The sequence below is a fragment of the Halosimplex salinum genome (assembly GCF_003730195.1).
In the GTDB taxonomy this organism is placed as follows: Archaea; Halobacteriota; Halobacteria; order Halobacteriales; family Haloarculaceae; genus Halosimplex; species Halosimplex salinum.
The window spans coordinates 447,875-504,033 of record NZ_QWGG01000003.1 but is presented as its reverse complement, the minus strand read 5'-3'; the positions used below and the strand labels follow the sequence as shown (position 1 = coordinate 504,033).

57 protein-coding genes and 1 tRNA gene (1 of these 58 cut by a window edge) are annotated in these 56,159 nt (G+C 67.9%); 30 read left to right on the top strand and 28 right to left on the bottom strand.

From position 1 onward, the window contains the following. Positions 1–86: 86 nt before the first annotated feature. The 3 genes from D1409_RS10785 (at position 87) to D1409_RS10775 (ending at position 2,778) form a co-directional block, all read left to right on the top strand. Positions 87–770 carry an RNA 2'-phosphotransferase gene (locus D1409_RS10785; RefSeq protein ID WP_123536904.1) on the top strand — a complete coding sequence of 228 codons (684 nt, stop codon included), beginning with the start codon at positions 87–89 and terminating at the stop codon, positions 768–770. 53 nt (positions 771–823) lie between these two features. After that, complete coding sequence (locus D1409_RS10780) at positions 824–1,768, top strand: carbohydrate kinase family protein (RefSeq protein ID WP_123536902.1); 945 nt, start codon at positions 824–826, stop codon at positions 1,766–1,768. A 98-nt stretch (positions 1,769–1,866) separates the two neighbouring features. Continuing rightward, on the top strand, positions 1,867–2,778 hold the full coding sequence (locus D1409_RS10775) for a dihydrodipicolinate synthase family protein (RefSeq protein WP_123536900.1): 912 nt from the start codon (positions 1,867–1,869) through the stop codon (positions 2,776–2,778). 48 nt (positions 2,779–2,826) lie between these two features. Here the strand turns inward: D1409_RS10775 and D1409_RS10770 are convergent, their stop codons facing one another. Then, positions 2,827–3,384 (bottom strand): NADPH-dependent FMN reductase, encoded by a 558-nt coding sequence (locus tag D1409_RS10770; protein ID WP_123536898.1) that lies wholly within the window; start codon positions 3,382–3,384, stop codon positions 2,827–2,829. Positions 3,385–3,671: 287 nt separating this feature from the next. Here D1409_RS10770 and D1409_RS10765 point away from each other — a divergent pair, with 287 nt between their 5' ends. Together D1409_RS10765 and ddh are read left to right on the top strand one after the other, a co-directional pair. Beyond that, complete coding sequence (locus tag D1409_RS10765) at positions 3,672–4,853, top strand: MFS transporter (RefSeq protein ID WP_235853540.1); 1,182 nt, start codon at positions 3,672–3,674, stop codon at positions 4,851–4,853. 85 nt (positions 4,854–4,938) lie between these two features. Then, positions 4,939–5,868 (top strand): D-2-hydroxyacid dehydrogenase, encoded by a 930-nt coding sequence (ddh, locus tag D1409_RS10760; RefSeq protein WP_123536896.1) that lies wholly within the window; start codon positions 4,939–4,941, stop codon positions 5,866–5,868. Between the two features lie 36 nt (positions 5,869–5,904). Here the strand turns inward: ddh and D1409_RS10755 are convergent, their stop codons facing one another. The 6 genes from D1409_RS10755 to D1409_RS10730 form a co-directional block, all read right to left on the bottom strand. After that, positions 5,905–6,870, bottom strand: coding sequence for an NADPH:quinone reductase (locus D1409_RS10755; protein ID WP_123536894.1), 966 nt, complete (start codon positions 6,868–6,870; stop codon positions 5,905–5,907). Between the two features lie 113 nt (positions 6,871–6,983). Further along, positions 6,984–7,934 (bottom strand): ferritin-like domain-containing protein, encoded by a 951-nt coding sequence (locus D1409_RS10750; protein WP_123536892.1) that lies wholly within the window; start codon positions 7,932–7,934, stop codon positions 6,984–6,986. 502 nt (positions 7,935–8,436) lie between these two features. Continuing rightward, entirely contained in the window at positions 8,437–9,699 is a 1,263-nt protein-coding gene (locus D1409_RS10745; protein ID WP_123536890.1) for a thermonuclease family protein, read from the bottom strand. Positions 9,700–9,784: 85 nt separating this feature from the next. Further along, entirely contained in the window at positions 9,785–10,939 is a 1,155-nt protein-coding gene (dgoD, locus tag D1409_RS10740) for a galactonate dehydratase (protein ID WP_123536888.1), read from the bottom strand. 97 nt (positions 10,940–11,036) lie between these two features. After that, positions 11,037–11,501: a TRAM domain-containing protein gene (locus tag D1409_RS10735; protein ID WP_123536886.1), complete on the bottom strand. Its 465-nt coding sequence runs from the start codon at positions 11,499–11,501 to the stop codon at positions 11,037–11,039. A 102-nt stretch (positions 11,502–11,603) separates the two neighbouring features. Then, positions 11,604–12,932: an outer membrane protein assembly factor BamB family protein gene (locus tag D1409_RS10730; protein ID WP_123536884.1), complete on the bottom strand. Its 1,329-nt coding sequence runs from the start codon at positions 12,930–12,932 to the stop codon at positions 11,604–11,606. Positions 12,933–13,131: 199 nt separating this feature from the next. Between D1409_RS10730 and D1409_RS10725 the strand changes: the two genes are divergently transcribed. Further along, complete coding sequence (locus D1409_RS10725) at positions 13,132–14,601, top strand: lamin tail domain-containing protein (protein WP_206425027.1); 1,470 nt, start codon at positions 13,132–13,134, stop codon at positions 14,599–14,601. Then, positions 14,598–14,894: a DUF3006 domain-containing protein gene (locus tag D1409_RS10720; protein WP_123536882.1), complete on the top strand. Its 297-nt coding sequence runs from the start codon at positions 14,598–14,600 to the stop codon at positions 14,892–14,894. Before D1409_RS10725 ends, D1409_RS10720 begins: the two co-directional genes overlap by 4 nt. 73 nt (positions 14,895–14,967) lie before the next feature. On the opposite strand, the gene D1409_RS10715 is transcribed toward D1409_RS10720, so the two are convergent. From D1409_RS10715 to D1409_RS10705, 4 genes are all read right to left on the bottom strand, one after another. Continuing rightward, entirely contained in the window at positions 14,968–16,521 is a 1,554-nt protein-coding gene (locus D1409_RS10715) for a hypothetical protein (RefSeq protein ID WP_123536880.1), read from the bottom strand. A gap of 129 nt (positions 16,522–16,650) precedes the next feature. Beyond that, entirely contained in the window at positions 16,651–18,738 is a 2,088-nt protein-coding gene (locus D1409_RS10710; protein WP_206425026.1) for a RecQ family ATP-dependent DNA helicase, read from the bottom strand. A gap of 112 nt (positions 18,739–18,850) precedes the next feature. Beyond that, on the bottom strand, positions 18,851–19,000 hold the full coding sequence (locus D1409_RS24485; protein ID WP_164471640.1) for a DUF7837 family putative zinc-binding protein: 150 nt from the start codon (positions 18,998–19,000) through the stop codon (positions 18,851–18,853). Positions 19,001–19,244: 244 nt separating this feature from the next. Beyond that, on the bottom strand, positions 19,245–19,436 hold the full coding sequence (locus D1409_RS10705) for a hypothetical protein (RefSeq protein ID WP_123536876.1): 192 nt from the start codon (positions 19,434–19,436) through the stop codon (positions 19,245–19,247). Positions 19,437–19,568: 132 nt separating this feature from the next. On the opposite strand from D1409_RS10705, the gene D1409_RS10700 reads away from it, so the two are divergent. The 3 genes from D1409_RS10700 (at position 19,569) to D1409_RS10690 (ending at position 23,527) form a co-directional block, all read left to right on the top strand. Further along, positions 19,569–20,597 carry an LLM class flavin-dependent oxidoreductase gene (locus D1409_RS10700; RefSeq protein WP_123536874.1) on the top strand — a complete coding sequence of 343 codons (1,029 nt, stop codon included), beginning with the start codon at positions 19,569–19,571 and terminating at the stop codon, positions 20,595–20,597. A 178-nt stretch (positions 20,598–20,775) separates the two neighbouring features. Continuing rightward, a complete protein-coding gene (locus D1409_RS10695; RefSeq protein WP_123536872.1) occupies positions 20,776–21,066 on the top strand; it encodes a PadR family transcriptional regulator in 291 nt (96 codons plus the stop codon). 433 nt (positions 21,067–21,499) lie between these two features. Continuing rightward, a complete protein-coding gene (locus tag D1409_RS10690; RefSeq protein WP_394339038.1) occupies positions 21,500–23,527 on the top strand; it encodes a copper-translocating P-type ATPase in 2,028 nt (675 codons plus the stop codon). A 343-nt stretch (positions 23,528–23,870) separates the two neighbouring features. Here the strand turns inward: D1409_RS10690 and D1409_RS10685 are convergent, their stop codons facing one another. Together D1409_RS10685 and D1409_RS10680 are read right to left on the bottom strand one after the other, a co-directional pair. Further along, a complete protein-coding gene (locus D1409_RS10685) occupies positions 23,871–24,464 on the bottom strand; it encodes a beta-class carbonic anhydrase (RefSeq protein ID WP_123536868.1) in 594 nt (197 codons plus the stop codon). Between the two features lie 373 nt (positions 24,465–24,837). Next, a complete protein-coding gene (locus D1409_RS10680; protein ID WP_123536866.1) occupies positions 24,838–25,761 on the bottom strand; it encodes a 2-dehydropantoate 2-reductase in 924 nt (307 codons plus the stop codon). Between the two features lie 334 nt (positions 25,762–26,095). Between D1409_RS10680 and D1409_RS25670 the strand changes: the two genes are divergently transcribed. From D1409_RS25670 to D1409_RS10650, 6 genes are all read left to right on the top strand, one after another. After that, complete coding sequence (locus D1409_RS25670; protein WP_394339037.1) at positions 26,096–26,236, top strand: DUF6735 family protein; 141 nt, start codon at positions 26,096–26,098, stop codon at positions 26,234–26,236. Between the two features lie 115 nt (positions 26,237–26,351). Further along, on the top strand, positions 26,352–26,843 hold the full coding sequence (locus D1409_RS10670) for a hypothetical protein (RefSeq protein ID WP_123536864.1): 492 nt from the start codon (positions 26,352–26,354) through the stop codon (positions 26,841–26,843). Positions 26,844–26,959: 116 nt separating this feature from the next. Further along, complete coding sequence (locus D1409_RS10665; RefSeq protein WP_123536862.1) at positions 26,960–27,811, top strand: DUF7344 domain-containing protein; 852 nt, start codon at positions 26,960–26,962, stop codon at positions 27,809–27,811. Beyond that, entirely contained in the window at positions 27,808–28,116 is a 309-nt protein-coding gene (locus tag D1409_RS10660; protein WP_164471639.1) for a HalOD1 output domain-containing protein, read from the top strand. Before D1409_RS10665 ends, D1409_RS10660 begins: the two co-directional genes overlap by 4 nt. 475 nt (positions 28,117–28,591) lie before the next feature. Beyond that, positions 28,592–28,978, top strand: coding sequence for a transcription initiation factor IIB family protein (locus D1409_RS10655; protein ID WP_206425025.1), 387 nt, complete (start codon positions 28,592–28,594; stop codon positions 28,976–28,978). A gap of 97 nt (positions 28,979–29,075) precedes the next feature. Then, positions 29,076–29,507 (top strand): HNH endonuclease, encoded by a 432-nt coding sequence (locus tag D1409_RS10650; protein ID WP_123536860.1) that lies wholly within the window; start codon positions 29,076–29,078, stop codon positions 29,505–29,507. Positions 29,508–29,571: 64 nt separating this feature from the next. Here the strand turns inward: D1409_RS10650 and D1409_RS10645 are convergent. Then, a tRNA-His gene (locus D1409_RS10645) sits at positions 29,572–29,643 on the bottom strand. Positions 29,644–29,782: 139 nt separating this feature from the next. Further along, positions 29,783–29,953, bottom strand: a complete 171-nt coding sequence (locus tag D1409_RS24480; protein ID WP_164471638.1) for a hypothetical protein — start codon at positions 29,951–29,953, stop codon at positions 29,783–29,785. 323 nt (positions 29,954–30,276) lie between these two features. On the opposite strand from D1409_RS24480, the gene D1409_RS25580 reads away from it, so the two are divergent. Beyond that, positions 30,277–30,402 carry a hypothetical protein gene (locus D1409_RS25580; protein WP_268895821.1) on the top strand — a complete coding sequence of 42 codons (126 nt, stop codon included), beginning with the start codon at positions 30,277–30,279 and terminating at the stop codon, positions 30,400–30,402. A gap of 72 nt (positions 30,403–30,474) precedes the next feature. Further along, on the top strand, positions 30,475–30,927 hold the full coding sequence (locus D1409_RS10640) for a DUF5814 domain-containing protein (protein ID WP_123536858.1): 453 nt from the start codon (positions 30,475–30,477) through the stop codon (positions 30,925–30,927). 96 nt (positions 30,928–31,023) lie between these two features. On the opposite strand, the gene D1409_RS10635 is transcribed toward D1409_RS10640, so the two are convergent. From D1409_RS10635 to D1409_RS10615, 5 genes are all read right to left on the bottom strand, one after another. Further along, positions 31,024–32,820: a sensor histidine kinase gene (locus tag D1409_RS10635; protein WP_123536856.1), complete on the bottom strand. Its 1,797-nt coding sequence runs from the start codon at positions 32,818–32,820 to the stop codon at positions 31,024–31,026. A gap of 293 nt (positions 32,821–33,113) precedes the next feature. Then, on the bottom strand, positions 33,114–33,797 hold the full coding sequence (locus tag D1409_RS10630) for a haloacid dehalogenase type II (protein WP_123536855.1): 684 nt from the start codon (positions 33,795–33,797) through the stop codon (positions 33,114–33,116). A gap of 176 nt (positions 33,798–33,973) precedes the next feature. Continuing rightward, positions 33,974–34,411, bottom strand: a complete 438-nt coding sequence (locus D1409_RS10625) for a CopG family transcriptional regulator (RefSeq protein WP_123536853.1) — start codon at positions 34,409–34,411, stop codon at positions 33,974–33,976. Positions 34,412–34,684: 273 nt separating this feature from the next. Then, positions 34,685–35,314: an RPA family protein gene (locus D1409_RS10620; protein WP_123536850.1), complete on the bottom strand. Its 630-nt coding sequence runs from the start codon at positions 35,312–35,314 to the stop codon at positions 34,685–34,687. Further along, positions 35,315–36,253 carry a replication factor A gene (locus D1409_RS10615; RefSeq protein ID WP_123536848.1) on the bottom strand — a complete coding sequence of 313 codons (939 nt, stop codon included), beginning with the start codon at positions 36,251–36,253 and terminating at the stop codon, positions 35,315–35,317. A 464-nt stretch (positions 36,254–36,717) separates the two neighbouring features. On the opposite strand from D1409_RS10615, the gene D1409_RS10610 reads away from it, so the two are divergent. The 4 genes from D1409_RS10610 (at position 36,718) to D1409_RS10595 (ending at position 39,690) form a co-directional block, all read left to right on the top strand. Then, positions 36,718–36,999 carry a DUF7091 family protein gene (locus D1409_RS10610; protein ID WP_123536846.1) on the top strand — a complete coding sequence of 94 codons (282 nt, stop codon included), beginning with the start codon at positions 36,718–36,720 and terminating at the stop codon, positions 36,997–36,999. Positions 37,000–37,051: 52 nt separating this feature from the next. Continuing rightward, positions 37,052–37,786, top strand: a complete 735-nt coding sequence (locus tag D1409_RS10605) for a helix-turn-helix domain-containing protein (protein ID WP_123536844.1) — start codon at positions 37,052–37,054, stop codon at positions 37,784–37,786. A gap of 40 nt (positions 37,787–37,826) precedes the next feature. Continuing rightward, entirely contained in the window at positions 37,827–38,615 is a 789-nt protein-coding gene (locus D1409_RS10600) for an alpha/beta fold hydrolase (RefSeq protein ID WP_123536842.1), read from the top strand. Between the two features lie 61 nt (positions 38,616–38,676). After that, positions 38,677–39,690 (top strand): mannose-1-phosphate guanylyltransferase, encoded by a 1,014-nt coding sequence (locus tag D1409_RS10595; protein ID WP_123536840.1) that lies wholly within the window; start codon positions 38,677–38,679, stop codon positions 39,688–39,690. A gap of 6 nt (positions 39,691–39,696) precedes the next feature. Here D1409_RS10595 and D1409_RS10590 read toward each other — a convergent pair whose 3' ends face one another. After that, positions 39,697–40,836, bottom strand: coding sequence for a hypothetical protein (locus D1409_RS10590; protein ID WP_123536838.1), 1,140 nt, complete (start codon positions 40,834–40,836; stop codon positions 39,697–39,699). A 139-nt stretch (positions 40,837–40,975) separates the two neighbouring features. Here D1409_RS10590 and D1409_RS10585 point away from each other — a divergent pair, with 139 nt between their 5' ends. Together D1409_RS10585 and D1409_RS10580 are read left to right on the top strand one after the other, a co-directional pair. After that, a complete protein-coding gene (locus D1409_RS10585; RefSeq protein WP_123536836.1) occupies positions 40,976–41,206 on the top strand; it encodes a hypothetical protein in 231 nt (76 codons plus the stop codon). 1 nt (position 41,207) lies between these two features. Continuing rightward, entirely contained in the window at positions 41,208–41,669 is a 462-nt protein-coding gene (locus D1409_RS10580) for a hypothetical protein (protein ID WP_123536834.1), read from the top strand. A gap of 9 nt (positions 41,670–41,678) precedes the next feature. Here D1409_RS10580 and D1409_RS10575 read toward each other — a convergent pair whose 3' ends face one another. After that, the gene (locus D1409_RS10575) at positions 41,679–42,464 is read right to left on the bottom strand and encodes an SDR family oxidoreductase (protein ID WP_123536832.1); all 786 of its coding nucleotides are present in this window, start codon (positions 42,462–42,464) and stop codon (positions 41,679–41,681) included. 109 nt (positions 42,465–42,573) lie between these two features. Between D1409_RS10575 and D1409_RS10570 the strand changes: the two genes are divergently transcribed. Then, the gene (locus D1409_RS10570; protein ID WP_123536830.1) at positions 42,574–43,401 is read left to right on the top strand and encodes a hypothetical protein; all 828 of its coding nucleotides are present in this window, start codon (positions 42,574–42,576) and stop codon (positions 43,399–43,401) included. Between the two features lie 18 nt (positions 43,402–43,419). Here D1409_RS10570 and D1409_RS10565 read toward each other — a convergent pair whose 3' ends face one another. The 3 genes from D1409_RS10565 to D1409_RS10555 all read right to left on the bottom strand — a co-directional run bounded on the left by D1409_RS10565 (position 43,420) and on the right by D1409_RS10555 (position 46,108). Then, positions 43,420–45,093 (bottom strand): lipopolysaccharide biosynthesis protein, encoded by a 1,674-nt coding sequence (locus D1409_RS10565; RefSeq protein ID WP_123536828.1) that lies wholly within the window; start codon positions 45,091–45,093, stop codon positions 43,420–43,422. 141 nt (positions 45,094–45,234) lie between these two features. Next, positions 45,235–45,693: a TRAM domain-containing protein gene (locus tag D1409_RS10560; protein WP_123536826.1), complete on the bottom strand. Its 459-nt coding sequence runs from the start codon at positions 45,691–45,693 to the stop codon at positions 45,235–45,237. 121 nt (positions 45,694–45,814) lie between these two features. Then, positions 45,815–46,108 carry a hypothetical protein gene (locus D1409_RS10555; protein WP_123536824.1) on the bottom strand — a complete coding sequence of 98 codons (294 nt, stop codon included), beginning with the start codon at positions 46,106–46,108 and terminating at the stop codon, positions 45,815–45,817. A 123-nt stretch (positions 46,109–46,231) separates the two neighbouring features. Between D1409_RS10555 and D1409_RS10550 the strand changes: the two genes are divergently transcribed. Then, positions 46,232–47,536 carry an outer membrane protein assembly factor BamB family protein gene (locus tag D1409_RS10550; protein ID WP_164471636.1) on the top strand — a complete coding sequence of 435 codons (1,305 nt, stop codon included), beginning with the start codon at positions 46,232–46,234 and terminating at the stop codon, positions 47,534–47,536. A 72-nt stretch (positions 47,537–47,608) separates the two neighbouring features. Next, entirely contained in the window at positions 47,609–48,628 is a 1,020-nt protein-coding gene (locus D1409_RS10545) for an NADP-dependent oxidoreductase (RefSeq protein WP_123536820.1), read from the top strand. 81 nt (positions 48,629–48,709) lie between these two features. On the opposite strand, the gene D1409_RS10540 is transcribed toward D1409_RS10545, so the two are convergent. Together D1409_RS10540 and D1409_RS10535 are read right to left on the bottom strand one after the other, a co-directional pair. After that, a complete protein-coding gene (locus tag D1409_RS10540) occupies positions 48,710–49,477 on the bottom strand; it encodes a DUF7537 family lipoprotein (protein WP_164471635.1) in 768 nt (255 codons plus the stop codon). 135 nt (positions 49,478–49,612) lie between these two features. Beyond that, entirely contained in the window at positions 49,613–50,989 is a 1,377-nt protein-coding gene (locus D1409_RS10535; RefSeq protein ID WP_123536816.1) for an ATP-binding protein, read from the bottom strand. A 159-nt stretch (positions 50,990–51,148) separates the two neighbouring features. Here D1409_RS10535 and D1409_RS10530 point away from each other — a divergent pair, with 159 nt between their 5' ends. The 3 genes from D1409_RS10530 to D1409_RS10520 all read left to right on the top strand — a co-directional run bounded on the left by D1409_RS10530 (position 51,149) and on the right by D1409_RS10520 (position 54,562). Then, positions 51,149–51,370 carry a hypothetical protein gene (locus D1409_RS10530; RefSeq protein ID WP_123536814.1) on the top strand — a complete coding sequence of 74 codons (222 nt, stop codon included), beginning with the start codon at positions 51,149–51,151 and terminating at the stop codon, positions 51,368–51,370. Positions 51,371–51,435: 65 nt separating this feature from the next. Continuing rightward, positions 51,436–52,575 (top strand): thiolase family protein, encoded by a 1,140-nt coding sequence (locus D1409_RS10525; RefSeq protein WP_123536812.1) that lies wholly within the window; start codon positions 51,436–51,438, stop codon positions 52,573–52,575. A 355-nt stretch (positions 52,576–52,930) separates the two neighbouring features. After that, complete coding sequence (locus D1409_RS10520) at positions 52,931–54,562, top strand: PAS domain-containing protein (protein WP_123536811.1); 1,632 nt, start codon at positions 52,931–52,933, stop codon at positions 54,560–54,562. A gap of 109 nt (positions 54,563–54,671) precedes the next feature. On the opposite strand, the gene D1409_RS10515 is transcribed toward D1409_RS10520, so the two are convergent. Beyond that, a protein-coding gene (locus tag D1409_RS10515; RefSeq protein ID WP_123536809.1) for a cation:proton antiporter domain-containing protein crosses the window boundary here: on the bottom strand, positions 54,672–56,159 show its 3' portion. The gene runs 369 nt beyond the window's last position; only the last 1,488 of its 1,857 coding nucleotides appear in the window; its start codon lies off the right edge, out of view — the gene reads right to left on this strand; it ends in the stop codon at positions 54,672–54,674.

The following is a 56,159-nucleotide window of genomic DNA, read 5'->3' as shown; positions in this document are numbered from 1 at the left end:
GACCTGTCACCGCTTCGCACGCGCGAGACGCCGCCTCTGGCCGACCGGCGAACGAGTTTTCCGGGCCAGCGCCGAACCGTCGACCGATGACCGACGTTCGCACGTGCGAGGAGCACGGCGTCTTCGAGGGCGAGGCCTGCCCGGGCTGCGAGCGTGAGGGACGTGCCGTCCTCGACGGCGAGCGTCGGCGGCGCCTCTCGAAGTTCCTCTCGGGCGCGCTCAGGCACTTCCCCGACGACGCGGGCCTCCGGCTCGACGACGCGGGATGGACGCCGTTCGACGCCCTCGTCGCCGCCGCCGAACGCCAGTACGACTGGGCGAGCCGCGAGCGCGTGGCCGCCGTCGTCGCGACCGACCCGAACGGGCGCTTCGAGCGGACCGGCGGCGCTGTCGGGAGCGGGGCGCACGAGGGAGCGACCACCGCGGAGTCCGACCGCGTCCGCGCGGCCTACGGCCACTCCGTCGACGTCGACCTGGCGTCGGGGGACGGCCCGGTTCCGGGGACGCTGTATCACGGCACCGCGCCGCGCAACCGCGAGGCGATCCTGGGGGAGGGCCTGAAACCGATGTCGCGCCAGCTCGTCCACCTCTCCGGGACCCTCGAAGCGGCTCGCCGCGTCGGCGGCCGCCACGCCGCCGACCCGGTCGTCTTCGAAGTCGACGCCGCGGCGATGCGCGCCGACGGACACGAGATAACGCGGCGCGGCCGCGCGACGTACACCGCCGAGCGGGTGCCCCCGGAGTACCTGTCCGTGCTGGAGGGAGGCTGACGACCGGGAACGAACCCCGCGGACTCTTGCCGGACGGCGCGAAAGGGAGGGGTATGAACCCGACCGTCCTCGTCGCCGGCGAGACGCTCGTCGACTTCCTGCCGGGGAGCGCCAGTGCGCTGGCGGCGACCGAGGAGTTCGCCCGGCGGCCCGGCGGCGCTCCGGCCAACGTCGCCGTCCGTCTCGCACAGCTCGACCGGAAACCCTGGTTCTGGACGCGCGTCGGCGCGGACCCGTTCGGCGACTTTCTCGCCGACACGCTCGCCGACCGGGGCGTCCCCGACCGCTTCGTCGAGCGCGACCCCGACGCGAAGACCACGCTGGCGTTCGTCAGCGGCGACCCCGACACCGGCCCGCGATTCACCTTCTACCGCGACGGCACCGCCGACACCCGGTTCCGGTCCGGGCGGGTGCCCGACGAGACGCTCGCCGACGCGGAGTGGGTCGTCGTCGGGAGCGTCCTCCTCGCGAGTTCGCCCTCGCGGGAGGCGATTCACGATCTGGTCGAACGGGCGAGCGAACGCGACTGCACCGTCGTCTTCGACCTGAACGCCCGGCCGGAGCTGTGGGCCGACGCGGACTTCGAGACCGAAGTCGAGCGGCTCCTCCCCCGCGTCGACGTGGTCAAGGCGTCGCCGGAGGACCTCGGTCCAGCGGGCGTGGCGGGCGACGCCACCGACGTCACCGCGGTCGCGTCACAGCTCCACGAGCGCGGTCCGCACACCGTCTTCCTGACGCTCGGCGAGGGCGGCGCGGCGGCCGCCGCGGCCGAAGCCGCGCCGTGGGGTCCGGCCGAGGCGTCACACGAGGGGTACAGCGTCGAGGCGGTCGACACGACGGGCGCGGGCGACGCCTTCACCGCGGGAGTCGTCGACGCGCTCGCCGGGGGCGAGCGGGACCTCGACGCGGTGCTCGCACGCGCCAACGCCGTCGCCGCCGCCTCGACGACTCGTGCCGGCGGGATGGCCGAACTACCCGACCCGGATTCGGTGGCGTAGCCGGACTCGGTCGCGTCGTCGGACCCGTCCGGGCGCGGGGTCGCATCACTGTCCTCTAGCGACAGGTTCATGCGCCGGGGTCGTGGAGGGATCGACAGATGACGCAATCAGGACCGACACGTGACGTTTCGATCCGCGGGGTCATCCCGCCGACGATCACCGCCTTCGAGAACGACGAGGACCTCGCGCTCGATGCGACGGCGGCGCACGCGCGGTTCGTCGTCGATCGGGGCGTCCACGGGGTGTTCCCGCTGGGCACGAACGGGGAGTTCCCGATGCTCAAGCCCGACGAGCGCGCGGCGGTCATCGAGGCGGTCGTCGACGAGGTGGGCGAGGAGGTGCCGGTGATCGCCGGCGTCAGCGCCCCGAGCACGCGCAACACGGTCTCCTACGCCCTCGACGCGGAGGCCAACGGCGCCGACGCCGTCGTCGTCGGCATCCCCTACTACTACCCGATCGACAGCGAGGCGATCGTCGAGCACTACGAGGAGGTCACCGACGCCGTGGAGATCCCGGTGTACATTTACCACTTCCCGGCGCGGATGGGCAACAAACTCGACCTGGAGACCCTCGACCGACTGGCGACCATCGACGGCATCGTCGGCGTCAAGGACTCCAGCGGCGACGTGGCGTGGCTCGGGCAGGCCATCGACCAGCACCCCGAGTTGACCTACCTCGCGGGGCTGGACTCGCTGCTGTTCGCGGAACTGGAGATCGGCTGTACGGGTCTGGTCAGCGCCGTTTCGACCGTCTTCCCGGACCTCACCGTCGAACTCTACGAGTCCTACGTCGGCGGCGAGGAGGGTCGCGCTCGCGAACTCCAGAGCACGGTGTTCGACGTGTGGAAGGCCATCGACCGCGGTCCGTACCTCGGGGGCGTGAAGTCCGCGCTGGACCTCCACCCCGACGTCGAGTTCGACCCCGGACCGATGCGCCGGCCGCTCCAGCGGATGGACCGCGACGAGGAGGTCCAGCTAGAGCGGACGCTCCGCACGCTCGACCTGATCTGAGTCGCGAAACGGAACGGAACGGAGCGGAACGGAGCGGAGCGGCGACAGTCAGTCGTCGCACCCGGCGGCGATCTCCGGCGGGGCGGAGGGAGCGACGTGGGCGTTGGCGGCGACTTCGCGGACGCGGTCTTCGAGGCCGGGTTCGGTGATCTCCGGCCCGTCGAACTTGTCGTAGGCGCCCCGGATGCCGACCTGGGTCGGGACGGTCCAGCCGTGGACCGACCGGACGACCACGCGGAGGTGGTCGAACGTGCTCGCGTAACTGCCGCCGCCGGCGGTGGCGAGCAGGCCGACCGTCGTGTCCGCGAACTCGTCCTTGCCGCAGTAGTCCAGCGCGTCTTTCAGCGTCGCCGAGTAGGAGCCGTGGTACACCGGCGAACCGAGGACGACGGCGTCCGCCTCGCGGACCCGGCGCTTGAACTCGCGGACGGCGTCCCCCTCCTCGGCGTCGGGGTCGAACGGCGGCAGGTCGACCGTTCGCAGGTCCAGCAGTTCCGTGCGAGCGCCGGCCTCGCTCGCGGCGTCGAGGGCGATACGGAGGGCTCTGCGGGTGTAACTCCCCTCGCGACGGCTCCCGCAGACTGCGACGACGTCGGGGCGGGTCATGTATCAGGATCGGAGCACCGCGCGAATAAAGGTTCGCTGAACCGCGTTTTGGTAGGATTCGAGAGGGGTTCGACCGCGCGCCGGCCGCGGTCCGAGTGTCTCGTGAACGGGCCGCAAACGGAAGTATCGACCGGGAGCGAGGGGTTCAAACGCTCGTAGGAGCGACCGGGGAACGTGACCTCTTCGAGCGGCATCGTCGGCCGTCCGGCCCCGGACGGGCAGATCGCGTCGTCGTCCGGCCGCCGGTTCGGGTCGCGACGAGCGGGCCCACCCCGGAGCTGGCCGTCGTGAGCCCCGCCAAACCCCGCGGGCGCGCCGGCGTGTTCGTCTCCATCTGCGCCTTCTCCTTCCTGGTGAACTTCGGGCGCATCGCGTTCGCGCCGCTGGTCGACTTCTTCATCCGCTCGGGCGTCAGTCCGGCGACGGCGGGACTGGCCGCGACGGCCGTCTGGGTCGGCAGCGCGCTCCCCCGCCTCCCGACGGGGTATCTCCTGACGCGCGTCGCTCGTCACCGCGTGCTCGTCGGGATGGGGCTGTTCCTCGCCGCCGCGGCCGGCTTCACGGCGTTCTCCCCGGACATCCGCGTCACCGTCGCCGGCGCGCTGTTCGTCGGACTCGCCTCCGGCGTGTTCTTCATCGCCGCGAACCCGCTGGTCAGCGAACTCTACCCCGACCGCGTTGGGCTGGCGGTCGGCCTGCGGGGGATGTCCTCGCAGATCGCCGCCGTCACGGCCCCCTTTCTCGTCTCGCTGGCCATCGCCATGGGGTCGTGGCGCATCTCCTTCCGCGCGCTGGCCGTCCTCTCGCTCGCGCTGACGGTCGTGTTCGTCTTCGCGCTGCGCCGGGCGGACCTGCCGACGGCCGGCGTCGAGGACCGCGACCTGCTGGGGGCGATCCGCGCCCAGTGGCACCTCGTCGCCGCCGGCGTCGTCTTCGTCGGGTTCTCGGGGTTCGTCTGGCAGGGCGTGTTCAACTTCTACGTCACCTACCTCGGCGCCAAGGGCATCGCGACGGGGCCGGCCAACACCCTCCTGACCGTGACCTTCGCAGCGGGCGTCCCCTCGTTCGTCGTCGCCGGGCGCCTCGCCGACCGCTTCTCCTATCTCTCCGTCCTGCTCGGCATCCTCGCGGGGTTCGTCGTCACGCTGTTCGCGTTCACGCTCGTCACCGGCTGGCTCGCCGTCGCGGCCGTCTCCGTCGTGATGAGCCTCGTGGTTCACGGCCTGTTCCCGGTCGCCGACGCGTACCTCCTCGACTCGCTGCCCGACGAGAACCGCGCGAGCGCCTACTCGGGCTACAGCGCGGTCATGATGCTGATGCAGGCGCCCGGGAGCGTCGCGGTCGGCTCGCTCGCCCAGTTCGGGCTCTCCTACTCGGGGGTCTTCCGCGGCTACGCGGTCCTCGTCGGCGTCATCACCGTCGGGATGGCCGCGCTCGCGCGCGCCGGACGGCTCCCCACTGGGGAGTGACGGGCCGCTGGCGGCCCTACCGACCGTCGCCGGGCAAGCCCGGTTCGGAGCAACCGTTACTATCCGCGGCCGAGTACGTTCGACCATGGAGATCGACCGGATCGGGATCGACGAATCGGTCGCGGCGGTGTTCCCGCCGGAGCCGCTCGCACAGCGGCTCGCGGCAGCCTCGGTCGGCGTGACTGTCGTCGACGGCTCGCCCGACTCGCTCGCCGACTGCCAGGCCGTCGTCACGCTCGAACACCGCGATGCCTTCCTCGACCTCGACTGGGTCCACTCGATCCAGGCCGGGGTCGACCGGTTCCCCCAGGACCGCTTCCGGGAGGCGGGCGTCGTCCTGACGAACAGCACCGGCATCCACGGCGACGCGGTCGGCGAGACCGTCGCGGGGTTTGCCCTCGCGCTTGCCCGGCGGATCCACGACCACGCCGCAAACCAGACCGAGCGCGAGTGGTCTCGCCCGGGCTGGGACGAGGGGTGGACCGTCGCCGGCGAGCGGGCCTGCGTGGTCGGCCTCGGCGGCCTCGGCCGCGGCATCGTCGACCGACTGACCGGGCTCGGGATGGACGTGGTCGGCGTCCGACGCTCCCCGCTCCCCGAACCCGGCGTCGACCGGGTGTACACGACCGGGAACCTCCGCGAGGCCGTCGCTGACGCGCGGTTCGTCGTCCTCGCCGTCCCGCTGACCGACGCGACCAGCGACCTGATCGGCGCCGCGGAACTCGACGCCATGCGCGAGGACGCCTACCTGATCAACGTCGCGAGAGGCGGCGTCGTCGACCAGCCGGCGCTCGTATCGGCTCTGCAGGACGGCGACATCGCGGGCGGGGCGCTCGACGTCTTCGAGACGGAACCGCTCCCCGAGGAGTCGCCGCTGTGGGAGATGGACGACGTGATCGTCTCGCCCCACTGCGCCGCCTACACTCGCGATTACTACCGCCACGTGGCCGCCATCCTCGAGGAGAGCGTCCGCCGAGTTGGGACCGGCGAAGACCCGGTCAACCGGGTGCTGTGACGGGCCGGCCGCGCCACTCTCGTCGCCGTCGACCGCCTACGGTTCGATCACGAGTTTGCCGAGGAACGAGTCCTCCATCACGGCGCGCTGGGCCTCGCCGGCCTCGTCGAGGTCGTAGGAGCGCGCGAGTTCGACCGAGAGGGCGCCGCGTTCCATGAGGTGGGCGACGCCGCGGAGCGGGACCCGCAGGTCGGGCGTGTTGAACATCGACATGAACTGGTAGGACACGTCCTTCGAGCGGGCGGCGCCGTCGTTCGTGAACCCGGGGTCGGGGCTGTTCTCGCCGATGCCGACGACTCGCGCGCCGGTCGCGGCCACGTCGGCGTCGAACTGGAGGTAGTCGTCCAGTCGGTGGTCGAGGACGGCGTCGACTCCGCCGGCGGAGGCGTCCGTCACCGCGTCGGCGAGGTCGTCGCGGCCGTAGTCGAGCACGGTCTCGGCGCCCATCTCCGTGAGCGCGTCGTGATACTCCTCGCGGGCGGTCGTGATCACTCGGGCGCTGACGGCGTCGGCGACCTGGACGGCCGCGTGGCCGACGCCGCCCGACCCGCCGTGGACCAGGCAGTGCTCGGCCGGGTCGAGGTCGGCGTGGTCGACGAGCGCCCGCCAGGCCGTCACGGACGCGACGCCCGCCGCACCCGCCTCGGTCAGGTCGGCGTCGTCGGGCAGGTGGACGACCCGGTCCGTGGGGACCGTCGCGTACTCGGCGTAGGCGCCCTGATGGCCGCCGTTGCCGATGCCGGTACCGAAGACGCGGTCTCCGTCGTCGAACTCGTCGACGCGGTCGCCCGTCGCGGCGACGACGCCTGCGACGTCGACGCCGGGCGTGAAGGGGAGCGAGACCGGCTCGTACGACCCGTCGCGGAAGTACGTGTCGACGGGATTGACGCCGGCCGCGGCGACCTCGACGAGTAGTTCGTCCGGGTTCGGGTCCGGTCGGTCTGTCTCCTCGACTGTCAGCGCGTCGGGACCGCCGTGGTCGTGGAGGCGTACAGCGCGCATATCGATCGAGAGGTCGGAGCGGACACAGATAACGGTGGGTGACGAGCGCCGGTCGGACCGCCCCGTCGAAAAAATGTCGCACGTGTCGCCGGAGTCGGACCGCCTCGACCGGGTTAGCTGTCCGTCGCCGTCCCAGTGTCGGTCCCCTCGCCGTCGTCCGTCGCGGTGGCCGTACCGTGATCCGTTGGGGTCGCGGTGCCGTTGTCCGTGGGGGTGTCGGTGCCGTGGTCCGTGGGGGTGGCAGTGCCGTCGTCCGTGGGCGTCTCGGTGCCGTCGTCCGTCCCGTCGTCGGTTTCCGTTTCGGCGCCGGTGTCGGAGGCGATGAACGGACCGACGGCCTCGAGCACGTCCGCCTGTGATGCCGCCGCGTCGAAGGCGTCCGGGGCGGGCGGTTCGCCGGTGACCTCGTTGAGGACGGCCGCGTGGCGCGCTTCGACGCTGTGTATCGACAGCGCGGCGCCAAGCAGGTCGGGGCTTTCGACGAACGGGGCCGCGCCCGCGTAGGCCGCGACGCCGGTGTTCTCGAGGACCGCCCCGAGCGCGAGGAAGTCGTCGACGCTCTCGACGCCGAAGTCGTAGGTCGCCGCTTGTTCGGGCTCTCCGCCCAGCAGCTCCACGGCCTGCGTGAGCACGTCGACGTGGGCGGCCTCGTGTTCGCCGATGGACTGCACGTAGGCGTACACTTCCCGCCGGTACTCCTCGCTGTACGACGACAGGCTCTCGGCGTCGACGAAGTCGCTCTCGTCGAACATGTCCATCCCCTCCTGGTAGAACGCGTCCTCCAGGTGTTCGAGCGTGAGCGCGTAGTTGAGGACGTCGATGTCGGTCCCGTCGACGTCGTCGAAAGCGGCCGTCATTTCGTCGGCCGTCATCCCGTCGTCGTCGTCGTCGCCTTCCTGTGCGAGCGCGGCGCCCGTGCCGCCGCCGAGGGCCAGCAGGGCTCCGCCGGCCAGCGCCGAGCGGGCGAGGAAGCCGCGGCGGGAGCTACTCCCCTCCTCGGGGGCTCGTGTTACTGAACGTGCGATGCGTTCCGCGATCGGGTGTGGGTCGTCTGAATCTGTCATGGTGTCGCTGGTAACCCAGCGGTCCGACGCAAGGGTTTTCGAGGAATAGTTATAGACAGGTAAGTCGGTAGTAAGCCTGAGCCAGGTGTGAGTAACATCAGTAATTGCGACAGCACCTGTCAACTGACGCCACTGCTCGCGCGCTCCCTCCGGGAGTCTGCCCCCCGCGGCCGGAGCGGTCGGTCGCGACCTTCGATCCGTCAGCGGTCGACGTAGCAGTCTGGATACCTAATCACTGAGGGACGACAAACTTCCGTGTCAAGCCCCAACGATGAAATGGCTCGTGCGATTGCGAGCCCCATCCCACCACGGATGCACCCCACTCGCATCCTACCACGGATGCGCCCCACCCGCATCCCACCACGGATGCACACCCCATCCGCGACCCACCCTGTCCACTTCCAACCCGTTTCCGCGCTCGGGGGAGCGTAGGGACACACCCCAACCCACTGCGCCGGCGGCGGCGCACCCTTTCCCCCTCGACCCGTCCACTTTCTGCGTGTCAGTCCCCGAACGCCCCGAACAGCGGTAGCGACCGGTCGAACCGACCCGTCGTCGGGAGCGCCGGGTCGTCGTCGACGTTGTGGTCGACGTCGCGGACGAGGTCGGCGTTCGCCCGCAGGTCCGACCCCAGTCCCTCCGCGACGCGGTTCAGGTTCTCGCGAGCGTGGGCCGGCGCCGCCGCGCTCCCGAGGAGGACGACGCTCCCGCCGCCGTCGCGGAACGACCTGACCCGGTCGAGTTCTCCCTCGCCGAGCGGCCCGACCGGCGTCGCGACGAGGAGGCCGCGGCCGCGGTCGAGGAACGGCCCGGAGAGGCGGTTGCGCTGGACCAGTTCCAGTCCCTGTCCCTCCAGGTATCGTCGGTAGTAGGCGGCGTCCTCCGCGGAGAGGGCGTAGTCGACGCCGAACTGGCCGTGACCGCCGTCGACCAGCACGTCGCCGTCGCGGCCGGCCAGCCACGCGAGGAGGTTCGTCAGGAACGGGAACCCCCCGAACTCGCTCGTGTCGACGGGGAACCCCTCCGACTGCTCGTAGTCCTCGTGGACCAGCAGCCCGCCGACGACCGCCACGCGGGCGTCCCGGTCGACGCCGACCAGCGGGATCGGGTCGTCGCCGTAGTCGACGGCGCTCGACGCCCGGACCGTCTGCGTCGCCGTCGACTCGGCGCGGACCGGCGCGCGTTCGCTCGCGAGCGGTCCGTCGGCGGCCCTGACGCTCGTCGGCCACGGGAGGAACAGTTCCTCGACCGGGTCGTCCCTGACGGGGTCGGTCGCGCCAGGGTCGGTCTCCCCCCAGAGCCCCCGGTCGGCCTCGCGGGCCCGTTCCTCGGCACCGGCGAGCGCGTCGTGTGTCGTGATCCCGGAGTGGTAGGCCCGCGCGTACCCCTCGGCGACGAGTTCGCGGTTGTAGAACACGGTTTCGCCCCGGTCGTCGTACTCGAGGTAGCCGAGCAGTCGGCCGTAGTTGCCGCGGGCCGGTTCGCTCGGGTCGAAGGACAGCGTGACCGTCTCGCCGGCGAGGCGCTCGCGGGCGAACTCCTTGCCGCGCTCGCCCCACTCCGCGAGCCGCTCGGGGTCGTCCATCCCCGGCCACTCCTGGGTGCGCTCGAACCGCCGGTTTCGCTCCGTCTCCGGCGTGTCGAGCCCGACGATACGGACCTCTTCCTCCCGGCCGTCGTCGAAGCGCACGTCCACGGTGTCGCCGTCCGTCACTTCCACGACCGTCACGGTGTGGGTGGTGTCGGCCGCGATGTCGCTGGGCATACGGAACGTCCTACCGACACTCACTTGTCAGTTACTTCGGCGTCGGTCCGACCGTCGGTCGGCGGATCGTCGCCGGCAGCGCCCGCTACCACTCGGCGACGCCGCCGTCGTCGTGGCGCCAGACGGGGTTGTGCCAGTCCACGTCCGCCTCGGCCGCTTCGCGGACGTACGCCTCGTCGATCTCGATCCCGAGGCCGGGGCCCTCCGGCAGCGCGACCGCGCCGTCCTCGTAGTCGAACACGTCGGGGTCCTCGAGGTAGGCCAGTTCGTCGGTGCCCTCGTTGTAGTGGATACCGAGGCTCTGCTCCTGGATGAGCGCGTTCGGGGCGTTGGCGTCGACCTGGATGCAGGAGGCGAGCGCGATGGGACCCAGCGGGCAGTGGGGGGCGAGCGCCACGTCGTACGCCTCGGCCATCGCCGCGATCTTCGAGACCTCGGTGATCCCGCCGGCGTGCGAGAGGTCGGGCTGGATCACGTCGACGGTGCCCTGCTCGAACACCTCCTTGAAGTCCCAGCGGGAGTACATCCGTTCGCCGGTAGCGATCGGCGTCGTCGTGTGCTGAGCGATGTGCGGGAGCGCGTCGTTGTTCTCCGGGAGCACCGGCTCCTCGACGAACATCGGCTCGTAGGGCTCGACGGCCTCGGCGATGCGTTTGGCCATCGACTTGGCGACGCGGCCGTGGAAGTCCAGCCCGATGTCGACCTCGTCCCCGACGCGTTCACGGACCGTCCTGATGCGGTCGACGGCCGCCTCGACGGCCGCCGGGTTGTCGACGCGGCGCAGTTCGGGCGTGGCGTTCATCTTCAGCGCGGTCAGCCCGGCGTCGACCCGCTCTTCGGCGGCGTCGCCCACGTCGGCCGGCCGGTCGCCGCCGATCCACTGGTAGACGCGGACGCGGTCGCGGGCCTTCCCGCCGAGCAGTTCGTAGACGGGCGCGCCGAAGTGTTTCCCCTTGATGTCCCACAGCGCCTGGTCGATCCCGGCGATAGCGGACATGAGGACGGGGCCGCCCCGGTAGAACCCGCCGCGATACATCGCCTGCCAGTGGTCCTCGATGTCGGCGGGGTCCTCGCCGAGCAGGTAGGTGTCCAGCAGCTCCTCGACGGCGGTCGCGACGGTCTTCGAGCGGCCCTCGACGACGGGTTCGCCCCAGCCGACCAGTCCGTCGCTCGTCTCGACTTTCAGGAAGAGCCACCGCGGCGGTACCTCGAACAGTTCGTAGTCGGTGATGGTCGTCACTGGTCTCGTCCGCTATCTGCTCGGCCGACCGGGTTAAACGGTTCCGTCGGCGCTCGGTGTCGAGAGTTCCAGCACCGGACTCGGGAGCGGTCGCCCCCTATTCGTAGTAGCTCAGGCGCTCGACGACCTCGGCGAAGGCGACGTTGTCGCGCACGTCGGTGATCTCCACCGCGACGCGTTCCCCCTGGTCGGTGTCGGGCACGATGACGACGAAGCCGCGCTCGACTCGCGTGATGCCGTCCCCCTGCTCGCCGATGTCCTCGATCTCGACGCGTCGAGTCTCCCCCTCCTCGACGGGCGGCGTCTGGCGTCCCCGGTCTCGGTCGCGGTCGCGGCTCCGGTCGCGGTCCTGTCCGTTCTCCCCCGGCGACGCGCGGTTCGATTCGCCGCTCGACGACTTCTCGGACGTCGTCGGCGACGGCACCAGTGCGACTCGATACGTGCTGTCCGCCTCTATCGCGCCGAGTCGGACCTCCTCTTTGGGGACCTCGACGACGTAGCTCCCGTCCCGCTCTTCGACGCGCGCGGAGAAGAGACAGCGCAGTTGATCAGATATCTCCATTCGTAGTGTCTTGCCCGCAAGCAAGCCGCCAGCCCACTTGGTTCTATCGTGTCCGGTCGTCCGGGATAGTCGGATCTCGCACTCACACCCGCCCATACCCGCTCACCCGAGCGCTATCAGTCGCTCGCCGGCGACGTCGTTGTCCGCCCGTCGCTCGGACACCGCCGTCGCGTACACGGTCCCGCCCGCGACGGCGAGGCCCTCGACGTGGTCCTCGAACCGCCGCTCCCACAGCGGCGCCCCGTCTGTCAGATCGAACGCCGTCACCGTCGCGTGTCCGGGGTCGGTCGTCTCGACCGACCGGTCGTGCGTGACCGCGAGTATCGTCTCGGCGGCACCGACGAGTTCCTTCACGTCGCGGTCCACCGTCGTCGTCCACTCGTCGTCCCCGTCGTGTGTGACGGCCCGAATACGCCGGTCACCGAGCGAGGTCACGACGAGATCCGGCGTCACGACGGGTGCGACGGGCTGGCCGACCGGGTCCGGCGCGTCCTCGCGTTCGTCGCCGGGTCGGTGCTCCGGCGGCGAGGATATCGACCACCGCTCCTCGCCGTCGGTCCGCGCGAGCGCCTGGAGCCTCCCGCCGGGACGGTTGTCGTACTCGGTCGTGGCGAACACCGTGGCCCCGGCCACGGCCGGGCTCTCGTAGATCCGCGCGAGGGCGCCCCGGGACTCCGGGGGGACGGACCACTTCGTCGCCGCGTCGTCGTCGGCGTGAGCGGGTTCGTCGTCGTCGGGGTCTTCCCACGGCCACTCGGACGCGGTCGCCGTCAGGTCGACGGCCTCGACGCTGAACGCCGTCGCGACGTAGGCCGTCTCCTCGGTGACGGCCGGCGACCCCTCGGCGTCGTGGCGCGACGCCCACGTGACCTGTCCGGTCTCGTCGAGCGCGGAGAAGTACCCGCCGTACTCGAGATAGAGTCGCCCGTTCGCGAGCGTCCCGCTCGCCGTGTTCGCGCCGTGACAGGGGTCGCCGCGCCAGGTCTCCTCGCCGGTGTAGAGCTCGATACCGAAGGCGCAGTCCGTGCCGGTGACGTAGGCCCGGTCGGTCCCGAGCGTCGGCGTCTCGTACCCCCAGGGCTCGGAGTCGGACTCCCAGAGGCGCTCTCCGTCGGTCGCCCGGAGTCCGACCGTGGCGTCGTCGGCGTTCACGACGACGCGCGTGCCGCGGATCACCGGGCGGTGGCAGAACGAGAACTCCCGGCTCCACCGCGTCTCCGGGGCCGACCGCGGCGGCGTCGCGTCGGCGTTGTACCGGGTGTTGCGGGCATCGTACCCGCTCGCCGGCCAGTCGTCCGGTCCAGGCGGTTCGTGCGGGATCGGTTCCGGCCCCGAACCGCCCGCGAGCGTCGCGCACCCGGCGGCGCCGACCGCAGCGCCCAGTGCAGTCCGGCGGAGCAGGGACCGTCTCGACCATCGTGGGGAGGGCATCGGGGGTACTGCGGACGATACCGACAAACCAGTTCCGGATACTCGACCAGCGTCCCGCGGCGGTCTGTCGGGCAGGACGCGCCGGCGCTCACTCGCCGCTGCCTCCCGGACGACCCCGACGCCAACCTGACAGCGACCGATGCGCTAGCATTGTCATTTGGTAACAAGTGTAATCCGGCGCGAGGCCGTGCTAGTCGGCGTGACTCGCCGTCGCTCGTCCACCACGGTGGTCGTCGTGGCGCTCGTCGTCCTGTCGGGCTGTGTCGGGCTCGTGGAGACCGACGCCGGGCTCTCCGGGCCGGACTCGCTCGACGGGACGGAGACGCGAGCGACCGCGACGCAGACGGCGGCGGCCCCGACGAACGGGAGCGTCGAGGTGCACTTCGTCAACGTCGGGCAGTCGGTGAGCACGCTGGTCGTCGGGCCGACGAACGAGACGATGCTGATCGACTCGGGCGACTTCAGGGACGACGGCGAGCACGTTCTCGACTACCTGCAACGCCACAACGTCAGCCGGATCGACCACTTCGTGGTCAGTCACGCCGACGCGGACCACATCGGCGGGAACGCCGCGCTCGTCGACTACTACGAGACGGAGGCCGACGGGATCGGCGCGATATACGACCCCGGGATCGCGGCGAGCACCCAGACCTACGAGGACTACCTCGACGCGGTCGAGCGGCACAACGTCACCCTCTACGAGACGCGCGAGGGCGACCCGCTCCCGTTCGAGGGCGTCGACGTCGACGTCCTCGGGCCGCCGGAGCCGTACATCGAGAACGGGGACCGAAACGAGAACAGCATCGTCCTCAGGCTCGGGTACGGGGCGACGGGCTTCCTGTTCACCGGCGACGCGGAGGACGACCAGGAGCAGTCCCTCGTCGACACCTACGGCGACTGCCTGCGATCGACGGTCATGAAGGCCGGCCACCACGGCAGTCGGAGTAGTACCGGGGACGCGGTCCTCGACGCGGCGAGTCCCGAACTGGTCGTCGTCTCCAGCGCGAACGACTCGCAGTACGGCCATCCCCACGAGGAAGTGCTCGAACGCCTCTCGAACCGCTCGGTCTCGGCGTACTGGACGGCGACGCACGGCGACGTCGTCCTCTCCAGCGACGGGCGGAACGTCACCGTCGCGACACAGCGGGCGGCCCCGACCGATCCGCTCTCCATCCGAAACGGGACGCCGATAGAACCCGGAGCGACGGACCCGGTCGTCCCGCGAGCGACTGTCGACGGCACGACGAACTCGTCGGAGACGACTCCCACCGCGACGGACTGTGGGCCGGAGACGCCGACGGACGGTGGAACGGACACGGCGACAGCGACTGATGCCGACGCGCTCGTCGTCGACGAGATCAACGCCGACGCCGAGGGCGACGACAGGGAGAATCTCAACGACGAGTACGTCGTCTTCAGGAACGCCGGCGACGACGCCCTCGACCTGGGCGGGTGGACCGTCGAGGACGAGGCCGCCCACACCTACACGTTCCCAGACGGGTTCACGCTCGACCGGAACGCCACCGTGACGCTCCGCACGGGCAGCGGTACCGACACCGACACCGACCTCTACTGGGGGTCGGGCAGTCCGATCTGGAACAACGGCGGCGACACGATCATCGTTACGACGGACGAGGGCGAAGCAGTCCTCAGGGAGGAGTACTCGTGATCCCCGACGGAAACTACACGGCGGTGGTCGACCGCATCGAGGACGGACTGGCGACGCTGGAGGTGACGGACGAGGAGGAGACGGACCGCTACGAACTCGTCGTCGACCCCGAGGAACTGCCGGAGTCGGGCCGCCACGCGGACGCGGTCCTCCGCGTCGAACTCGACGACGGTGACCTCGTGGACGCGGCCTACGACGAATCCGAGACCGAGGAGCGGGCGGACGCGGCCCAGAGTCGCTTCGACCGCCTGTCCGAGCGCCGGCGCGGTGACGACACGGGGTCCTCGGAGTGAGGGCCCGACATCGGACTCGGTCGAGAGCCGGGCCGAGAGCCGAACCGAGACCCGAACCGAGACCCGCCGCGGGTCACTCGGACGCCCTCTCGATCGACGCTTCGTAGGTGGCGTGGTCGCGGATCCGGACGCGCTGGCGGTCGGTGTCGTGGCCGACGACCCGTTCGGCGACGCGCTCGCTCGTCTCGAGCCTCACGGTCTCGACATCGTCGGTCAGGAACGCGACGGTGTTCCGGAGTCCCCGGTATCGGCGCTGCATCACCTGTTCGGGGACGAGCGTCCGGTCGGCGTCGTCCGCGCTCGTGAGCGTCAGCGTCGCCGGTGAGGTGGTCTCGGTTCGCTCCCGCCGCGGTGAGGTGACCGTCACGGTCGCACCCGTTCGCTCGGACGTGACGTCGTCGGTCGGTTCGATCGAGACGTCGTCGCCGACGAGTTCGACGAGCGCCGCGCTCTGGTCGGCCTGGGCCCCGTAGCCGACGACGACGGCGTACGCGCCGCCGCCGAGGAATCCGAAGCTGGCTCCGTCCCCGTGCCCGATAGCCGGGAGCGCTTCAGTGCCGTAGGCGTTGAGCGTCCACGACTTCGTCTGGCCCGGAGCGAGGCTCCGGCAGTCCGCGGTGTGCATGTACGGCCCGACGTGGAACCACTGGTCGCCCGCGAGTTTGTACAGGTTCCAGTGACCGCACTCGGTCGCAGACCGCGACTTGTTCACGAAGGTGAACGTCACCTGGGCGGGGAGGCTGTCTCGCTCCCGATCCGGGTGCAGGTACGTGCTGGCGGTCTCGTCGGCGTCGTGGAACCAGGCGGTCGACAGCTCGTCCGAGATCGCCGGAAGCGTCTGCCGTTCGAAGCGCGACGTTCCTCCGGGCCCCGGGCGTTCGGTCTCCCAGACGGCGATCCGGAGCGTCGAGTCGGCGCGTCCCCGGAACTCGTAGATCCCGGGCGGACGTCCCTCGCCCGCTCCGTCCGGGTGGCCGACGACGGCGTACTCCCCCTCGACCGTCTCGCCGGGGGCCAGTCGAACCCGTTCCGGGAGCCACTGGTCCACGTCGGTCGCTCGCCAGAGGCCGTCGTCGTCGCGTTCGAGTTCCGGCGGCTCGTCGACGAGGTCGTGGTTCGCGGTCGGCGCGAGGACGAGTCCGGTCCGGTAGGTCGCGTCGCGGATGCGGTCGCCGTCGTGGAACGGCTCGGGAACCCGACTGGAGAGGCGACCGAACGGCGGCGTCCACTCGATCCGGAACGTGTTCTCGAAGTCGTTCGCGTTCTCGAGGGTCGCCGAGAGGGTCACCGGGCGCTCGGCCGTGGCCGTCGAGCCGAACCCCGCTGTGATCTCTCCCTCGTCGGGCGTCCGATACCGCATCGGCGTCAGCGCGTACGTCCGGTCGGCCGTCTCCAGGTCGACGAAACGCCCGTCGCCGGACGGCGAGACGCCGTCGGACGCCGCCGTGTCGGTAGCCGACCACGGAGTCGGGTCCGCACTCGGCGTCTCCGTCGCCTGCTCGGTCCGACCGGTCGAATCGCTCTCGGTCGATGCGGGCGAGGCGGTGTCGGTGGCGGAGCCCCCGAATCCCGCACAGCCGCTGATCCCGGCCGCGCCGATGGCGGCGAGAAATGTCCGTCGGTTCATACGTCGTAGTTCGGACCCGCCTCAAAGTGTTTTCTGGATTGGACGACCGGGAGTCGACCGGCCGACCCGCCGACCCGCCGCCCCGCGAGTCGCGGCGTCGCGGCGTCGCGGCGTCGCCGCGTCGCGAGTTCACCAGCCGGTCCGCTCGGCCAGGGCGAGCGGATAGACGTCGCCGCTGCCACCGTCCCGGAGTGTCATCCCGGCTTCCGTGAGCGTCCAGCGAGTGTCGACGGTGTCGTCGACGAGGAGCACTGGCCCCGGTCGAACCCACTTCGTCGCCTCGAACACGCCCTCGACGTCCCATCGCTTCTGGTACGAGTTCTTCAGTTCCCCGTCCGGCGCGGTCGATCCGACCTTGCGGAGCGCGTCCTCGTACGGGAGCCCGAGCCCCTGTGCGATCCGTTCGGCGAGGTCCGCCACCCGGTCCGTCTCGGCCGACGTCGACGGAACGGCCGCCACCCAGGTCGGTTCGGGCGTCGGCTCCCACACCTCCTGTACGTGTTCGACGGCGGCGTCGACCACCTGGTCGCTGTACGGGTCGCCGCTGTCTCGCTGCCCGCTCACGAGCGTGCCGAGCCCGGGATCGCCGTACACGCAGAGCGAACGGCCCTCCTCGGGCTTGCGCGATTCGTCTATCTTCGAGCGTCCGCCGCCCCGTTCGGGCATGTAGTAGCGCGCGGATATCTCGCTCCACGACTCGGCGCGATAGTGGTCGGTCGCCGCTCGAACGAGGCGCTCGTCGCGGACCGAGGTGGGCACGAACTCCCCGGCGCAGTTGGCACAGCGGCCACAGGGGCCGTCCATGGATCCGTCGAGCACGTCGTCGATGAACTTCGTGAGACAGGCGTCCGTTTCGACGAACGCCTGGATCTGCGCCAGTTCCTCCCACCGGTGTTCCGTGATCGATTCGATGCGGTCGTGGTCGAAGGTCCACTCCTTCCCCGTTCGCTCGAACCCGTCGTCCACCCGGATCAGGGCGTTCTCGACCCGCAGGATGTCGAGACACTTCGACGCGGCCTTCCACGAGACGTTCGCGCGCTTGAGTATCTCGTACTTGTAGAGCGGTTCGTCGCTCTCCGCCACGGTCTGCAGGACCAGCTCGAAGTCCGCCGGGTCGGGAAACGCCTGTTCGATGAAGAACTCCGCGATGTCGTCGTCCTCCTCGCCCGAGAGCAGGACGGCGAAGGCCTCGTCGAGGCCGCGTCCGGCGCGTCCGATCTCCTGGTAGTACCTGATGAGGTTCGGCGGCCGCTGGAAGTGGACGACCCACCCGAGGTCGGGCTTGTTGAACCCCATCCCGAGCGCGTTCGTCGCCACCAGCGCGTCGACGTCGTTGGCGAGCAGGCGCGCTTCGAGTCGCCGCCGCCGGTCGCCGTCCACGCCGCCGTGATACGGCTCGACGGAGAGACCGTGCTGGGTCAACCAGTCCGCGACGATCTCGACTTCGTCGGTGGTCAGACAGTAGACGATACCCGCCGAGGGCAGGTCGGGGAGGGTCTCCGCGAGCCAGGCGAGGCGGTCGGCCCGTGAGTCCATCTCGATGGTCTGGATGCGCAGCGACTCCCTGACGAGGTCACCGCGGACGACCCGCAGGTCCGGCACCTGTCGAGTCACGTCCTCGACGACGCGGTCGTTCGCCGTCGCGGTCGTCGCCGCGACCGGGATGTGCTCCGGGAGTTCCCGCAGGATCCGCTTGATCCGGCGGTAGTCCGGCCGGAAGTCGTGCCCCCAGTTGGAGATGCAGTGGGCCTCGTCGACGACGAGCAGGCCGAACTCCTCCTGCATCGCCACCAGGACGTCCTCCTGGAACTCCTGGTTGGCCAGTCGCTCCGGGGAGACCAGCAGAACGTCGCAGGTGCCGTCGACGACGCTCCGTTTGGCGGCCTCCCACTCCTCGGTGTTGTTCGAGTGGATCGTCCGTGCCTCGAGTCCGAGCTGCTGCTCGGCGTCCTGGATCTGGTTGTGCATCAGCGCCAGCAGCGGACTGACGATCAGCGTCGGCCCCTCGCCGCGCTCCCTGAGGAGTTTGGTCGCGATGAAGTAGACCGTGCTCTTCCCCCAGCCGGTCCGCTGGACGAGCAACAGCCGCTCTTTCTCGTTCACCAGTCCGTCGATGGCCTCCCACTGCTGTGGGCGGAACTCGGCGTCCGGGCCGATACTCCGTTCGAGCAGTCGCTGGGCCTCGGCCTCCGATGCGCGACCGGATGACGAGTTCACACCCATCCTTGCCGGACGACGGACAATAACTGTTCTGTGCGCGTTCGCGACGCTGCGTGGGACTCTCGACGTACTCGACGGGGGGACACTCTCATCGGTGGTGGACGGAGGGCTATCTCGGGTGGACGACGGTGCGACAGTCGGGACACTCGGCGTAGTACTCGCGTTCGTCGTCGGTCTCGTACGCGACGAGGACGTCGACGTCGAACAGGGAGGTGCCACATTCGGTGCAGGAACCGAGCGGGTCGGGGCTTCGTTGCATGTGTGGAGTACTCGAAGGGGAGCGAGTGCGTGTGACACTCGCGAGGACGCTGTCCTCTGTCCGATCGATGCTGCGGCGATCACTTAATGCTCCGCCGAGCGGAGTGAAAGTGAACGCGACGTCGTTCGTATCGCTCCGGGCACGACAGGTCGTTACGGTCCGACGAAGCGGTTCGTCGCAGTCCGTCGCGGTCCGACGAAGCGATCCGTCGCGGTCCGACAGGGGACCCGGAACGGTATCGGTCTCACTCCCCGGCAGCGTCGATCTGTCGACAGTAGTCGGCGGCCGCTTCGGCGGCGGTCGTGCCGTGGCCTTCGAGGTCGACGCCGCCCTGCGTGACGATCCAGTGGCCGTCGCCCCGCTCTTCGATGAGCAGCGTCGTCATGTGACGCCGCGTGTGGTCGGTCGAGTCGGTCTCCGCCAGTGTCGAACTCATACTCTGTCGATGGGCCGTCGGGGTATTAGACGCCAGCCACACCCGGCGCGAAAGTGGATCCACTTTCACTCCCCGTGGCTGAAACCGGTGTGAGAGCCGAACCGTTATCCGGCACAACTCCCGAACGGGGGTATGGACCTCTCTGTCGTCGACCTCTCTCCGGTTCCCGACGGCGCCAGCGCGACCGAGGCGTACGCGAACACCGTCGCGGCCGCCCAGCAGGCCGAAGCCCTCGGCTACTCGCGGTTCTGGGTCGCCGAACACCACGGGATGGCCGAGACCATCGCGGGGACGACCCCGGAGGTGTTGCTCGGGCACCTGGCGGCCGAGACCGACTCGATACGGCTCGGCTCGGGCGCGGTGTTGCTCAACCACTACAGCCCGTTCAAGGTCGCCGAGCAGTTCGGCGCCCTCGACGCGCTCGCCCCGGGCCGTATCGACGCCGGACTGGGGCGGGCGAACGGCTCGCCGGCCGCCGACCGCGCCCTCGGGACCGAGCGCCACGTCCAGAACCCCGACGAGGACCACGCCGAGAAGATCGAGGCCGTCGCCACGCACCTCTACGACGACTACCCGCCCGAACACCCCTACGGCGACCTGACGATCCCACGTTCGGACGCGGCGGAGCCGGTGCCGTGGGTGCTCGGGTCGAGCCCATCGAGTGCGGCGCTCGCCGGCGAGCTCGGCCTGCGCTACTGTTTCGCGGCGTTCATCCGCCCGCAGTTCGCCACGCAAACCTTCGAGACCTACCGCGAGGAGTTCCAGCCCTCTCGACTGGCCGACGGACTGGACGAGCCCCACGGCATGGTCGCGGTGAACGCGGTCTGTGCCGAGACCGACGAGGACGCGGCGCGACAGCGAGCCGTGGCCGAAGCGACGTTCAGGCGGATGGAACGGGGCGAGGTCGGCACCACGCCGTCCGTCGAGGAAGCGATCGACGAACTCGGCGCCGTCCCCGACCCGACGCCCGCCACGCTCGACGAAGACGAGTGGCCGCGAGCTATCTCCGGGAGCCCGGACACGCTCGCCGGGCTCCTCGAACAGCTTTCGGACCGCGTCGGCGTCGACGAGGTGATGATCCAGCACGCCGTCGGCGACCACGACGACGCGCTCCGCTCGCACGAACTGCTGGCCGACGGCGTCGGGCTCTCGGCTCGGTGAGCGGGTCGTCGCGACTCCCGCACAGCTCTCACAGAGCGATGGCCGTCGGTGGCGGCCGAGAGCGCTGTCCGATCCGTCTCCCTACTGGACAGCGTCCACGTGCTGGTAGTTTCATTGCTGTTTGACTATCGTTCTCGACAGAACTAACTGCATCGAGACACTATCAGCGGACTGTCCAATGTACGATCTGACCGGCTTCCAGCGCGACCTGCTGTACGCCATCGCGGGCAAAGACGAGCCGCACGGTCTGGCGATCAAAGAAGAGCTCGAAAACTACTACGAGAAGGAGATCCACCACGGGCGATTGTACCCGAATCTCGATACACTCGTCGACAAGGGACTCGTCGAGAAAGGTGAGCGGGACCGTCGGACAAACTTCTACAGTCTGACTCGACGCGGACGACGGGAGATCGAGGCCCGGCGCGACTGGGAAGCGCAGTACGTCGACGTGGACGGCCAGCCTGCATAGGTCTCCGATCTCGCGGACTGTCTCACTAGCCTGACCGCAGATTGTGGAGTTCGCGATGCTGCTGTCCGCTTCGGGGAGCCGAGACATCGGCGGCGGCTCCATCGACCGCTCCCAGCGACTGTGGCGGTCTTCGGCTACCAACTCACTGCGGAATCCAGTCCGTGTAGCGAGATCACGTGCGAACTGGCACTCACGTTGAAGGTCACTCGTGACGAATACGAGGACGATGGACGATTCGTCCCACGACCCGAACGAGGATTCCGTGGACGCTCACCACGACGGAAGCGATTCCGGGCGTGTCGGGTCACACGGGGAGTCGAGGGCCGAGCAGTCGCTCCTCGAGGACGAAGCTACCTCTCACCACGGCGGGGAAGGTGACTCTGGCAGACACGGTCACCACGATGCACACGGTCGCCACGGCGACCACGGCGGAATGCACGAAGGGCACGAACAGATGTTTCGCCGGCGCTTTTTCGTCTCGACGCTCCTCTCGATCCCGGTTCTTCTGTACAGCGAAGCGCTCCAGCGCTGGCTCGGATTCTCTGTTCCGGCGTTCCCCGGGAGTCAGTGGATCAATCCTGTCTTCGCGGTGATCGTCTTCGCGTACGGCGGCGTTCCCTTCCTCCGGATGGCGGTGCCGGAGCTACGGGACCGTTCGCCGGGGATGATGACGCTGATCTCGATGGCGATCACCGTCGCGTTCGTCTACAGCCTGGCGAGCGTGTTCTTCCCGACGGAGTCCGCGTTCTTCTGGGAACTCGTGACGCTGATCGACATCATGCTACTCGGCCACTGGATCGAGATGCGTTCGGTACGGCGGGCCTCGAGCGCCGTCGACGAACTGGCGAAGCTCATGCCCGACACTGCCGAGCGGATCTCCGACGACGGCGAGACCGAAGCGGTGCCTGTCGGTGACCTCTCCGAAGGTGACCTCGTACTGGTCCGGCCGGGCGCGAGCGTCCCTGCCGACGGCGTCGTCGAAGACGGTGACTCGGACGTGAACGAATCGATGCTCACCGGCGAGTCGAAACCAGTCTCGAAAGACCCCGGTGACGAGGTCATCGGCGGGACGATCAACGGAGACGGGAGTCTCCGCGTTCGGGTCGGCGCGACGGGTGAGGAGACGGCGCTCGCGGGGATCTTGCGGCTCGTCGAGGACGCCCAGCGAAGCAAGTCCAAGACACAGGTGCTGGCTGACCGCGCGGCCGGCTGGCTATTCTACGTCGCCGTCGCGGCAGCGGGCGTTACAGCCATCGCGTGGACACTCGCGGTCTCGTTCAACGCAACGGTTATTGAGCGCGTCGTCACGGTGCTCGTCATCGCCTGCCCGCACGCGCTCGGACTCGCCATCCCGCTCGTCGTCGCGATCAACACCTCGCTGGCGGCCCGCAACGGAATGCTCGTCCGGGACCGTATCGCGATGGAGGAAGCACGGAACCTGGACGCCATCATCTTTGACAAGACGGGGACGCTCACCGAAGGCGAACACGGCGTCGTCGACATGGCGACCGTCGAAGGCGTCGCCGAGAACGACGCGCTCGCACTGGCTACCGCTGTAGAGAGCGATTCGGAACACATGATCGCCGGAGCCATTCGTCAGGCGGCCGAACAGCGGGGGATTGCCGCACCTGCTGCGACTGATTTCGAGGCGATGAAGGGGCGGGGTGTCCGGGCGACCGTCGAAGGCGACGAGATCTACGTCGGTGGCCCGAATCTGCTGGCGTCTCTCGATAGCGACGTTCCAGGACAACTGCGGAGCTTCGCCGACGAAGCCGGCAAGAACGCACAGACGGTCGTGTATCTCGTCCGTGATGGCGAGTTGATCGCGGCGTTCGCGATGGCCGACGTCGTTCGCGAGGAAAGCTATCGGGTCGTCGACGCGCTCCACGAACTCGGTATCGAGGTAGCGATGCTGACCGGGGACTCACGGGACGTCGCGACCGCCGTCGCCGAGGAACTGGGCATCGACACGGTGTTCGCCGAGGTCCTCCCGGGAGACAAGGACAAGAAGGTGCAGGAGCTCCAGAATCAGGGCAAACTCGTCGGGATGGTCGGCGACGGCGTCAACGACGCGCCCGCGTTGACGCGCGCCGACGTCGGGATCGCCATCGGGAGTGGCACGGACGTCGCCGTCCAGTCGGCCGACGTCGTTCTCGTCCAGAACAACCCGCTGGACGTGGTTCGGCTCGTGAAGCTCAGCAAGGCGAGCTATCGGAAGATGCAGGAAAATATCGTCTGGGCCGCAGGCTACAACGTGTTCGCGATCCCGCTTGCAGCGGGCGTATTGGCTCCGATCGGGATTCTGCTGTCGCCCGCTGTGGGTGCGCTCCTGATGTCGCTGAGTACGGTCATCGTCGCCATCAACGCACAATTGCTCCGGCGGGTGGATCTGTCCATCCCTAACCTTCCAGGAGGGACATCACCGACTGACGCCCAACCTGCAAGACTGAAATCTCCCTAATCGCTTCAGGAGGGGTTTTTTCGGTCGCATCCGGTCGGTGTTCGGAATCAGCGAATCGGTACAGTTTGAATTGGCATCGCTATTCGGAACCGATTCCGCGGGTTCCAGATACTAACTCCGCCTCCCCAACCCTCCGCTCCGTGCTCACCTCGTCGTGCGCGCAGCCACGACCTTGTCGTCGACAGTTCAGAGCTCTGGATGACGTACGCCCGGTCAGTATGTTCCCGACGGGGGTTTCGAACTCCGACGAGCGCTCACGGTACAGTACGCTCTTAGGGGGCCACGCCAGTTCTGCGCGTACTGCAGTCCTGACGAGCCGGCGATGTACTGACTTGGGGCTGTGCTACGTCTGTCGTTCACTGATTTTGCCAGCGATGCGCTCACCGGGTTCCCGGAGTTCGCCGGACTCGGCCTCGTAGACGTACCCCGAGACGGTAACATCGTCCGGGATGAGCTCCGACTGTCGCAGATACTCGACCTGTGCCGCACAGGCTTCGTCGATGTCGTCGGTCATCTTGACCCAGTCGATGATATCAGCATCGCCGATGTTGAGCTCGGGAAGCGACGGGTCGAGGTCAACGTCCGACAGGTCGACGGCCTGTGCTTCGAGCCCGTCACGGACGGCCGCGTCCGGGGCACTCATCATCCCACAGTCGGTGTGGTTGATGACGATGATTTCGTCCGTGTCGAAGAAGTTCGTCGTCAATGCGGCCGAGCGGATGACGTCGTCAGTGACCTTCCCACCGGCGTTCCGATAGATCTGGGCGTCACCAAGTTCGAGCCCGAGTACGTCTTCGACTGGAATTCGTTCGTCCATACAGGCGATGACGAGGAGATTCTTGTTCGTCGGGATGCCCTCGCGACGGCGGCGGGCCCAGTCGGAGCGCTCTGTGACTGTCTCGTCGACGTGCTCGTGGTGTTTGTGATTGTCTGCCATCCTTGGATGAAAGGGCCGAGTCGGGAGGAATGTTTGGGTACGACACGGTGTTGCCGCTGGCTGTCAGTTACCCAGTTTCCCCTGTCGCTACGTTCGGAACAGTCAGTGAATTCGACACCACCGAGTATGGCTCCCTGGCGAAGGACCGTTCGGCATGATGGTGGTGACACGAGTCCAGTGAGACTGTCGGTCGGTTGGTCCGTGGTTTCCGGGGACTTGGTCAGACGTTGATAAAGTTCGCCGATGGAGAGCGGGCCGAGCCGATCCAAGTCTCTGCCGGGTTCTCGGGGTCGGACCGGCCCAACCCCACCGCCCCACCCTCCGCTCCGTGCTCGTCCCTGCGCGCGCAGCCACGACCTAAACTACTGCTCGACTACTCGGCGTGTTCATCGGCCCAGGGACGCAAGATCGCGGTGATAGCCTCGTTCATCGGGACGTCGACACCGACGTCTTCGGCGTGGCGAACGACCGAGGCGTTGAGCGCGTCGAGTTCGAGGCGCTTGCCGTGGGTGAGGTCGTAGTGCAGGGAGGAGTGCATCTCGGGCTCGAGCTCGTGGGCGAACTCGAGCCAGTCGTCGACCGTCTCGTCGGGCAGCTCGATATCTTTCTTTCGGGCGACGCTGACGACTTCCTCGATGATGCGGCGGTACATCACCCAGGAATCGGGCGTCTCTCGAATCCGACCGATGGGTTTCCGCGTCGCTGCGGTCATCCCGGAGTGAGCACAGATGAACGCGAACTTCTCCCAGAGTTCCACGCGGATGACGTCGGCCAGTACGGCTTCGATCCCGTCGCTCTCGGAGAGCGCGTCGTGGAGGGTCTCGATGCGGTCGGTCCGTGTCCCGTCGAATTCGCCGTAGACGAAGCGTGCCGGCCCACCCGTGTGGGCAACGACGCCCGGTGACTGGATCGTCGAAAAGATGTACGCGACGCCTCCGACGACGTGGTCTTCGCCCACTTCCTCGGCGATCCACCGTTCGTTGTCGACGCCGTTCTGGAAAGAGACGACGGCCGTCTCCGGGCCGACGAGCGGGTCGAGGGCGGCCGCGGCGTCGCGGGTATCGTAGGATTTCACCGTGAACAGGACGTAGTCGACCGGGCCGATGTCGTTGGGATCGTCCGTTGCGGGGAGGTCGACGGTCGTATCGCCGGCGATACTCTCGACGCGCAGGCCGTCCGACCGGATCGCCGCGAGGTGGTCACCGCGAGCGACGAGATGCACGTCGTGGCCGGTGTCTGCGAGTCTGGCGCCGAGATACGCACCGATGCCACCAGCGCCGAAGATTGCGACCTTCATCCGGGTCACTTCTCGCTGCGAGACCAAAGAAGGTCACCCCGTAGTGGGCAATAGAGGTGCTTGCGGCGAATCAACTTGTCGGGCTGAAGGCCGTGAAGTGATGCCTCCGCGGAGAGTGTGGTGTCGCCCCTTCCAGCGGACACGCACTTCGCAAGTGATCCAGGCGATACGATACGGGTTGACGTGCTCGTCGAGTCATTCGTGCGGTCGGATTCGCCGACGAGACGCATGAACACCGGTGAGTGCCGGCGTGTCGTTTTTGTGCGCCCCGAAGGACCGGTGATACGAGGGCAAGCCAGTCGGTGACGGACATGCACAGGGTCAGTTCCGCGGGCTGAAAGCCACGGTCGGCGACATGCTCGACCGGGACGTTTTCTCCCACTACGAGGCCACCGAGTATATGGCCCGAAAACTCGACACCTGGGTCGACGACACAGAGGAGCTGATCGTCCGCAGGCCACGACTTGTCGAGTAGAATACCAGCGCAGTGTCGTCACTGCTTACGGTTTCCCACGCTTCGCGACTCCGAATCCGTCGCGCTTCCAGTACTGACCTCGCTGACGAACTCGCCGAACGATAGTGGACCCTGAATGATCGTCGCCGACGCCAGCGCTCTCATCTCCCTCGCCACAGCCGATACACTCAACCGATTTCTCGCAGAGTTCGAGGTCCACACCGCGGAACCAGCCGTCGACGAACTGGAGAACACTGCGGAGGACGACGATAGTCACGGCGATGCCGCCGAAACTGTCCTCGCCAACCTCGACTGGGTCACCACTCACCATGTCAACGGCAATCTCGAGTTCTCCCGCGTAGACCAGGGAGAAGGATGCTGCGCATTGCTGACCAAGAAAATAGACGCCGAGTTCCTGATCACGGCCGACCTTCGAGCCCTCCCCGAACTCCAGACGGTCGCTGACTTCAGGATTGTTATCTCGCCCATTGTCCTGAAAGCACTCGTCCAAAGGGACGTACTGGAACAGGAAGAACCACTGAAGAACCTGAATGTACTGGCGGAACAACGGGACTGGCTCGGCACACCAAACTACAGGTGCTCACAGAAACGCTTCGGCCGTGAGTAGCCAGTCGTAATTGTGAGAAGCGTAGCTTCGATCCCAAATCGGTTCCCAACAGCACATATGTAAATTGTGTAATAGATATACCAACGCATAAGAGTGGCTCTGAGAATACCATATTAATGGATTCACGACGGGAAGAGATACTCAGCCTACTGACTGAAGAAATAAACCGAACCATCGTCTCGATTGTTCAGCAAGGAGACGGTGAGTGGACTGTCACCGACCTCGCCGAGAGGATCGTCTCCGAAGATGCGGCGGTCGTCCCTACCGCGGACTACGAGCAGCGATTGGAAGACCTGCTCATTACGCTTCACCACGAGCGTCTCCCCCAGCTCGACGACGCTGGCCTGATTATGTACGACCGCGACGAAAACGTCGTCGCGGGAGGGGCGTATACAGCGGCCGATGTACTCTGGAAGGACATCGACGAAATTGACGGACTGCTCTCCGAGTTCCTGACCGGGCACGATGTCGATGACCAACGGATCGGCCTCATCCACGGGCAAGAGGCGATCTACGACTACAGTCGAGAACTGGCGGACAGGGCGGACGAGGAGTTGTTCCTCATCTATACGTCTGACGAACTACTGGACGAGGAGTGTCTTCCTCATGCCAAGAATGCCATCGAGCGCGGCGTCGACTTCTCCGCTGGCGTGAAAAGCGAGGACGCGCGGCAGTTCTTCGTCGAGTGTCTCCCGGACGCAACAGTCTGGGAACCGCAACTGGACTGGATGCACTCGGAGGTGACCTATCCGACGGTCAGTCGCCTCATTATTGCTGACCGGGAGAAGGTTGTCGTCGGCCTGTGGAACGACATAGACGATGACGGGACGCGAACGGAAGTCGCCATGATCGGCGAAGGAGCGACGAATCCACTGGTCGTACTGGTTCGCGAACTCCTGGGCCCGCGTCTGGATCACCTCGACTACCAGAGTGAAGACTTCGTCAGCGACCTCCCCTTCAAAGCATGACCGACGACAGCACGACAGACGACGATCAGAACGCCTCCAGTACCTCGACGACAGCACAAGTGACCCATCGCAGAAGCGCTGACACACGACCGACCGTTGACGTAGTGCGGGCAGTTGCCGCATTCACCGATACGACTGTGCTCGACCTCGAGCCACTGGGTGACGTGATAGATACCGAGGCTCTCAATGATTTGTTTGCCGAGCGCGACGCGGAAACGAACGCGGCCGAGATGACATTTGAATACGAGCGGTGTACAGTCACAGTAACCCCTGACGCGGTCGAGGTCACACGACTCGAGGAGTAAGGTGCGTTTTCGCTTCGGTCTGCCAGATTGAGCCGCTCAGGCGATCCGCAGACAACTATACCGCATTGACGTATCGGTTGGAGTGTCCCATTCCTGCGAACGGGATGGTCCGGTAGTTGCGTCTATACACCTTCGCTTCTGCGTCAGTGGGTGCACCAACTGGATGTGCTCGACATCTCCGTACGTGAGGGTCCACATGGTGGCCATTCGCATCCAGTCCTCGTCAGGCACGACAACTGAGTCTCTCGACGGCCAGGTGTCGCGACGGTGAGTTTATTCCCCCCTGAGGGGTGCGGGGGCAGGACAGACTCGCCTCGCGCTGACCATTGATGGCAACGATAGATCCCTTCGAGCGCGACTTCGACGAACAGCACGCCAACTCCATCCCGGCCGACGACTGTCCCGAGTGTGACGGCCGACTCACCACGGACGGCGGCGAAACCCGGTGTACCGATTGCGGACTCGTCATCGAGGCGTGCCGGGTCGATCGTCGCGGACACGGACCTACGACAAGGACGAGACCAACCGGGAGCGCACCGGGGCGCCGCTCACCGAAGCCCGTCACGACCGCGGGCTCTCGACGAAGATCGGGTACAAGGCGGACGGGAAAGGCAACCGACTCTCCAGCCGGAAGCGACGCCAACTAGGCCGATTGCGCCGCGAACACACCCGGGCGAAGTGGCAGTCCAAAGCCGAGCGTAATCTCGCCCACGGCTGTACGGAGATCGCTCGTCTCGTCGGGGCGCTCGACCTCGATCGCGACCACCGGGAACAGGCGAGTGCACTCTTCCGGTCAGCCCAGTCGGCGGACCTGCTCCCCGGCCCAGTGGTGAGTGCTCACAGTGATATCTTCCAGATATGATCCCCATGGCTACAGCGACTTCCCATGCTGGGAGTGTATCTGAACTGGAGGGAGATCCCTTCCCGAATAATCGATCCCCGTGACTCCGGTATACTCCATGCGGGCGTTCCTGTGTCGGAGTCCGAACGCGACCACCGATGTTGCCGTCTGCAGCGAAGTGTGTCGTCGCGAGTGGCTCTCGGAGTCGTTCACCGGCGATGGCCATCCGAACTGGAAAGGCAGTGGGAACGAATCGTACGGGCCCGGCTGGAGCGACGTTCGACGCCGAGCACTGGAACGTGACGACTATCAATGCATTCGCTGTGGTGCGACGACGGACGACATCGGCCGGAATCCCGACGTCCACCACATCGTTCCCGTACGCCGATTCATCGAGTCAGACGACCACACGAAAACTGACGCCCACTTCCTCGAGAACGTCATCTCACTCTGTATTTCCTGTCACCGGAAAGCCGATCACGGCAAGATCTCGAAACAGCGACTTCGCTCGCGAATCGACAGTGAATCGACCACTCTCGTGGACGAATAGAAGACCCGCTTCTGGCTCGGGTATTAAATACGGAGAATGAGCCCCTAAAGGGCTTAATTTCGAGGTCCGGGTGCGAGAATCGAACCCGCGTCTCAGCCTCCACAAGGCTGAAGGATAACCACTACCCCAACCCGGACACGCTGTTGGAGTATATCGACGTAACCGGGTAGAATTGAAATACGTTACGACTCCGGGACCTGAGTGTGAAGCAGGGTCACGGGCCGACGAGCGGATGACTCTCGACTGGGCGCACGTCCATGGATTCTAACCCGAGCTTACTGCGAAACGTCAACTGCGTGGTCGGACTGGATCCAGGCGTGCTCGTTTTCGGTGTCGTGGAGGAGGGTGATCTCCTCGCCTCGGTCGCCGTACTGGGTCGTGAGGTATCGGTCGGTTGCGAACTCGTCCTGTTCCTGGGTGTCGGTGTCTTGGATGGTGTCTCTCATTGGTTTCGGTCTCGATTACGGTCACGAGCGGTCCCGTGGTTGCGGGGGGTGCAATCGCCGTAGGCTCCGGTGACTTCGACGCCGATCCGGGTAATCGCTCGTGAACTCCTCGTATCGACGAAGGATCTACGCGGGGGTAAGGGTCGTCGCTATGCGTGTTGCGCCGACGAACGGGACGGGGCTATGTATGTAGCGTTGGGGAGGCGACAGTTCGCACGCGAAGGAGCGCACTACTATCCGATATGGGGCCGAAGCGGTGGTCGTGGAGCGAAACTCGGGGCTGGTGATCGGCCGGGTCGCCGGGCGACGATGTTCGACTCGCCGTGCGCGGTGACAGCTATCTCGTCGCGCGCGTGAGCGACCGATTGGAGTGCGACTACCGGGGTCGCCTCGCAGACACGATCGTCGACGCAGTCGCGGAGGACTTCCGCGGGCCGATCCCCCGGTGACGCGCGGAACCCGCTCGCGACCGGGGCCGTCCGAGACGCTTTTGACGCCGCGCCGTCTCTGTTCGACCACGCGTGGCGATCACGGACAAGATCTACATCAAGAACCACCAGCAGATCGCCTCTCAGCTAGAGACGTCGTTCCCGAAGGGGGCGTTCAAAGGGGCGACGATGGACATGCTGTTCCAGGGTGAGAACCTCGCCAAACTCGACGAGACCACACAGGACCGCGTGCTGGACTTCGCGCAGGACTTCATGGACTGCGACTGCGAGGCCAACCCCCACTGTGGTCACCCCGAGGAGAAGTTCGTCCGCTATCTCCTCGAACTGCGCGCCCAGGGACTCGGTCCCGACGCCATCGTCGACGTGATGGGCGCCGACTACATGCTGTACGCCTACCCGGGCGACGTGCTCTCCTTCCTCGACGGCGCCGTCCGCACGCTCGAAGCGGTCGAGACGCTGGCCGACGTCGACGGCCGGAACGACACCGCGAGCGAGGCCCGGAGAAAGCGGGAAGAACTGCTGTAGCGATATCGGGAACGCACTCGAATCGGGCTCTTCCGTACTACTATATCACCGTATCGCGAGGCTGTGATAACCGATGGTCAGTACAGATGAAACCACTCACCCGCGTTGGATCGGGTCAGACTCGCCGTGACTGGCGGTTTCGGAGTCGGACAGCGGCACCACGTCGACGTTGCCGAAGACGAATCGCGCGCCGTCGGCGTATCCGTCGTCGTGCTCGACGATCCAACCGTGGGACTCGGCCATGGCCCGGACGATCGAAAGACCGAGGCCGGTTCCCTCCTCACTGGTGGTGTAGCCGTACTCGAAGATACCGTCACGGTGCTCCGTCGGGATGCCAGGGCCGTCGTCGGCGACAGCGAAGCCATCGGCGGTCGCTTCCACAGTCACGTGGACGTCGTCCGGACCGTGGTCGAGGGCGTTCCGGAAGAGATTCTCCAAAATCGAAAGGAGTTTCGAGCGGTCAGCTTGGAGACGCCGGTCGGCGCCGACGGTCAGGGTGGTGTTTTCCGTCTCGACGTTGTGCCATGCGTCGCGGGCTGCAGCCGCCAGCGAGACCTGCTGAGTCTCATCGACAGTCTTGCCTTTGCGGGCGATGGTGAGGATATCCGCGATAATCGCCTCCATCCGGTCGTGACTGGTCCGGATCCGATGGAGGTGTTCGATCGCGGTCTCGGCGTCACTGGCGTCGAGCCCGTCTTCGTCGATCAGACTCTCGACGAGCTCGGCGTAGCCGTCGGCGACATTGATGGGATTGCGGAGGTCGTGTGAGATTGTCGAGGCGACCTGATCGAGGCGTTCGTTCTGTTTCTCGAGCCGCCAACGGGATCGTTCGAGCTCCGTGACGTCCCTGAGAAGAATCGACACCCAGTTTGCGCTCTCGTCGTCACCGCCGACAGTCGACAGGTTGACAGAGAAGTGACGCTCGGACCCGTCGACTGTGAACGTGATCTGGTCGGCCAGCTCGTCTCGGTCTCCCTTCACCGCGAGGCCCCACGTCTCGTCGTCGAGCCACATCGCGTCTACCAGGTCGGGACAGGCGTCCGCGATCGGTTCGCCGACGACGTCGGGCAGAAATGGCCACAGGCGGGTGCTCGCTTCGTTGAAATCCGCGACGGCGCGGTCCTCGTCGAGGACGATGACGGGGTCGTCGAGACCTTCGACGACAGCGTTACGGGCGACGGGTTGAACCCGCAGGAAGTCGTACCGGAACAGCGCCAGTGAGGTGAACAGGATGAACGGAATCGTTGCGTAGATGCCGTGATAGAAGTGTTCCGCGGGGAACAGCCCGAGGTTGCTCGCGGTGGCGACGAGCATGACGCTGAGCGTCCCGGCCATCAAGAGACCGAGCTGTTTCGTGGCACGTTTCGAGGTCGACAGGAGATACATTGACAACTTGTAGAGGTTGTAGAAGCCGACGAGGTACGACAGCACCGCGACGAAGAGAAGGCCCGGCCCGGGTTCGTACGCCAGGTATCGGAACGGCTCGGTCTCGATCCAATAGTCGGCCACCCAGAGGTCTACGATTGGTCGAATGAGGACGAACACGAGATAGCTGATCGGAACTGTCACCAGGACGAGTTTGACGACCGGACGCCGGTGGTACTCGGTCTCCGTGTACTTCCCCGCGAAAACGGCGAAGACCACGTAGGAGAGCAGCCCGAAGAAGCCACCCACCATCGAGAGGACAGTCTTCGCTTCGAGCCAGGGAACGAGCAACTGGGCGGACGTGCACAGCGCGTACGTGCCGCCGATCGCGAGCATCGCTACGAACCACTTTGCACCGCGCTTGTCCCAGTGATCCCGATAGATCCAGTACCCGAGAAGCACGTGTAGAACCGTCGCAAATATCAAGAGCGAGTGGTATGCCCAGACAACGGGCGAACTGGCAGCCATACGACTGGCTACCCTTACAGAGACACATTAAATGTCTCCGCCCGATCTCATCGGCGATAATTGAAGGATGTAACTCGTAACAGTGGTCGCAAGGCGAATCCCCGTAGATTTCGTCGTGGGATGAAGCCTACTGAGCTGATTCTCACTGATGACAGGAACAGCAGGGTGGTCTGAGCCCGAGGTCGGCTTCAGTTGTTGGCCAATCTGTACTCGTACTGACCGGCAAATACGACGCTATCTACCGTGAAACCAACTTCGTGCGAACAGTCCTACGACGTCCTCGTACACAGCACTCACTCTTTTAGCGCCGCGACGAGGTCGTCGAACCCTTCGATCGTCAGATCCGGTGCTGGTCCGAACGTCTCAGGGGGGTCGCCCTTCCGGTCGACGCGGACGCCCTGCATCCCGGCGTGATGGGCGCCCATCACGTCGAACCACAGCGCCGTGACGTGCGCCATCTCCCCGATCGGCGTCTCCGCTCGCTCCGCGGCGTGGCGGTAGAGGTCACCGTGTGGCTTGAAGAGCTCAATCTCGTCGGCGCTGATGGTGTCTTCGACCAGATCCTCGATGTCGCAGTGTTCGACGAGCGAGTCGAGCATCTCCGGGTTGCCGTTGGAGAGGACGTAGCAGTCGTAGCCGGCGTCGCGGAGCCGCTCCAGCCCGTCGCGCACGTCGTCGAAGACGTCGAGTTCGTGGTAGACGGCGAGGATCTCGTCGCGCTCCTCGGTGGAGACGTCGGCGCCGGTGGCGTCCAGCGCGTACTGGAGCGCGTCGCGGTTCATCTCGTAGAACGGCTGGTAGGCGTCGATGTGGTTGGCGACCATCGTGTACTCCAGCGAGCGCGACCGCCACAACTTCGAGACGGGTTCGGGCTCGGCGACCCGTTCCGCGAGCGCCCGTTCGGCCGCGTCGACGTCGACGAGCGTACTGTACGAGTCGAACGTGAGTGTCGACACCTGTTCCGGGTCGAATGGCATGTGGTCTCACTGATCGTGGGGGAGGCACAAAACGACTCGGCCGTCGCCGGGCTGTATTGGTCTGGACTAGACTGGACCGATCGTTGGGACTGCGAGACTGCGAGACTTCGAGGGTGAGAGTGAGTGAATGAGAGTGAGGGAGTGAGAGACGCAAAGAGTGAGAGAACCGCTGCAGCTTAGACCGACTCTTCGAAGTTGCCCAGGCGGTAGGAGGCTTCCTCGTCGTCTTCGCCGCCGTCCAGGTCTTCGAGCTGGACCACGTCTTCCTGGTCGTGCTCGTCGAGTTGCTGGCGGAGCTTCGTGACGTAGCGCTTGTGCTCTTCGAGCTGTTCGCGGAGGTGCTCGGCCTCGAGTTCGAGGCGTTCGTGTTCGCGGACGAAGCTCTTGGGCACCTCGACTTTCGGCGGGAAGCTCTCCGTGTCGCTCGTGCTCGCGTTCGACTCGTTGAGCTGATGTTCGGGAACCACCTCGACCTGGCCGTCGTGCGCGACGAGCATGTCGACGTAGTCCCTGAACACCGCCGACAGCGAGAGGTCCCGCTCGTCGGCGATCTCGCGGAGCGTCTCGAACTTGTCCTCGCTCACGCGAAAGGAGATCGTCTTGTTCTTACTCATTGATCATCACTCTGAACCCCTCGCACTTAATCGTTTGTCAGACGCTGTCACGAGATCTCGTGAGCGCGAAATAAACTGCGTGCCGGCCTGACGCCGGCCTTCTCCCTCGTTCTGTGAAAATCAGAACTGATAACTGGGGCGTTCGATCGGGACGAATCGGACACCTGTCAGCAGATCTGATAGCGTTCCTGTCGTCTCAAAGAAAAAATCGGCGGTCGTCGGATCGGCTGGCGAGTGGCCCCCGGGTGAACGTGGGCCGAGGCGGTTCCGCTGTCAGGCGTCGCCGGCTTCGGCCGCGACGCCCTCCTCGGCTTCGAGACTCTCGAGGGCTTCGACCACCTGTCGGCGGTAGTTCTCGACCGGGAGGTCGTACTCCTCCTGGGCCATCGCGACGTACTCGTCGACGGTGGCGCCGTCGCCGTCCTCGTCGGTCTCGGCCTGGTAGTGCTGGATGCGTTCCAGCGTTCGCTCGGCCGTCTCGACGACCCAGCGGTCCCGCGTCGCGGCGTCGACCTCGGTGATCGACTCCGGTCGGACGGAGACGTTCACGTCGCCGTCGTCGGTCTCGTAGGTGCGGGGCTTGCCGACGACCGAGATGTAGGCCGGCGGCTCCAGCTCGCGCAGCATCGAAGCCGCGTCGGGCTGGTACTGGCCGGCGTACATGTAGTAGCGGTCGCCGTTGGGGTCGATGACCTGCCCCTGCCAGTACTCGCTGTCGTCGCCGACGTCCTCGGTCTCCATGAGCGTCCCGACGATGAACACGCGGTTCGCTCGCTCCCCCGTCGGGAGCAGGAGGTACACCGGCGCTCGCTCGTCGTCGCTCTCCTTGAACGTGTAGTGCGCGTCGTTGAACTCGCCCGCGAACACGCGCCGCGCGACCTCGCGGGTGGGTGTCGTCGCCATCTATATCGACCTCGCTTTGATCAGCACGGCTTCAGCGTCCGTCGGGTCCGAGAGCTGTTCCACGTCGTCCACCAGCACGTAGCGGCGGAACGTCGGCCCGGTGATGCGGTAGTACTTCCCGAGCAGGTCCGCGCGCATCTCGTCGGCGACGACCGAGGTGTCCAGCGCGTCCATCGCCATCTCCTGGGCCTCCTCGAGCGTGATGCCGGTCAGGTCCTCGGTGGCCTCCTTGTTGAAGAGGATCTCGTGGACCTCGTTGCCGTCGTCGAGCACGCCCTTGATGCGGAGGTCGAACTCGCCCTCGACCTCGCCGTGCTCGTTACAGCGACCGTTCTGGAGGACGCGCGTGCAGTCCTCCTCCGGGCAGCGCTTGATGAGTCCCGAGCCGGACTGGATGTCGACGAGCGCGCCCTCGACGGTCACGTCGTCGCTCCCGACTTCGATGTCCTCGTCGCGCTCCTCGATCACGGTCGTCCGGTTGAGCTTCACCGAGTAGCGGCCCTCGTACTCGTCGGTGACGACGTTCCGAAGGTGGTAGACCTTGCCCTCCTCCAGATCCGGGAGGTCGGACTTCGACCACTTCGTGAACTTGATCGTGCCCGTCTCGTCGCCGAGCAGACCGACCTGTGCGACCGCATCGGAGGTCGCGTCCCAGAGCTCGGTCACCTTCGCCGTGACGTCGATCCACTCCTCGGGGGCGTCGACGTCGGCGATCTCGACCTGCTCGTTGCCCGACCCGGCGCCACCGCCGAGTTCGTCGCGCTCCATCCCCGCCTCGTCGAGGTAGGTGTTGGTGACGCTCCGGCGGGCCTCCGAGAGGGGGACCTTGTACTCGTTGACCAGCGTGTCGAGACGCTCCTCTACGTCGTCGACCGAAATGTCGAGCTGGTCTGAGAACTGTTCGTGTATCTCTGTCGCTTGTGTACGCAAATCCGTCATCTGTGTCGTTCCTGTCTCCACGTTGTTTTCGGTGGGAGACAGTCGTCTCTTGGTCGCCCCCGTATATAAACACTCGGCCAGCGGAGTGAAAGTGAAAATCGGGGGATAGCGGCGGTAAGGGCGAGTATTATAGTGCGGTTCTGTGCCGCGCTGTCGTCTCGGAATCGCTCGCGATTCCGAGGGCCGTCAGAGTGTGCTCTGACGTTGGCGGCGATTTTGCCGCGACAGCATCGTGCGAGGTCTTCGTGAACGGAGTGAACGAAGGCTCGATAGACGAGCGAAGCGAGTCTATCGGTGCGCAGTCCTCGAACGCCTCGGGGCTTTCACGCTGTTCGGGGCGTCGTCGGTCACTTCTGCACTCGACAACCCGTCTCCATCTTCTGCACTCGACAACCCGTCTCCACCTGACTCACCAACTCGCAGGCCGACGGGGCTAAGAGTCACCCACCCGAAGGCACGCACAGATGGCGGACGACCGCATCGAGCGCATCCTCCGGGACAAGATCCGGTCGGCGGGCAAGCAGGTCGGCGAGGCCAAGCGCGCGTACAGACACGCCAAGCGGGCCACCCAGGCCGACCTGCCCTTCGGCGACGACGGCCGCGCGAAGATCGTCTGCCGCCGCTACGCCGAGCGCCGCGCAGTGGAACTCGACCCCGAGTACAAACCGGGCTGTTTCGACCCCCAGTCCCAGGACTGCCAGGGCTGCGTCGAGGACATCCGCGCGGGCGAAATCGAGACGTGGTGAGTGCGAGCCGTTTTCGACGGACACTTGACATCCCCGCCCGAGTCGGGACCGTATGCCCCTCCGCGCCGAGTACGAGATCGGCTGTGACGCGCTCCCGCTGGTCGACGTAGCGGCGGCGGTGCCAGAGGCCGACATCGACCTCGCGCTCAGTCCCGGCATGAGCGAGCGACCGCGGTTCACCGCGCGCGTGGTCGGGAGCGAGGAGACGGTCGCGGCGGTCGAGGCGGAGTTCGAGCGGACGCCCTTTGTCGGCGAGTACACGCTCGTCGCCCGGGAGGGCGACGCGAGTCGCTACACGATCCGGCCGGGCACGAGCATGGCCGAACAGCTCGGCGACGACCTCGACGATCTGGACGACCTGCGAGCGCTCTACGAGACGCCGACCCACATCGAACGCATCCGCGCGACGCCGACGGGGTGGGTCCAGCGGGGTCGCTTCGCCGACCGCGACGCGTTCGACGAACTGCGGACCTTCTGGCAGCGCAACGTCCCGTTCCGACTCCGCAAGCTCACCCGCGTCGGCGACGGTGCCGACGGATTCGCCGGGCCCGCGGGCTCCGACGACGGACTCACCGACGCCCAGCGTGACGCGGTCCGGGCCGCCTACGAAATGGGCTACTTCGAGATCCCGCGGCGCGCCTCCCTGGAGGACGTGGCCGACGAACTCGACATCGCCGCCTCCTCGTGCTCCGAGCGCCTCCGCCGCGCCCAGACCCACCTCGTCGAAGCCCACGTCGACGGGACCGACCGCGAACGTCCGCCCCTACTTGAAACGCCGCACGACTGAGAGACAGACGTAGCCCCGCGACCGCACAACGGAGCATCCCATGCAGACCACACAGACTGCAGACGGCACCGCGATCGAGTACGAACGGCACGGCGACGGCCAGCCCCTCCTCATGCTCCACGGCGGGATGGCGCCCAGAGAGTACTGGCAGCCCGTCGTCCCCCACTTCGAGGCGTACGCGCCCGTCGTCCCGCAGCGGCCGGGCTTCGGCACCTGTCTCGACGGGCTGGACGAGACCGGGCCCGACGAGGTGCTGGACCGAGAGGTCGACTACGTCCGCGCGCTCGCCGAGGCCGTCGACGGCGACCCGGCCCTGTTCGGCCACTCCTTCGGCGCGCTCACGGCGCTGGAAGCCGCGAGAGATGCGCCGGTCGAAGCGGTCGTCGCCTACGAGCCCGCGATTCTCCCGGAGGCGTTCGCCGAGCACGCCGACCTGGCCGACCGGATGCAGGCGCGCCTTGACGACGGCGAGCGCGAGGAGGCGATGAAGCTGTACGTCGAGCAGGTGATCCACGCCGGTGAGGTCGACGATCTGGACGCCTGGCTCGCCGAGTGGCCGGTGTGGCCCCAGTGCGTCGACCTCGTCGAGGAAGTGATCCGGATGAACAGGGCGGTGGAGCGCTACACCCTCCCCGACCGTCTCGACGTCGACGTGCCCGCGCTCGTCCTCACAGGAACGGAGGGTCCGCAGTTCCTCCGCGAGAGCGCTCGCAACGTCCACGACGCGCTCCCGCACAGTCGTTTCGTCGACTTCGACGGGGTGAGCCACGCGGGACCGGCCGAGGCGCCCGAACGGGTCTCGCGGGAAGTGCGGAGCTTCCCCGGGTAGGCGCTCGACCGCCGCAGCCGTACCCGTCGACTATTTTTCCGGTCCGCTCCACCACCCAGCCATGCCCGACACCATCGTCGCCGTCGTCCTCGCGGGCGGCACGGGGACCCGCCTCTACCCGGCCAGCCGGAGCGACCGCCCGAAACAGTTCCTCTCGTTCGGGGGCGACCAGTCCTTGCTCGCCGAGACGGTCGAACGCGCCGGCTTCGCCGACGAGGTGTACGTCCTCACCCGGCCAGATCTCGCCGACCAGGTCCGCGAGCACGCCCCGAACGCCGCCGTGCTCACCGAACCCGAACCGAAAGACACCGGCCCGGCGCTGGCCTACGCGGCCCACCGCGTCCGCGAACAGGTGGGCGACTGCACGCTCGTCTGTCTCCCCAGCGACCACCACGTCGAGGGGGACTTCGCGAATACCCTCGAAGGCGCCGCGTCGGTCGCCGCCGAGACGGACTCGCTCGTGACCGTCGGCGTCGAACCCACCCGGCCGGAGACCGGCTACGGCTACATCAAACCGGGCGAGGAGGCGACGACGGACGCGGGCCACGCGTACTACCCGGTCGAGACGTTCACAGAGAAACCCGACCAGGGCGCGGCGATGCGCTACCGCCACCACGGCTACTACTGGAACGCCGGGATGTTCGCGTGGACGCCCGACGCCTTCCTCCGCGAAGCGGCCGACTCCGACCTCGCACCCCTCGTCGACGCCCTCGACGACGGCGACCCGGAAGGCGGGTTCGACGCCGTCGACCCCGTGAGCGTCGACTACGCCGTCATGGAGGCGACCGAGAACGCCGCGCTCGTCCCCGCGACCTTCGAGTGGGACGATCTGGGCGCGTGGGACGCCATCGAGCGCGTCCTCGACGGCGACGAGGACGGGAACGTCGTCCTCGGCGACGGCCTCACCGTCGACGCCGAGAACACCGTCGTCGCCACCGACGGCCACGCCAGCGTCGTCGGCGTCGACGACGTCGTGGTGGCGTCCTACGGCGACCGCACGCTCGTCGTCCCGAAGCGCCAGGCCCAGCGCGTCCGCGAGGTCGTCGCCGAACTCGAAGCCGACGACCTGTTCTGACCGCTCTCAGGGCCGCTCCAGCCCCGCTACCAGCGCCCGGAACGCCTCGCCGTCGAGTTCCCGCGACGCACCGGCCACGACGGCGTAGCTCTCCCCGTCCTCGGTCCAGACCGCCTCCCACGCGCCGCGGTCCTCGGTCAGCGCCGCGTAGTGGACCGTCTCGTCCCGGAGCCTGACCGTCTCGCGCGTCTCGGCGGGCTGTTCGGCGGGCTCGGGCGGAACCTCGGGACCGAGCGAACTCTCTTCGGCCGCGGCGGTGACCCAGAGGTGGTCGCTCCCGTTCGCCTCGTGGCGATAGACGGCCTCGACTGCCTCGGCTTCCGGGAAGGTCACGGCCGAGTCGAGGGCGTACTGACGGCCGACGGAGTCGTCGCCGGGAGCGAGCAACGGCGGCTCCACTTCCCGCAGCGCGGCCGGCGAGCACGGGACGCTCTCGTGGTAGGGCCGCGCGACGCCGTGGTCCCACAGTCCGTGGGGAACCCCCACCCCCTCGCACCGATACCGGGCCCAGTAGCTCAGTCTGTGGAACGGGACCTGCCGAACGGCCGCCGCCTCGGAGTCGCCCGATTCCGGGTCCACCGCGGGCTCCAGCCCGTCGAGCAGTCCTTCGAGTTCAGCGTCGTCGAACGCGCCGTCCAGTACCGACACCTCGACCTGCGTGCGCGCCCGCTGGACGCAGGCGCCGCGATTCTCCTTGTAGTCGGTGCCGAGAAAGCCCACGGCGTCGCCCGCCGCGACCGGCGTCGGGTCTTCGGTCCCCCACAGCGGCGCGACGCTCGCCGCCGGCGGCGCCCAGTCGTACAGGAACTGCTTGATCCGGAGACGGCGGCCGTCGCCGTCGACGACCGCACGCACGGCCGCGGGGTTGCCGTCGCTCCACGGCGTCTGTCCGATCGCCTCCGCGTCGAGTCCGTCGGGCCGCCCCGGCGGCTGCTCGGGCCTGAGCGTCGTCTGCCTGACCTCGCAGTCGGCGGGGAGCCACCCCGGCTCGAAGACGACGAAGTTCGCTCCGGACTGCGCATCCGCGAACGAAGTCTCTCGCGGCGCCAGCGCCGCCTCGGCGTCTGTCAGCCGGATCCCCGGTCCCGCAGTGCGCCAGTCGGTCCCACCGGTCGGCCGCTCGTCGTTCGCTCGCTCGTTCGACATACCGGATCGAGCGTCCGCCGCCCCCAAAACCGTTCGCTGAACCGCGTTTTGGTAACATTTCGGACGGGTCCACACCGAGCGCGTCGGTCCCGCGACCGCCGGAACGCTCATACCACGTGGTGGCCAATTGTCGCCCAGAATGGATCCGGCAGTGCGCTTCTGGCTGCTCGTCGTCGCCGGCGTGGGGACCCTCTCCGGCGTCGCGCTGCTGATAGTCTCCGCGTTCCTCCCCGGTGCGATCCTCGGCGAAGCAGGGACGCTGGGCTACATCGTCTCCGTCTTCGTCGCGCTGACCTCGCTCGGACTGCTCGTCTGGTCGCTGAGCGTGGACGGCGATTCCGCGACCGGTGGGTCGCCGGGGACGCGGTGAGATGGCCGACCGCGAGTCGCCGCTCCGGCGGACGCTCGAAGCTGGCGTCGCCTTCTGTCTCGCCGGCGGCGGGCTGTTGCTGGCCTTCGAGTTCCTCCCCGGTAGTGAGGGGTCGGGGAGCGCCCCGCTGTACGCGCTCGTCGCCCTCGGCACCGGCGGGGTAGGCACACTCTGCTGGCTCGCGTTCGTCGAACGGCTGGACCGGTGGTCGACCCGGCGCCGTGGCGCGCTGGCGGGCGCCGCTACCGGGCTCCTCGGTCCCTCGGGGTTCGTCCTCCTCGCGAGCCTGTTCGGCGAGACGCTCGGCGGCGTCGGGAACCCGGTGGAGCGACTCGGGGCAGCGCTGTTCGTCGGCACGGTGAGCCTCCTCTACGTCGGCTGGTTCTCGGTCCCGGTCGGGACTGCGACCGGGTATCTGCTCGGCTGCCGTGAGTCTCCGGACGAAACCGCAGAAGCCGCCTGAGTCGCCGTTCTAGCTCCGCATCGACCCGCCGTCGATGGGCAGCGCCGTCCCGTTCACGAAGCTCGCTCGCGGGCTCGCGAGGAACGCCACCACGTCGCCGAGCTCCTGCGGGTCCCCGATCCGGCCCAGCGGGACGGACGACCCCTTGTCCGCCAGCCCTTCCTCGTAGCTGTCGTACTCGCCGCGCTCGACGCCGTCCTCGATGAGCTCCTCGATGCGGGCGGTCTCGTGAGCGCCCGGGAGCACCGCGTTGACTCGTACTTCGGGCGCGAACTCCCGGGCCTGCGTCTTCACCATCCCGATGACCGCGCGGCGGACGGCGTTCGACAGCACGAGGTCGTCGATGACTTCCTGTACCGAGCGGGAGGTGATCGCCGTGATCGAGCCCTGGTCGGAGTCCGAGAGGTGCGGATAGGCGAAGCGCGTCGTCCACACCGCGGACATGACGAGCGTGTCGTAGGCGCCGTACCAGTCCTCGTCGTCCATCTCGCGGAAGGCCCCGCTGGGCGGACCGCCCGCGCTCATGACGACATGGTCGAGACCGCCGAACTGCTCGGTGACCTGCTCGACGTACGCCTCGACCTCCGCCCGGTCGGTGAGGTCGACCTGCACGGCGAGCACGTCCCCGTCGCCCAGCGACCGAAGTTCCTCCTCGGCGGATTCGAGGTGCGATTCCGTCCGCCCGCAGACGGCCACGTCCGCGCCCTCGCGGGCCAGCGCCTTCGCGCTCGCGAGGCCGAGACCGCTCGAACTGGCTGTCGTCAGTGCCGCGCTTCCGTCGAGTCGGAGATCCATGTGCACCCGGTGGAGTCGCGTGGCCAAATGTCTCGGGGAAGCGGCAGCGGACTGTCTCCTCCGGCGAGCGACGCGGCAAGCTTTTGTGTCAGAAGAATTCACAGTCTGCATGGTCGATATGGGGGCGTTCGTCCTGCCGGCGCTGGTCGTCGCGGTCTTCGGAGCGCCGGCGCTGGTGCTGGTGTGGGGTGGCGTCTGGAAGTATCGGATCTACCGCCGATTACGGCGGCTCGAACCGACAGAGCCGGGCGTGCTCTCGGAGGGAACCAGCCTGGTGGACGGCGACGCGAGAGCGCTCCCGGATGACGGGACGGTCGCGGCGCCGGTAACGGGCACCGAGTGCGTCGCTTACGAGTTCGAGATCGAGGTGTTCATGGAGGGTACCGACGGCCGCGGCAACTGGTCGAACTTCGACCGGACGGTCGTGCGACCGCGGTTCCTCCTCGACGGGTGGACCGGCGACGCAGTAGTGGACACCGAGGGATTCGACCTGGCGCTCTCGGAAGATTACAGGTGCGAGGTGACGGGGCGCGACAACGCGCCGCCCGAGGTGGTGTCGTACGTCGACGACAGGGGGGACCTCCGGCTGGAGGCGTCGGCGACTGTCGGTCCCCTGGAAGGGACGAACGAGACGAAGGTGCGATTCGTCGAGCGGCGACTCGAGCCCGGACAGGAGGTCCGTGTCGTCGGATACGCGAGACCGGACGCGGCGGCGCTCGCGAACGCGGCCGACGCGAACGCGCTCGTCGCGAAGCGCGAGCTCAGCGGGCTGCGACGCTGGCTGGGACAGCCGCTCGTCGTCACCGACCGCGGAGAGTCCGCGGCGGCGACCTACCAGCTGGGTCATGCGAAACGGCTCATCGGCATCGCCGTCGCCTGGGTCGGCCTCCTGTCGCTGTTTCTCCTCGTCCCGGTTCTGAACGGGGTCACCGGGTGAACGGCGCGGCGCTTGCGGTCAGCGCGCGAGAACCGCCCGATACCGCTCGGCGAGCGTCGCGGCGAGGCGGTGCTCTGCGGACGTGAACCCGAGCGCGCGGAGCGTCACCGCGTACGCACCGAGTCCGACTACCACACCGACGACCGGTCCGGCGGCCCCCGATAGCAGCGCCTTCGCGCTCCACGCGATCACGCCCAGCGGCACGGCGGCCACGAGGGGTTTCCCGTGGAGCCACGTGAACGGCTGGAGCCGCTCGAAGTGGTACAGCACGGCGACCTCCAGCCCGTTGTTGAGCGTCAGCATCAGGACGTAGCTCGCGACCAGGCCGGCCAGTCCGAACCGGATCGTCAGCGGCACAGCGATCACGGCCAGCGCGAGCGTGATGAGGACGTTGACGACCAGGTACGCCCGCTGGTTGTCGGTCATCATCAGGAGGATGCCGACGCTCCCGACCGCGCAGGCGCCGAACTGCGCGAGGACGAACCCGACGAGCAGCGGGGCGTAGGGGACGAACGCGGGACCGAACAGCGACATCACGGTCTCGCGGTAGACGATCACCGGGATCGCGAGGGCGACCACGCCGACGAGGACGAGCCGGCTGGTGACGTGGTAGAAGCGGGCCAGCGCCGCGCGGTGGTCGTCCTCGTGGAGCGCGGCGGCCACGGGCGGGACGAACTGATTGAGCCCGATCAGCGGCAGGCGGACGAGCGCCCCGACGACCATCCCGACGGCGAAGACGCCGCCGGCTACGTCCGTCAGGTACAGTGCGATGAGCGGGTAGAAGCCGAGCCGCTGGGTCGTCGTCGCGAATCCGCCGACGAACAGCGGGATCGTGTACCCGACGTACCGACGCCAGACCGACCGCAGGGCGACGCCGTCGCTGTCGTCGCTGTCGTCGCTGTCGTCGCGCTCGCTCCCGCTTCCGGCAGCCGGATCGGCGGTCGACCGAAATCTGAGGCCGATACCGCGCTCGCGGACGAGCCACGCCGTCGCACCGAGCGCGACGAGGCCGGAGACCGCGACGACGCCGATAGCGACCGCGACGAGGTCGCCGTAGACGACGGTCCCGACGACGCCGACGACCAGCTGCGCCGCGGGGAAGCCGATCCGGAGCGTGAGGTTGAGCGGCCCGACCTCCTCCAGTCCGCGCAGTATCTCGGTGGCGGTGAACAGCCAGACGGTCGCCGGCAACCCGAGTGCGAACACGCGGAGTATCGTCGTGAACAGCGGTCGCTGGTCGGTGATCCGGGTCGCGGCGGGCGCGCCGACGAAGAGCGCGACGCCGAACACGGTCGCGGCGGTCCCGAGCAGGAGGCCCGCGACGGTCACGAGCGCGTCGCGCTCGGCCGCGGAGTCGGCGTTCGGGAGGAAGCGACTCAGGCCGCTCCGGAAGCCCAGCGAGAGGTGGAGGAGGAACTGCTGGAGGCGGCGCGCGACCGCGAAGACGCCGTAGGAACTCGCGGCGAAGCCGTTGGTGAGGACCGCCGTGAACGCGACGGTCAGGCCGCGCTGGACGAGGATGCTCGGGACCGAGACCGTCGCGCCGTGGGCGACCCGTTCGAGCGCGTCGTCGAGGCGGTCCTCTACGGGGTCGACGGGCGCCTCGCCGTCGGCCTCGTCGCTGGCCGAATCGGGCGCTACCGGCGCAGATTCGGCGCCGGTGTCTTCGGAGACGCTTGCGTCGGGGACCACGACACTACGATGGCGGATCTGGCGTCATAAAACCGCTGAAGGAGGCGAGTCGGACTGCGATCCGAACGGGAGAGGCGGGCCGGCGGAGTCGGAGACGCGGCGTCACGACTGTCCAGGTGGGAGTGCCGGACGCGTTCCGGGCTACGAGCCCCAGAAGTTGTCGCGGCTACCGAGGCGCTCGCGGTCGTCGTTCGACTCGTCGGCCTCCTCGTCGTCGGCCTCCGCGTCGTCCTCGAGTTCGGCGTCGTCGCCGTCCTCTTCGGGGTCGTCGGGGAGGCGTTCGACCTCCTCGGCGCGGGCGTGGTTCGAGCGGACCTTGCGGATCTTCACCTTGGCGCGGGCCGGCGGCAGGACGCCGTCGACCATGATGATGAAGCCGTCCTCGGTCCGACCGACGCCGGCGCCGCTCTCGTGGATGTCCTCGACGGTCACCACGACTTCTTCGCCGGGCTTGACTGGTTGGCTCTTGAGGTCCTCGATCGGCTGATTGTAATGGTTACACCACTCGGCGCCGCCGCGGTCGCCGTAGTGCGTACAGCCCATCCCCTCGATGCGCTCCTGGAAACTGGGGCACTCGTCCGCGAGTGGACAGTCGGGCATGACGAGGACTACCGCTGGGGCGAAGTAAACGCTTGCGCTCTCGCCGGCAGCGCCTGTCGGACGCCGAAACTCCGCTCTCGCCGCTCTCTCGGGGGCGGACCACCGGCCCGGCCCACCCGCCTCACCAGTCGGGGCGGACGTCCTCGCCCGCGCCGTCCGGGTCGATCCCCAGCGTGTTCCCCGTCTCGACCGTTTCGATCCCCTCGATCTCGCAGACTGCGCCGACCTGCTCGTGAGCGACGACCGTCTTCAGCGTCCGGAACTCGAGTTCGTCGTCGACGCGCCCGCCGACCTCGCGGACGGCGTCGGCCACGTCGTCGACGGGCACCTCGTCGGCGACTTCGAGCAGGAGCGTCACCGACTCGCCCTCGAACGGGTCGTCGCGGATCGTACGGACCGCCGGTGAGACGTACATACGCCGACGGTTCGGGCGTCACCGCCGAAACCCTGACGGTGGCGCTCCGGTCCGTGGTCGGCACGGACCGACCCCACCAGATCGACCACAACCACTATGCCCGCCGGCGGCCGACTCCGGGGCATGACAGGGGACGGGAACGAACGGACGCGGCGCGCGTACCTCCGGGCCGCGGCGACGGGCGGGCTCGCTGCGGGACTCACCGCCGGACTGAGCGGCTGTCTCTCCCTCGGGTCTGGCGACGAACCCGGAGACGGGTCGCCGGACGCCACACCGGCGGCTGCGGACACGGACGCGCCCGAAGCGAGTGCGACCGTCGAACCGACACCGACCGCGTCGGCGACGCCGTCGCCCACGCCGACGCCGGAACCGCTTGCCCGCGTCTCGGGGACGTACGCGGCCTACCGCGGCGACGCCGGCCGACGGGCGTTCGTCCCGGAGACCGCCGGACCGGCCGACAGCGCGGCGGTCGCGTACCGCCGCGACCTGCCGGGATCAGCCGTCCAGCCGGTCGTCGCCGGGCCCCGATGTTTCATGGCGGGAACGGACTGGCTCACCGCGGTGGACCTGCGACGGGGCACCACCGAGTGGACGCTGTCGCTCGACGCCCGCGTCGAGGCACCGCCCGTCGTCGCCGGCGAACGGGCGTTCCTTGCCACCGGCGACGGACTGCAGTCGGTTGCCTTCGACGGATCGGTCGCGTGGCGGGGCACACCGACCGGGATCGGCGCGTTCGCGCCGACGCCTGTCGGCGATCGGTTCTGTGCCGCCGGCGACGGCGCGCTGGCGCTCTACGCCGACAACGGGAGCCAGCGCTGGGGCGTCCCGCTCGGCGGCCGACCGCTCGCGACGCCCGCCGGGACCGCGAAGACGGTGTACGTCACGACCCCGAGAGGGGCGAACGAACGGGTCGTCCTCGCGCTGACGGCGCGCCGAGGCGACACCGACTGGCGGCGGACCGTCAGCGCACAGCGGGGCGTCCCACCGGTCCACGCGGACGACCGCCTCTTCGTCGCCCGGCAGTTCGGCGGGATCAGTGCTTTCGACGCCGAGACGGGCGACAAGGAGTGGGGACGTGACACGCCCGTCGACGGTCCGCTCGCCGTGACCGACGACGTCGTCCTCGCCGGAGCGGACGGGGAACTCGCCGCAGTGCCGACCGACGGCGGCGACCCCGTCTGGTCGACGGTTCTCGGCGGCCGGATCGTCGGCGGGCCGGTCGCAGACAGCGAGGCCGTCTACGTCGCGACCGGGACGGCCGACGGCGGCGCGCTCCACGCACTCGACCCCGCCGACGGGGGCGGCCGCTGGACCCTGTCGCTGGGCGCCCCACCCAGTGCCGCACCCGCGGTCGTCGACGGCGGTCTGGCGGTCGCGACCGGTGGCGACGACGGCGAGGGGGGTCAGCTGGTCGTCGTCACGGAGTGAGCGTTCGGGCGGTCGCCGTCACGGGCCGCACGAGTCGTCGGGTTCTTCGGTGTCACTGCCGTATCCGTGAACATGCCCGACAGCAACAGGCAGTTCCGCCTGGCGAGCCGACCCGCGGGGAAACCGGACGCCGAGACGTTCGAACTGGTCGAGACCGACGTGCCCGAGCCCGGGCCCGGTGCGGCGCTCGTCCGCACTCGATATCTCTCGGTCGACCCGTACATGCGCGGGCGGATGGACGCCGGCGAGTCCTACGCCGACGCCTGGGCGGTCGGCGACCCGCTCCACGGCGGCGTCGTCGGCGAGGTCGTCGAGTCCAACGGCGCCGGCTTCGAGGCGGGCGACGTGGTCGTCGGGAACCTCGACTGGGCGGACTACGCGACCGCTCCGGGGACCGAACTCACTCAGATCGACCCCGACCTGGCCCCCGTCTCGACCGCGCTGGGCGTCCTCGGCATGCCCGGCCGCACCGCCTACTTCGGCACCCGCGATGTCGCCGAGCCCGGCCCGGGGGACACGTTCGTCGTCACGGGCGCCGCGGGCGCCGTCGGCTCGGTCGCCGGCCAGATCGCGAAGCTCGCGGGCGCTCGCGTCGTCGGCTTCGCCGGGTCCGACGAGAAGGTCGCCTTCCTCGAAGACGACCTGGGCTTCGACGCCGGGATCAACTACAAGACGGCCGAGGATTACGGGGACGCACTCGACGAGGCGGCGCCCGACGGCGTCGACGCCTACTTCGACAACGTCGGCGGCCCGATCACGGACGCCGTCTTCGACCGCCTGAACGTCGACGCCCGCGTCGCCGTCTGCGGCCAGATATCGCTCTACAACGCCGAAGAGCGCCCGACCGGACCGCGCAAACTCGGCCAGCTCGTCGTCAGCCGAGCGCGCGTCGAGGGCTTCCTCGTCGGCGACTTCGCCCCCCGTTTCGAGACGGCGACCGAGCGGCTGGCCGAGTGGGTCGCCTCCGGCGAGATCGAGTACCGCGAGACCGTCACCGAGGGGCTGGAGAACGCCCCCGACGCGTTCCTCGGGCTGTTCGAGGGCGAGAACATCGGAAAACAGCTCGTGAAGGTGAGCGACCCGGACGACTGAGAGCGGCCAGGCGATCGCCGCTCCGCTCGGTCAGTCCGCTCGCTCGCTCGGTCCGCTCCGCCTGCGCCGCCCGCTCCGGCGCTACTGATCCCGGGCGTTCGCGGCCCAGGCCGGTTCCTCGACGGCGGTCGAACCGACGTTCGAGAGCGCGTACGTGAACGACATGACGTACGTCGAGCCGTCTTCGTCGACGCCTTCGGCTTCCCATCCCTCCGAGCGCACGAGCCCGTCCTCGTCGACGAGCACGGTGAAGCGGAACTCCGTCCAGGTGAGGTTGCTGTCGGTCTCCGCCCGGTTCGCGAGCCAGCTCGGTTCCTGGGTCCTGACGTAGCGGGTCACCGTCACGTCCTCGTGGGTCTCGGTGCCCTCGTTCGTGAACTCCGCGAGGTCGTCCGCGTCGTCGACGTTGGTCGTCATCGCGACGGACGCGCCCGGCCTGAACTCGCCGTCGACGACCGAGTACGTCGCGTCGTCGCCCTCGCCCTGGCGCTGGTAGGTCCGACCGTCCGCGTGGTACGTCTCGTAGTCCATCTGGACGCTGTCCGCGGACGCCATCCGGGCCGAGAAAGCGGTCCGCTTGCGGTCGTAATCGACCGCGTTCGTGTACGTCGTCTCGCTGGTCACGACGCCGTCCTCGGTCGCTCGCATCTGCCAGTAGGACGTGTAGCTCCCCGCCTCGACGAGCAGCGCGGTCCGGTTCTCGGCCACGGAGGCGCCGGCGCTATCGCCGTCTCCGCCCGCCGCATCGCCCGCGTCGCCGGACCCACCGTCGGCGGCCTCCGCCGGGTCGTCGCCATCGAGGCTCGGACCGCCCGCGCAGCCGGCCACCAGCACGACGACCCCTACCATCACCCACGTCTGTAGCTGTCGAGACATGACACGCGTAGGACTAGCGAGTATATAGTCCGAGCGATGGTTTCGCGCCGGTCCCGGTGGAACGGTCCGCCGAGGACCGGCCGCAGGCGACGGCCCGGATCCGCGTCGTCAGTGGTCGTGTGAGTGGTCGTGGTCGTGGCCGCCGTCGGAGGCGGCGCTCGACTCGCTGTCGCCCGCGCCCGCGATGTCGCCGCCGGCCACGAGCGCGTCGTGGTCGCCGTCGATCATGTCCATGTTCTTGAGGTTGTCCCGCTCCTCGAAGTCTTCCACGGCGTCGAGGAGGTCCTGCTGGGTGAGCGTGGTTCGCTCCTCGGTCAGCGCTTCGAGGACGGCCTCCCGGAGGACCATGCGGAGGTCGCTGCCGGTCAGTCCCTCGGTCTGCCGGGCGACCTCCATCGGGTCGAAGTCGAGGATCTCCATCTCGCGGGTGACGACCTCGAGGATGTCCGAGCGCATCTGGTCGTCGGGCTTGGGGAAGTTGACGATCTCGTCGAAGCGCCGCCACGCCGCGGCGTCGAGCTGATCGGGGTGGTTCGTCGCGCCGATGAGCAGGACCTCGTGTTCGATGAGGCTCACCTCGTCGATGCTCTTGAGCAGCGTGTTGACGGCGCGTTTGATCGCGGCGTGCTCGTCCGAGGAGCGGGTCTTCGCGACGAAGTCGAACTCGTCCATGAACAGGATACACGGGGAGAGCCGGGTGGCGACCTCGAACACCTTCTCGACGTTCTTGGCCGTCTCACCGAGGTACTGTGAGGTGATCATCGACAGCTTCACCTCGACGAACGGCAGGTCGAGTTCACTCGCGAGCGCGCGAGCGATGGAGGTCTTGCCGGTGCCCGGCGGGCCGACGAACAGCAGTTTCCCGATCTCGCGCAGGCCGATCGTCGCGAGGTAGTCGCGGTGTTCGATGGCCTTGACGATCTTGTGGATCTCCCCTTCCTGGTCGGGGGTGAGCACGAGGTCGTCCATGGTGATCTCGACCTCCTCGGGCGCGCGGATGTCGACGAGGTCGAGCATCTCCTGTTCGTCCTCGTCGTCGGAGTCGAAGTACTCCTCGAGGAGGTTGTCGATCCACACGCGGTCCGCCCGGATGGGTCGGTTCTCCTCGCGCGCGAGTTCGTAGTCGACGCCCTCGATCTCGCCCTCGTAGACGCTGGCGAGCACCGGGTTCTCGTTGACGTGGTCGGCGTCCACCTGGTCGAGGTACCACTCTCTGGCCATCTCCTCGTCGGTGAAGGTGATCGTACCCGAGAAGTCGTCACGGTCGGTGAACATCAGCCCGGAGATGGCCTCCCAGGGCTGCTGGACCTCCGTCGCCTCCCGTGCCGTGGTGGTAGTGGCCGAGAGCGGCCGCTCAATCTCCCCATCGTTCCAGAATACCGCCCGGTATGCGGGCGGCAGATCGTCCGCGTCGAGGTCGCGGTGTTCGCTGTAGGCCTGCGCCGTCAGCACGAACTCCACGACTGCAAGCTCCGGATCGCTCATTCTCACCGTAATTCGGCCCCGGCCGGGATAAGTCTCGCGAACTCGACTCGTCGCTGCGCGACCGACGGGCCGCCCCTGTGCCCGCGTCCGGCCGGCTTTATAGCCCCGAACTGTCACGTCTCGCCGGATTTATGTCGGATCGGTGTCGAGACGCATCCGATGGACGAAGTACTCGACGTGGCGACGCTCGCGACGGATTTCGGGTTCGGTAGCCTCGTCAGGTGGCTGCTCGGCCTCCTCGGGCTCGTGCTGGTGGTCGGGGGCGTGGGCCTGTGGCTGGCCGCCGACGTGGGCGTCGTCCTGCCGGCACTGCTGGTCGTCGTCGGCCTCCTGCTGATGGTCGCGCCGGTCGCCCTCCTGCTGGTGGCCGAACTGCTCTGAGAAACTCCGAACTGCGTGCCCTCGGTTTGTGAGGACTTAACACGACTCGGCCCGTCTTGGGACCTATGACGGACACGACTCCGGTCGTCGTTCAGGCGCGACGGACACCCCAGGGGAAGGAGGACGGCGCGCTGGCGGACCTTCGTAGCGAGGACCTGTCGATACCGCTGATAGACGAGATGCTCGCCGACACGGGACTGGCGGGCGACCAGGTCGACGACCTGCTGTGGGGCTGTGCGCAACAGCGCGACGAGCAGGGCAACAACATGGCTCGCGTGGTCGCACTCCTCTCCGAACTCGGCGAGGACGTGCCGGCGGCGACGATCAACCGCTGGTGTGCCTCCTCGGCCGAGGCGATCATGCGCGGTGCGGACGCCATCGCAGCGGGCCAGCGCGACTGCGTGATCGCCGGCGGCGTCGAGTCGATGAGTCGAGTCGAACTCGGGCAGAACACCCACAACGTCCACCCGCGGCTCGCCGAACTGTACAACATCGGAGAGCTCCAGATGGGGATGACCGCCGAGAAGGTCGCCGAGGAGTTCGACGTCTCCCGGGAGGACCAGGACGAGTACGCCCTCCGTAGCCACCAGCGAGCGGCCGACGCGACGGATTCGGGCCGCTTCGACGACCAGATCGTCCCCGTCGAGACCGAGGACGGCACCGTCAGTGAGGACGAGGGGATCCGCCGCGACACCTCGCTCGAAACGCTCGCGGGGCTCCCGACCGTGTTCAAGAGCGAGGGGACGATCACGCCCGGCAACGCCTCGCAGATCTCCGACGGCGCCGCGGGGACGATGATCACGTCCCGCGCGTTCGCCGACGACCACGGGCTGGACGTGCTCGCGGAAGTGGGCGACCACATGGTCGCGGGCGTCGATCCGACCATCATGGGCGTCGGGCCGGTGCCCGCGGTCCGCAAGCTCTGCGAGCGGACGGGGCGGGACCCCGACGACTTCGACCTCGTCGAACTCAACGAGGCGTTCGCGAGCCAGGCGCTCTACTGCCAGCGCGAACTCGGCTTCGACGACGACAGCTACAACGTCAACGGCGGCGCCATCGCGCTCGGCCACCCGCTCGGCGCCTCCGGCGCGCGCCTGCCGGTGACCCTGATCCACGAGATGAACCACCGCGGCGACGAACTCGGGCTCGCGACGGAGTGCGTCGGGTTCGGGCAAGGGGCGGCGATCGAGTTCAGAGTACCGTAACGTCCGCGCGCCGCCGGCGCGCGGTTGGCCGCGAGCGAACGGAGTGAGTGAGCGGCTTTTTGCCCCATCTTTTTGGCCGAGTGGTGCCCGCAGCGGCGCGATGCGCCGCGAGGACACCCGAGGCGAAAAAGGTGGTCGCGGCAGGGCGCGGCGATCGAGTTCAGAGCGCCGTAACGTCCGCGCGCCGCCGGCGCGCGGTTGGCCGCGAGCGAACGGAGTGAGTGAGCGGCTTTTTGCCCCATCTTTTTGGCCGAGTGGCGTCCACGATGGCGTGAACGCCTGATACCGAAGTGATTACTAAAGGGAATATTCTAAACTGAAAAAATATTTATACTGAGTTGTAATTAACGATACTGTGATTTCGGCGCCGCTGGTGGGTGGGCCGATTCTGGCCGTCGTCGCCGCCGCGTTCGCGTGGGTCGCGTGGCGGTTGCGGGGAGCGCTCGACCGTCCGGGTGGGACCGGGCTGGTCGGCGTAGTGGCCTTGCTGGCCGTCGTGACGCTGGCCGAGGCGCTCGTCGTGGGACTGGACCGACAGCCAGCGCTGCTCAACCCGCTGACGCAGATCGCTGTCCTGGGCGGTGCGATCGGCTGGACCGCGTTCGTCGTCGCCTACACCGGGCGCGACGCGGGCAGCGGACTGATCGTCGTCCTCGTGATGGCGGTCCCGGCGGTCGGCCTCGTCGGTGCCGTGGGCCGGTTGACGCCGATACTGCCGGTCAACCCGCCGCTCGAGGCCGTCGGACCGCTCTTCCTGTTCCTGACGGGCGCGCCGACGACCGCCGCCTGGGGGATCCTCGTCGGCCTGTCGCTCCTGTTGATCTGGGACGCGACCAGGTACGCGTCGTTCGAGCGCACCCGCGGTATCGCGCTGTCGCTGATCGGGATCGCGCTCGGGGCGGCGCCGCTGGTCACCTCGACGCTGGAGACCGGCGGGGCCATGTCGGTGGGCACGGGCGCTGTCGTCACGCAGGTGGTGATCCTGACGGCGGTGGTCGTCGGTGTCGGTGTGGGCCGCCCCTACCGGTCGCTCCCCATCGCGGAGGCGATCGGTCGCGACGTGGTCGTGTCGAACCTCAACGACGCGGTCGTCGTCGTCGACGCCGACGCGCGGATCGTCGACGTGAACGAGTCCGCCGAGGAACTGTTCGGCCGGACGCACGGGGCCGTCGCGGGCGAACCGCTCACGGCGCTGTTCGACGCCGAGGATCTCGATCCATCGGGCCTGCCGGCCGAACGCACGACCGTCATCGAGGGGCCGACCGGCAAGCGCCACTTCGACGTGTCGGTCTCCCGGGTGCGCCGGGAGGAGAACGCCCACGCGGGGTACGCGGTGGCGCTCCGGGACGTGACCGACGAGCGGATCCGCCGCCAGCGCCTCGAAGTCCTCCACCGGGTGTTGCGACACAACGTCCGCAACGACATGACCGCAGTCTACGGGATGGCTAACGCCGTCGACGACGCGGGCGAGGAGCGCATCGCCGGCCGGTTGCGGGAGACGGCCGACTCGCTTGTCGACGTGACCGAACAGGCGCTGGCCGTCGAGGCGAGTATGGGCATCGACCCGGTCGCCGACGAACCGGCGGACGCGGCCGGTCTCGCCGCCGAGGTGGTCGCCGAACTCGAGCGTGAGGGTCACGACGTGTCGATCACGGTCGAGGGCGAGTGTTCGGTGCGTCGCTCCGACGAACTAGTCGCGACGGTGTGTGAGCACTTGCTGTCGTACGCGACCGCCAACGCGGACGCGCCGGTCAGGACGCGGGTGGAGCGCGAGGGCGACTACGTCGTCCTCACGGTCGAGGCCGACGACCGCTTCGTCCACGACGAGGACGTCCTCGCCGTCGAGATCGGCCGGGAGACGCAGCTCGAACACGCGAACGACCTGGACATCTGGGCGGTCTCGTGGGGCGTCGACCGACTCGGCGGCGAGTTGCTCGTCGACCACGACGAGGGGACCTGCGTCGGTATCCGGATCCCCGTGGAGTAGTGACAGAGCGCGGCCGGTCCCCTGACCGAGCGGTACGGCCTCGGCTCTCACTTGTCGTGTCGTCGCGTGTCGCGAGAAGAGACTCGGGTCCGGCTGTCGATTCGTTCGGTCAGGGGCTGACGAGTTTCATCCCTTCACGGACTGACTCGGTGCGACCGAGGAGGGTGAGGTGGTCGCCCCGCTCGATGACGGTGTCGGCGGCGGGCACCTCGGCGGACTCGTGGTCGCCCTTGCTGAGCAGGGCGATGAGGCAGGCGTCGGGGAGCATCGGGCCGACCTCGCGGACGGTCTTGCCGATGATCTTGTCGCTGGTGGCCTCGACCTCCTGTACGTCGCCCGAGCGACCCACGTCGGTCATCCAGTGGGCGATGGCCGGGCGTTCGATCTGGTTGTCGATGGCCCACGCGGTCGCCATCGACGCGGAGATGGTCCGAACGCCCAGCTCTTCGAAGGCGTCGACGTTGTCGGGGTTGTTCACCCGTGCGATGACGTGCTCGACGTCGAACTTCGAGTTGACGAGTTGCGAGACGAGCAGGTTCGCGTCGTCGTCGCCGGTGGCGGCGACGACCGTCTTCGCGTTGTTCGCGCCGGCCTCCCGCAGGACGTCCGTGTCCGTACCGTCGCCGATGGCGGCCCTGAAGCCGGCGTTGCGGGCTTGTTCGGCGATCGTCTGCTCTTTCTCGATGATCACGACGTTCTCCCCTCGGGCTTCGAGGCGTTCGGCGAGCGACCGGCCCACCTTCCCGCCTCCGACGATGATGACTCTCATTGGTATCACGTCCAGGTATTGTGCGATGTAGCGCGCGAGACCGCCCTCGAAGACGGCCGTCAGCAGGATGGCCAGGAAGACGGTCCCCAGCAGGATGTTCGCCTCCTGTGTGAGACCGGCGTCCTGTAGTTGCACCGCGAACAGCGTCGCGACCGAGGCCGGGATGATGCCGCGCGGTCCGACCAGACTCATGAACGTCCGCTCCTGTCGAGTGAACTTGTCGCCGGTCGTCGACAGGAACACGAGCGCCGGACGGATGACGAGCGCGATCGCGACGACCACGAGCACCCCCGCGAACCCGACCTCGAGGAGCGCGGCGGGCTCGAGCAGCGCCGCGAGTCCGATGAAGACGAACGCCAGCACGAGCAGCGTCACGTCGCCTTTGAACGCCTCTATCTCCTCTTCGTACGGGACGTCCGCGTTACCGAGCAGGAACCCCGCGGTCGCGGTGGCGGCGACGCCGGCCTCGGTCGCCTCGAAGTTCGCGGCGGAGAACGCCACCAGCGCACCGGCGAGGACCAGCAGTCGGGCGTTGCGCGGCGCGTCTCCCGGCGAGAGGTCCACGTACCGGAGCAGGTAGTAGACGATTCCGGCGACGACCAGTCCGAACAGCAGTCCGACGCCGAGGCGGACGACGAAGCCCCGGATCAGGTCGCCCCCCGCGGTCGCGGGATTGACGGTCTGGAAGAAGACGACCGCGAGGATCGCCGCCGTCACGTCGTTGACGATCCCTTCGACCTCCAGCGCCGTCGCGACCTGGTCGCGGACGGGGACGATCTTCAGTATCGGCGTGACGACGGTGGGCCCGGTCGCGACCAGCAGGGACCC

Coding starts and splice junctions, on each gene's coding strand:
- D1409_RS10785 (WP_123536904.1), top strand. CDS start 87: ATGACCGACGTTCGCACGTGCGAGGAGCACGGCGTCTTCGAGGGCGAG.
- D1409_RS10780 (WP_123536902.1), top strand. CDS start 824: ATGAACCCGACCGTCCTCGTCGCCGGCGAGACGCTCGTCGACTTCCTG.
- D1409_RS10775 (WP_123536900.1), top strand. CDS start 1,867: ATGACGCAATCAGGACCGACACGTGACGTTTCGATCCGCGGGGTCATC.
- D1409_RS10770 (WP_123536898.1), bottom strand. CDS start 3,384: ATGACCCGCCCCGACGTCGTCGCAGTCTGCGGGAGCCGTCGCGAGGGG.
- ddh (WP_123536896.1), top strand. CDS start 4,939: ATGGAGATCGACCGGATCGGGATCGACGAATCGGTCGCGGCGGTGTTC.
- D1409_RS10755 (WP_123536894.1), bottom strand. CDS start 6,870: ATGCGCGCTGTACGCCTCCACGACCACGGCGGTCCCGACGCGCTGACA.
- D1409_RS10750 (WP_123536892.1), bottom strand. CDS start 7,934: ATGACAGATTCAGACGACCCACACCCGATCGCGGAACGCATCGCACGT.
- D1409_RS10745 (WP_123536890.1), bottom strand. CDS start 9,699: ATGCCCAGCGACATCGCGGCCGACACCACCCACACCGTGACGGTCGTG.
- D1409_RS10735 (WP_123536886.1), bottom strand. CDS start 11,501: ATGGAGATATCTGATCAACTGCGCTGTCTCTTCTCCGCGCGCGTCGAA.
- D1409_RS10730 (WP_123536884.1), bottom strand. CDS start 12,932: ATGCCCTCCCCACGATGGTCGAGACGGTCCCTGCTCCGCCGGACTGCA.
- D1409_RS10715 (WP_123536880.1), bottom strand. CDS start 16,521: ATGAACCGACGGACATTTCTCGCCGCCATCGGCGCGGCCGGGATCAGC.
- D1409_RS24485 (WP_164471640.1), bottom strand. CDS start 19,000: ATGCAACGAAGCCCCGACCCGCTCGGTTCCTGCACCGAATGTGGCACC.
- D1409_RS10705 (WP_123536876.1), bottom strand. CDS start 19,436: ATGAGTTCGACACTGGCGGAGACCGACTCGACCGACCACACGCGGCGT.
- D1409_RS10700 (WP_123536874.1), top strand. CDS start 19,569: ATGGACCTCTCTGTCGTCGACCTCTCTCCGGTTCCCGACGGCGCCAGC.
- D1409_RS10695 (WP_123536872.1), top strand. CDS start 20,776: ATGTACGATCTGACCGGCTTCCAGCGCGACCTGCTGTACGCCATCGCG.
- D1409_RS10690 (WP_394339038.1), top strand. CDS start 21,500: ATGCACGAAGGGCACGAACAGATGTTTCGCCGGCGCTTTTTCGTCTCG.
- D1409_RS10685 (WP_123536868.1), bottom strand. CDS start 24,464: ATGGCAGACAATCACAAACACCACGAGCACGTCGACGAGACAGTCACA.
- D1409_RS10680 (WP_123536866.1), bottom strand. CDS start 25,761: ATGAAGGTCGCAATCTTCGGCGCTGGTGGCATCGGTGCGTATCTCGGC.
- D1409_RS10670 (WP_123536864.1), top strand. CDS start 26,352: ATGATCGTCGCCGACGCCAGCGCTCTCATCTCCCTCGCCACAGCCGAT.
- D1409_RS10665 (WP_123536862.1), top strand. CDS start 26,960: ATGGATTCACGACGGGAAGAGATACTCAGCCTACTGACTGAAGAAATA.
- D1409_RS10660 (WP_164471639.1), top strand. CDS start 27,808: ATGACCGACGACAGCACGACAGACGACGATCAGAACGCCTCCAGTACC.
- D1409_RS10650 (WP_123536860.1), top strand. CDS start 29,076: ATGCGGGCGTTCCTGTGTCGGAGTCCGAACGCGACCACCGATGTTGCC.
- D1409_RS24480 (WP_164471638.1), bottom strand. CDS start 29,953: ATGAGAGACACCATCCAAGACACCGACACCCAGGAACAGGACGAGTTC.
- D1409_RS10635 (WP_123536856.1), bottom strand. CDS start 32,820: ATGGCTGCCAGTTCGCCCGTTGTCTGGGCATACCACTCGCTCTTGATA.
- D1409_RS10630 (WP_123536855.1), bottom strand. CDS start 33,797: ATGCCATTCGACCCGGAACAGGTGTCGACACTCACGTTCGACTCGTAC.
- D1409_RS10625 (WP_123536853.1), bottom strand. CDS start 34,411: ATGAGTAAGAACAAGACGATCTCCTTTCGCGTGAGCGAGGACAAGTTC.
- D1409_RS10620 (WP_123536850.1), bottom strand. CDS start 35,314: ATGGCGACGACACCCACCCGCGAGGTCGCGCGGCGCGTGTTCGCGGGC.
- D1409_RS10615 (WP_123536848.1), bottom strand. CDS start 36,253: ATGACGGATTTGCGTACACAAGCGACAGAGATACACGAACAGTTCTCA.
- D1409_RS10610 (WP_123536846.1), top strand. CDS start 36,718: ATGGCGGACGACCGCATCGAGCGCATCCTCCGGGACAAGATCCGGTCG.
- D1409_RS10605 (WP_123536844.1), top strand. CDS start 37,052: ATGCCCCTCCGCGCCGAGTACGAGATCGGCTGTGACGCGCTCCCGCTG.
- D1409_RS10600 (WP_123536842.1), top strand. CDS start 37,827: ATGCAGACCACACAGACTGCAGACGGCACCGCGATCGAGTACGAACGG.
- D1409_RS10595 (WP_123536840.1), top strand. CDS start 38,677: ATGCCCGACACCATCGTCGCCGTCGTCCTCGCGGGCGGCACGGGGACC.
- D1409_RS10590 (WP_123536838.1), bottom strand. CDS start 40,836: ATGTCGAACGAGCGAGCGAACGACGAGCGGCCGACCGGTGGGACCGAC.
- D1409_RS10585 (WP_123536836.1), top strand. CDS start 40,976: ATGGATCCGGCAGTGCGCTTCTGGCTGCTCGTCGTCGCCGGCGTGGGG.
- D1409_RS10580 (WP_123536834.1), top strand. CDS start 41,208: ATGGCCGACCGCGAGTCGCCGCTCCGGCGGACGCTCGAAGCTGGCGTC.
- D1409_RS10575 (WP_123536832.1), bottom strand. CDS start 42,464: ATGGATCTCCGACTCGACGGAAGCGCGGCACTGACGACAGCCAGTTCG.
- D1409_RS10570 (WP_123536830.1), top strand. CDS start 42,574: ATGGTCGATATGGGGGCGTTCGTCCTGCCGGCGCTGGTCGTCGCGGTC.
- D1409_RS10560 (WP_123536826.1), bottom strand. CDS start 45,693: ATGCCCGACTGTCCACTCGCGGACGAGTGCCCCAGTTTCCAGGAGCGC.
- D1409_RS10555 (WP_123536824.1), bottom strand. CDS start 46,108: ATGTACGTCTCACCGGCGGTCCGTACGATCCGCGACGACCCGTTCGAG.
- D1409_RS10550 (WP_164471636.1), top strand. CDS start 46,232: ATGACAGGGGACGGGAACGAACGGACGCGGCGCGCGTACCTCCGGGCC.
- D1409_RS10545 (WP_123536820.1), top strand. CDS start 47,609: ATGCCCGACAGCAACAGGCAGTTCCGCCTGGCGAGCCGACCCGCGGGG.
- D1409_RS10540 (WP_164471635.1), bottom strand. CDS start 49,477: ATGGTAGGGGTCGTCGTGCTGGTGGCCGGCTGCGCGGGCGGTCCGAGC.
- D1409_RS10535 (WP_123536816.1), bottom strand. CDS start 50,989: ATGAGCGATCCGGAGCTTGCAGTCGTGGAGTTCGTGCTGACGGCGCAG.
- D1409_RS10530 (WP_123536814.1), top strand. CDS start 51,149: ATGGACGAAGTACTCGACGTGGCGACGCTCGCGACGGATTTCGGGTTC.
- D1409_RS10525 (WP_123536812.1), top strand. CDS start 51,436: ATGACGGACACGACTCCGGTCGTCGTTCAGGCGCGACGGACACCCCAG.